We start from the raw sequence: 56,450 nt of genomic DNA, 5'->3' as shown, positions 1-56,450 counted from the left end.
TCCCGGTAGGACGGGATCACCTGTGCCGCGAACGCCTCGTTGATCTCGACCAGGTCGATGTCCTCGATGGCCATCCCGGCCCGGGACAGCGCCTGCCTGCTGGCCTCCACCGGACCGAGACCCATGATCTCGGGCGACAGCCCGGACACCCCGGTGGACACGATCCGGGCCAGCGGTGTGATCCCGAGCTCGGCGGCCTTGACGTCGCTCATCACGACCACGGCGGCCGCCCCGTCGTTGAGCGGGCAGCAGTTGCCGGCCGTGACGGTGCCGTCGGGCCGGAAGACCGGCTGCAGGGTGGAGACCTTCTCGTACGTCGTCCCCGCCCGCGGCCCGTCGTCCTTGCTGACCACGGTCCCGTCCGGCATGGTCGCGGGCGTGATGTCCTTGGCCCAGAACCCGTCGGCCATCGCCTTCTCGGCCAGGTTCTGCGACCGCACCCCGAACTCGTCCTGCTCCTCGCGGGTGATGCCCTTGAGCTGGGCGAGGTTCTCGGCGGTCTGCCCCATCGCGATGTAGATGTCGGGGGTGGCGCCGTCCTCGCGCGGGTCGTGCCAGGTCTGCCCGCCCTCGGTGAACTTCTTGGTACGCGACAGCGCGTCCAGGAAGAGCGGGTTGTGCGTGTCGGGCAGCGAGTCGGAGTTGCCCTTGGTGAAGCGCGAGACGGTCTCCACGCCGGCCGACACGAACACGTCGCCCTCGCCCGCCTTGATGGCGTGGAAGGCCATCCTGGTGGTCTGCAGCGACGAGGAGCAGTAGCGCGTGACCGTGGTGCCGGGCACGTCGTCGAGGCCGAGCAGCACGGCCACCACCCGCGCCATGTTGAATCCCTGCTCGCCGCCCGGCAGGCCACAACCCAGCATGAGGTCGTCGATCGTGTGGGGGTCGAGCTGGGGCACCTTGGCCAGCGCCGCCCGGATCATCTGCACGGTCAGGTCGTCGGGCCTGATGTCCTTGAGCGACCCCTTGAAGGCTCGTCCGATCGGGGAACGCGCGGTTGCGACGATGACTGCCTCGGGCATGGCCTCTCCTTTGTCGGCGCTAACAGTAGAACTATATTCCAGTTCCCTGCGCAACCCCCGCCGCCCCCGGCGGTTACCCGTACATGCCCGGTGCGGTCGCGGTCTGGTCGTTGACCGCGTGCAGTGCCCCCTTCTCGTCGCGCCACAGCCGCCACCCGTCCTGGCTGCCGGTGAACCAGGGCGGCGGCGCGGTGGCGGGGGAGGTGCGTTTGCCGGTGGCGAGGTCGTACTCGCAGATGGCCGCCGTCGAGTAGAAGCCGGGCGGCTGCCCGCGCAGCGACAGCGGTTTGGGGTCGGTGACGCAGAAGGACCAGCCGCGCTCGCCCTCCACGGGCACGGACTTGCCGGAGACGATGTCGAAGGCCGTGCCCTTGGAGTTGTGCTTGAGGAAGCCGAGCTTGTCCATCCGGCCGGGGAAGGCCAGCCACCAGCCTGAGCCCGGCACGTCGGCCGCCGTGACCTGCCCGAGCACCCGGCCTGACTCGGAGTCGAGCCGGGCGAAGCCGCCGTAGGCGCCCTGGCGGTCGACGGGGCGTACGACCGGGGCGTAGCCGGGGCTGCCGCTGGGATAGACGCGGACGACCGAGGGCCGGATCCAGTTGATCGTCCCGTCCGCGATCTTGACAGAGAACAGCCCGAAGGTGGAGGCCTTCTTGGTCCGGGGGTTCGTGTACGGGGCGACGTAGCCGACCAGATTTTCGCCCGTCGCGCCGAACGCCCACCCGCCCGACATGTCGACGCCGGGGCCGAGGGCCTGCTCGATCGGCTGCTGCCACTGGAGCTTGCCGGTCTTGAGCTCGTATGACTCGATGACGGGGCCGGCGGCCAGCCTGAGCAGCAGCACCCGGGCCGCGTCGGACCACTCGACCTCGGAGATCCCGGGCAGTTTCCACAGTTGCCTGCCCGTGGCCGGGTCGAGCACCACCATGCGGGCCTTGGCCAGGGCCGTGTGCTCGGACACGCAGACGTACGGCCCGCAGGGTTGGGGCCCGAACGTCGAATGCACCGGCCTGGCCCACTTCCGCGCCCCGGAGTGGGCGTCGCGGGCGACGAGGGTGGCGTTCCATCGGCCGTTCTTGGCCGGGTCGAGCGCGACCACCACCCCTTGGTCCTTGGCCGTCTCGACGTTCGCGGGGGCGGAGACGCCCATGCCGGGCAGGCGGCCCGCCATCGTGGCGGGGTAGGCCCACAGCCGTCTGCCGTCGCGCAGGCCCATCGCGACGGTCTCGAGCGTGCCGTCGGGCTTCATGGAGGTCGTGGCGACGACCCCGCCGGCCACCGCCATGCGGCTGACCGCGTTGACTTGGGTGTTGTGCCAGGTCGGGAAGCTAGAGGTGGCCGCGTCGCTGCCGGAGCACGCGGTGACGGCCATGGTTCCGGCTAGGGCGAGGGACGGTTTCCAGAGGGGCCGGAGCACGGGCAATACACACTCCAATGGGACAAGGAGTGACGGCTCGGGCTCGGAGGGTGACCGAGGTCGGGCGTGAACGAGGCCTGATGGGATCAGGCGTCGTTGAGCTGCTCGCCGAGCCGCCGGCGGAACAACGTCGCCCACTTCCCGTACAGGCCCGTCGCCCGCCCGTCGACCCGGGTCGCGGTGACCTCGGTGCCGGGCTCCTCCGCGGCCGTAGCCGCCGCAAGGTAGATCGGTTGCAGTGCCTCGCCGCGTGCGGGGTGCGGCTCAGGCCACAGCTCCAACGCAGCGCACACCGAAGGTAGCACCGCGTAAGCGGCCTGCGCGTAACCTCGGGCAGATGGATGGAAACAATCGGGTCCGAACATTTCTGTCGGGTTTGTCGCGAATTCCGGTCCCAGGACGTCGGCGAACGCCACCGTTCGCCCGCCCGCGTCGACCACCGCCACCGTCTGCGCCGCCGCGAGCTGCCGGCTCCACCGCCGGGTCACCCAGCGCAGCGGCTGCGCGATCGGCCGCACGGTGCCGAGGTCCGGGCACGTGCCCACGACCACCTCGACGCCCGCGTCCCGCAGCCGCCGCACGGCCTTGGTCAGGTGCCGCACGGCGATCGCGGGCGGCGTCTGCGTGATGATGTCGTTGGCCCCCACGAAGATCACCGCCACGTCGGGCTCCATGGCCAGCGCCTCGTCCACCTGGTCTCCCAGCTCGGCGGACGGGGCGCCCGACTTGCCGGCGACGAGCAGGTGTACCGGCCGCTCGGCGACGTGGGCCAGGCCGTTCGCGAGGAGGACGCCGGGGGTGTCGGCGGGGTCGGTCATGCCGAGGCCGACGGAGGTCGAGTCGCCGAGCATGGCCAGGTTGAGCGGCTCTCCGGGGAAGTCGCCGTACGCGCCGTCGGACGCCGGGCCGTCCAGGCCGTGCGGGCGCCCGATGGCCTTGCGCGCGAGCAGCCCTTCCGCGATCAGCAGGCCGTACGCCGTGGCTCCGAGAGCCGTCAGCCCGCCCCCTCCGAGCGCCGCCGCAGTAGCGATCTTGCGTGCCGCGCGCGCCATCCCAGCAGCCCAGACCACCTACGTGCCTCCCTGGTCGAACTCAGCGGTAGCGTTTGCTTGAAAACTAGCCGAGGGCCTGCCACCCCCACTGGATCTCGGCCACAGGCAAGCTGATCAAAGCTTCGGCAAAGAAGGTGAACACCTCGGTGCGCGTTTACGATTCCCTGGTCGACCTGATGGGCAACACCCCGCTCGTCCGGTTGCGCAAAGTCTCCGCGGGAGTGCCCGCCCAGGTGCTGGCCAAGGTCGAGTACTTCAACCCTGGTGGCTCGGTCAAGGACCGCATCGCGGTGCGCATGATCGAGACCGCCGAGAAGTCGGGCGAGCTGCGCCCGGGCGGCGTCATCGTCGAGCCGACGTCGGGCAACACCGGCGTGGGCCTGGCCATCGTGGCTCAGCAGAGAGGCTACCGGTGCCTGTTCGTGGTGCCGGACAAGGTGGCCCAGGACAAGATCTCGGTGCTCCGCGCGTACGGGGCCGAGGTCGTGGTCTGCCCGACCGCCGTCTCGCCCGACCATCCCGACTCCTACTACTCGGTGTCCGACCGGCTGGCCCGCGAGGTGCCCAACGCCTGGAAGCCCGACCAATACTCCAACGTCAACAACCCGGAGTCCCACTACCAGTCGACGGGGCCCGAGGTGTGGGCGGACACCGAGGGCCGGGTCACGCACTTCGTGGCGGGCATCGGCACCGGAGGCACGATCAGCGGCGCCGGCCGTTACCTCAAGGACGTCTCCGGCGGGCGAGTGAAGATCATCGGCGCGGATCCGGAGGGCTCGGTCTACTCGGGCGGGTCGGGGCGGCCCTACCTGGTGGAGGGGGTCGGCGAGGACATCTGGCCGGACACGTACGACACCACGATCTGCGACGAGATCATCGCCGTGTCCGACAAGGACTCCTTCACCATGACCCGCAGGCTCGCCCGCGAGGAGGGGTTGCTGGTCGGCGGCTCGTGCGGGATGGCGGTCGTCGCGGCGCTGCAGGTGGCGGCGAAGGCCGGGAAGGACGACGTGGTGGTCGTGCTGCTGCCGGACGGCGGCCGCGGCTACCTGTCGAAGATCTTCAACGACGACTGGATGGCCGACTACGGCTTCCTGACCACCTCCTCCGACGAGGGGCTGGTCTCCGACGTGCTGGCGCGCAAGGGGCCGGGGCTGCCGGAGTTCGTGCACGTGCACCCGCACGAGTCCGTCAGCACGGCCATCCAGATCATGCGCGAATACTCGGTGTCGCAGCTGCCGGTGATGAAGGAGGAGCCGCCGGTCATGGCGGCCGAGGTGATCGGCTCCATCGTCGAGCGCGACCTCCTCGAAGCCCTGTACCACGGCAGGCTCTCCTCCGACGATCCGATCGCCGATCACATGTCCGCGCCACTACCCACGATCGGCAGTGGTGAACCTGTGGCGCGTGCGGTGGAAGCGCTGGAGAAGGCCGACGCCGCCGTGGTTCTGGAGGAGGGCAAGCCCACCGGCCTGATCACCCGGCAGGACCTGCTCGCCTTCCTCGCCAACCACTAGGGCTTTCCGATCGACTCGATCACGGTGCCGAGGCCTTCGTGGCCGCGCCCTTCTGCGTCGGCCCGCTCGAAGAGCGCCTTCAGCGCCCTCGGCACCGTGGTCTCCACACCGGCCTCCGTCAGCGCCTCCACGACGTGGCCCATGCCGACGGCCTGCATGTGCAGGGAGTTGAGCTCGCCCGGATGCACCCCGGCCTCGAACTCCTCGGCCAGGATCTTCGCGTACCCCATGGGGCCGGCGCCGCCCAGCTGAGTGAACAGCGACCGCGCGAACGGCAGGAACTCCGCCGGCGACACCCCGGCCGTGCGCATGAATGCCATGGCGTGCATGTGGCTGGTCAGGCTGGACCAGAAGATCAGTAGCTGGGACTGGTAGTACATCATCGCCAGGCCCTGGTCGGTGCCCACGTACGTGATCTCGCTCAGGGCCTTCAGCGTCTCGGTGTGCCGATCCAGGACGTCCTTCGGGCCGCTGTAGAACGTGTACGCCCCCGGCTGCCCGATCCCGGGCGGCGGGACCATGATGCCCGCCGTGATCAGCGTGCCACCGCGCTCCGCCACCCACCTGGCCGCCTCGCGCAGCCGCTCCGGGGTGTCCGAGCTGAGGTTGACCACGACCTTCCCGTCCAGCCGGGCGTCGCCGAGACTGTCGTACATCGCCTGGTAGCTGATCTGGCTGACCACCAGCAGATCGCCGTCCGCCGCCGTCACCGCCCGCCGGGCGCCCCTGGACACCAGCGGCTCTGCCTTGCTCGCCGTACGGTTCCACACCGTCACCTCATGGCCCGCCGCCAGGAGCGTCTCGGCCATCTTCGACCCCATCGGGCCCAATCCCACAATCGTCACTTGGCTCATGCGCCCCACTCTTGAGCCCGCCGCTACGGAATTCCTTCGGTACGGCCACGGGTTGGCTATGGCGTGGTGTGTTTCGGGGTGCTCGGGCCGCTGGCCGTGTGGGCGGACGGCGGCGGGCCCGTCCACGTCGCCGAGGCCAAGGTCCGTGCGCTGCTGGCCGACCTGCTGGCGCACGAGGGCGGTCCGGTCTCTGCGGACCGGCTGGTCGACGACCTCTGGGGCGCGCAGGCCGGGCGCAACCCGGTCGGCACCCTCCAGGCCCGCGTCTCCCAGCTGCGCCGCGCGCTCGGCGATCCCGGGCTGATCGTCCACGGGCCCGCGGGGTACCGGCTGGCCGCCCACGACTGCGACGCCGCCCGCTTCCGCGCCCTCGTCAACCGCCGCTCCACGGACCTCCTCACGCGGGCGGCCGAGCTCGAGCGGGCGCTGGCGCTGTGGCGCGGGCCGGCGTACGCCGACTTCCCCGACGCGGACTTCGCCCGCGCCGAGGCCGCGAGCCTCGAGGAGATGCGCCTGGCGGCGCTGGAGGAGCAGGCGGAGGTACGGCTGGAGCTCGGCGAACGCGTGGACCTCGCCGAGCTGGTCGCCCGGCATCCGCTGCGCGAGCGGCTGCGTGCCTCGCACATGCTGGCGCTGTACCGGGGCGGGCGGCAGAGCGAGGCGCTGGCCGCGTACGAGTCGTTGCGGGAGCGGCTGCGGGAGGAGCTCGGGCTGGACCCGTCGCCCGAGGTGGCCGGGCTGCACCAGGCGATCCTGCGTCAGGATCCGGGGCTGGCAGGGACCCGGGCGCCGGACTCGAACCTGCCCGCGCCGCTCAGCGACCTGATCGGGCGGGAGGCCGAGCTGGCCGAGGTCCGGGAGCTGCTCGCGACGGCCCGGCTGGTGACGCTCACGGGGCCGGGCGGCGTCGGCAAGACCAGGCTCGCCCTCGAGGCCGCCCGCCCCCTGGCCTCCCACGAAGGGCCGGCGTTCCCGGACGGAGTGTGGCTGGTCGAGCTGGCCGGTGCGGTGAACGTGGCGGAGGTCGTCGCGGCCGTGCTCGGCATCCGCGACGACGCCGCCGTCGCACTGGCGCCCAGGCTGGCGGGGGCGCTGGCGGCCAAGCGCATGCTGCTGGTGCTCGACAACTGCGAGCACCTGGTGACGCAGGCGGCCGAGCTGGTCTCGGCGCTGCTGCGGGCCGCCCCGGGGCTGCGCGTCCTGGCCACCAGCCAGGAGCCGCTGGGAGTGACGGGCGAGAACGTACGGGCGGTGCCGCCGCTGCCGGAGCCCGAGGCCGTACGGCTCTTCACGGCGCGCGCGAACGTACCCCCGGGCGAGACCGTGGCCACCATCTGCCGGCGGCTCGACGGGATCCCGCTGGCCCTGGAGCTGGCCGCCACCCGGGTGCGGGCGCTCGGGGTGCAGGAGCTCGCCGACCGGCTGGACGACCGCTTCAGGCTGCTCAACGCGGGGATGCGGGACGCGCCCGCCAGGCAGCGCACGCTCCGGGCGATGATCGATTGGAGCTGGGAGCTGCTGGGGGAGGCCGAGCGGGTCGTGCTGCGGCGGCTGGCGGTGCACGCCGACGGGTGCACGCTGGAGGCCGCCGAGGAGGTGTGCGCGGAGGCGGGCGTGGACGTGGTCGACACGCTGGCCAGGCTGGTGGACCGGTCGCTGGTGGTGCGGGCGCCGGGACCGGTGCGCGCCTCGGAGCCAGGCCGCGGGCCGGGGTCTCGTTACCGGCTGCTGGAGTCGGTCGCGGCCTACTGCCAGGAGCGGCTGGCTGAGGCGGGGGAGCTCGGCCTGATCAGGGAGCGGCACGCCCGCTACTACACCGCGCTCGCCGAGCGGGCGGACCTCAGGGGGCCGGGGCAGCGAGAGTGGTTCGTACGGCTCGACGCCGAGCGCGCCAACCTGCGGCTCGCGTTGGCTGGGCCGGAGGCGTTGCGCCTGGTCAACGCCCTGGCGTGGTACTGGATTCTGCGGGGCAGGCTGCGCGAGGCCCGCAGGTCCCTGGCGATGGCTCTGGCGGCACACGACGCGGCCGCTCACGGTGCCGCCTCGGCCACCGCACTGACGCCACCCACCGCGGAGGCGGCTCCGGCGTCGGTCTGGCTGGCGGGGATCGAGTTGCTGCTCGGTGAGCCCGCCTCGCCGGTCCGGCGCGGCGGGCTCGATCGGGCGGGGACGGCGCTGGCCGACTGGTTGCTCAGCCACGTTCGCTGGGCGTACGGCGACAGGCCGGCGCACGAGGCGGCGGCGGACCGGGCGCTGGCCGCGTACGAGGAGCTGGGTGATCGGTGGGGTGTGGCGGCGGTGCTGTGCCTGCGTGCCAAGCTCGCCGTCGGCCGCGCCGACCTGGCGGCGATGGAGCGGGACGGGGAGCGGGGGCTGGCGCTGTTCAGGGAGCTGGGCGACGAGTGGGGCCAGGTCGAGGCCATGGACGTGCTCGACCGGGCGGCCGAGATCCGCGGCGACTACGTCAAGGCCGCCCGGTTGCGGGAGGAGGCCCTGAGGCTGGCCGAGGAGCTGGGGTTCGAGGTCTCGTTCAGGCTGGCCGCCCTGGGGCGGATCGCGCTGCTGGCGGGCGACTACGAGCGGGCCGACGACCTCCACGAGCGGGCCAGGCGGCTGGCGGTCGAGCAGTCGTACAAGGCCGCCGAGGAGAACGCCCTGCTCGGGCTGGCCATGAGCGCCCGGCGCCAGGGGCGGTACGAGGAGGCGGAGACGTACCTGCGGACCGTGCTCGACTTCCTGCGGCGGGTGCGGGGGACGCCCGGGATCGCGTTCGTCATGGCGGAGCTGGGCTTCGTCGCCGAGCAGCGCGGCGACGCGGAGGCGGCGCTGGCCAGGCAGCGTGAGGGCTACGAGGCGGCACAGGCCACGGGCGACCCCAGGGCGATCGCGCTGGCGCTCGAAGGGCTGGCCGGGGCGATGTCGCTGCCGCTGAGCGACCGGCGGGCGGAGAGCGCCGCCCGCATGGGCGGCGATTCGCTGGGGGCGGCTCGGCTGATCGGGGCGGCCGCGGCCATCAGGCGGGCCGTGGGGGCGCCCCTTCCCTCGGGGGAGCGGCGAGACGTGGACAGAATCGCCGGCAGGCTGCGTGTCGCCCTGGGAGAGGACGGGTTCGGGCGAGCGTTCGCGGCGGGGGAGCGGGACCCCGGCGATCACCTTTCCGGCCGGCGCCCCTCAGGGGAGCGGGAACTCGGCGACAACCTCCCAGGCACCTTCCGGGGACGGGCCCGCGTACAGCCGGCCGCCCAGCGCCTCCACCCGCTCGGCCATGCCGACCAGCCCGAACCCACCCCCCAGGCGGGCGACTCGCGGATCTGACGCCGACCCGAAGTTCCGCACCCGTAACACCACGACCCTCTCGTGCCGCCGCAGATCGGCCTCCACCCACGCGGCCCGCGAGGCGTGCTTGCGCACGTTGGTCAGCGACTCCTGCAGGATCCGGTGCAGGGTGGTCATGACCTCAGGTGGCAGGGTCCGATCGTCAAGACCCTGCCCGATCTCGAACGCCACCTTGGGCCCGTCGGACGAGAACCGGTCGGTCAGCATCCGCAGGTCGGCCAGCGTGGTGCCGGGCTTGCGGGCCGGGTCGTCCTCGGTACGCAGCACCGCCACCATGCGCCGCATCGACGTCAGCGCCTCCGACCCGGCCGTGGCGATCGCGTCGAGCGCGGGCAGCACCGCGTCCGGCTTGGTCTCGGCCACCGTACGGGCGGCCTGGGCCTGGACCACGATGCCGGTGATGTAATGGGCGACCAGGTCGTGCAGTTCCCTGGCCAGTTCGAGCCGCTCCGCCCGCCGTACCGAATGCACGGCCTCCACGCGGCGCTCTTGCTGGAAGCGGAGGTACCCGCCGATCCCGGCGGCCATCGACCACCCCGCGAACAGCACGAACGAGAACACCAGCCCCGAGCTCTGGTAGTCGCGCCCGACGGACTCGGACATCAGCACGATCAGCCCCACGCAGGCCAGCACCGCCGCCCGCCGCACCGGCTCAACGTGCCGCAGCACGCCGATGATCAGGATGAGCAGCGACCCGGTCTCCGCCATGCCGGGCGTGCCGTCGAACCCGGTGCTTCCGATCGCCGTGGACGTGCCGAACGACAGGGCGAGCATGACGCTGTAGCCGTTGAGGCGGTGCCTGCGCCGCAGCAGCACCGCCGCCATGCCGCACGCTCCGCAGAACGGCACGAGCCACTGGAAGCCCCCGATGGTGATGGCGAGCACGAGGTCGATCATCAGCATCATGCCCAGCCAGCCGAGCATCGCGATCTCGCTCAGCCGCCGGATCCAGTACACGAGGCGCTTGGAATCACCCACGGCCCGAGCCTAGGTCGGAAGTCGGACAAGTCGTATCAACCGTTCGGCCGAGTCAGCCTGCCGCAGACCATTCCTTCAGTGGAGGTGAAGGTCGGGGGGCGTGGCGGATGCTGGATATGTCGGAAAGGGGACATGAATGGTTGTCATCGGGTTCGTGCTACTGGGACTGGGGCTGGTCGTCGGAGTGCTTCTCGCGCTGGCCGACCCGGTGCTGCTCTCGCGCATCAACGGGGAGCACGCCGAGGGCGGGAGCGGCCGGCACATCGACGCTGACGTCGTACGGCTCGCGCCCCTGTCGGGGGGCGGGGAAGACCGCCACGCGCCCAAGGCGGCCTGACGACCCGGCTCGCGCGGGCAGGGTGCGCGAGCCGCGCGGGAGGCCGTTGGGGGACGGCGTCCGCACCGGCCCGTGGTCCGTTGGGAACGGACCGCGGGCCGTCTTCCGTTAACGTTGCCTCTATGAGCAACGGTTTTGAGACACTGGCCATCCACGCAGGTCAGGAGCCCGACCCGCTGACCGGCGCGGTCGTGCCGCCGATCTACGCCACGTCCACCTACAAGCAGGACGGCGTGGGCGGCCTGCGTTCCGGATACGAGTACAGTCGCTCGGCCAACCCCACCAGGACCGCGCTCGAACAGGCGCTGGCGGCCGTGGAGGGCGGCGCGCGCGGGCTCGCGTTCGCCTCGGGGCTGGCCGCCGAGGACACCTTCCTGCGTGCGGTGTGCAAGCCGCAGGACCACGTCGTCATCCCGAACGACGCTTACGGCGGGACGTACCGGTTGTTCGCCAAGGTCCACGAGCGCTGGGACCTGCACTACGACCCGGTCCCGCTGCACGACCTCGACGCCGTGGCCGCGGCCATGACGCAGAAGACCAAGGTGGTCTGGGTCGAGACGCCCACCAACCCGCTGCTCGGCATCGCCGACATCGCCGCGCTCGCGCAGCTGGCCCACGACAACGGGGCGCTGCTGGTGGTGGACAACACGTTCGCGTCGCCGTACCTGCAGCAGCCGCTGGCCCTCGGCGCGGATGTCGTCGTGCACTCGACGACCAAGTACGTGGGCGGGCACTCGGACGTCGTCGGCGGGGCGCTGATCGCGGCCGACGCAGGGCTCGGGGAGGAGCTGGCCTACCACCAGAACGCGATGGGGGCGGTGGCCGGGCCGTTCGACGCCTGGCTGACGCTGCGCGGGCTCAAGACCCTCGGCGTACGCATGGACCGCCACTGCGACAACGCCGAACGCGTCGTCGACCTGCTGCTCGCGCACCCGCGCGTGACCGAGGTGCTCTACCCGGGGCTGGCCGAGCACGCGGGGCACGAGGTGGCGGCCAAGCAGATGAGGCGGTTCGGCGGCATGGTGTCGTTCCGGGTCGACGGTGGCGAGGCGGAGGCCGTGGCGGTGTGCGACCGGGCCCAGCTGTTCACGCTGGGCGAGTCGCTCGGCGGCGTCGAGTCGCTCATCGAGCACCCGGGCCGGATGACCCACGCCTCGGCGGCGGGGTCGCCGCTGGAGGTGCCCGCCGACCTGGTGCGGCTGTCGGTCGGCATCGAGACGGTCGACGACCTGCTCGCCGACCTCACCCAGGCGCTCGGCTGACGGGACCGGTCAGGGTGATCACCCGGTGGGAACCACCATCAGGAACAAGATCACCAGCCAGATCACCGAGAGCAGCCCGCTGATCGCGGCGATCCGCCCGTTCTGCACCTTCGCATCGTCGTCCGCGTCCTCGCTCGCCAGCGCCCGGACGGCGGTGCGCAGGTCGCGGTCGATGATGACGAGCAGCACGGCGGCCACGATGAACAGCGTCATCGACGCGGTCATGTACCACCTGCCGAGCAGCCCGTTGCCGATGACCGCGCCGAGCGCCAGCCCGAACACGAACACCCCGATCGAGCCGAGGCTGTAGATCCTCGTCGTGCGCTGGATGAACTGCAGCGCGGACACGTTCTTGTTGCGGATGACGCGGGGCGCGGCCATCGTCGCGGCGGTCACCGGGCCGATGGTGAAGATCGCGAATCCGATGTGCAGCCAGAGAAGCAGGGACGACATGCGGGAGAGACTAGTCCCCGGCGATCTCGGTGGGGGACTCGACACTCTCTTTGCTCTCCGGGGAGCAGCGCATGATGAGCTCCATGGCCGCGATCGTGACGACCATCAGCACGATGAGGAGAATCGTGGGAATCATGGGCTCCTCTCCTTCCCCGTGCCGGACGTAAATATCGTCCGTAATAACTAGACGTACGTGCAACGGAATAAGTTCGGCCCCGGTATGGTTGTTCACCGTTCCGTTTGTCTTACCGTTAGGGCACAAAGGGGTGTCGTCCGTGACCATCAGGCACGTCGAGCCGTACACCGATGAGTGGCTGCAGCAGCCGATCAGCTATGTGCGCCAGGTCGTCGACCAGCTCGGAGCCGAGGTGGCGGACTGGTGGGAGGGCCCCTGTGACCCGCGCGACGCCACGCTCAAGCTGTCCGACGGCAGCGCGCTGGTGTGGGACGAGGAAAGTGGCTGGCGCCTGGGCGCCTTCGTCTCCGGTGGGCCAGGCCGGCACACCGAGCTGTCCGGGGTCCGCTATCTGGGCCACGGACTCGTGCCCAAGCCGGAGCGGGTGCCCTCGGCGTTGAGCGACGCCCGGGCCGGGGTGGGCGCCAGCACGGCCTGGCGTCCTTGCCATCGCTCCCACCGCAACTGCCGCGACGGCTTCGACGTGGCCCTCGACTTCTACACCCGCCTCGTCGACGCCTGACCCGGAGCCCCAGGCCAATCCCTCAGGCCAACTGCATGGACCTCCGCCGCCTCCGCATGAGCAGGTTCAACACCCTGGTCGCCGTCGGTCGAATCCGACGCGCGTGTTCGATACGGCGCCCTACCAGTGGTCCCAATGCAGGACTTCTTCGCGCGGGACCCGGCGGGCGGGCTTGAAGTCGGTGCCGATGGTGTAGGCCAGGGGGATGAACGCGGCGAGCATGACCTCGTCGCAGGGTACGCCGAGTGCCTGGGCCAGCTCTCCTTCGAGCGGCCCCTGCGCGGTCGTCCACACCGTCCCAAGGCCGCGCGCGCGGGCGGCGAGCATGAAGCTCCACACGGCAGGAAGGATCGATCCCCACGCGCCGGCCTGGACGGCCACTGGAGCGTGGTCGGTCCGGCCTTCCACCGCGGGGATGACGAAGGCGGGCACGCGGTGGATATTGTCGGCGAGGTGACGCAAGCCGTCGAAGATGCGCTCCATGGAGCCAGAGTGGTGGTTCATGCGCCGCAGGTCGTGTTCGGTCAACGGCTGCCCGACCGCCAGAGGCAGGGCACGGAGGAAGATGTCGGCCACGGCCCGCCGCCGGCCGGGGTCAGTGACGACGAGGAAGTGCCAGCGCTGCCGGTTGCGCCCGGTCGGCGCCTGCATGGCCACGTCCACGCACTGCTCGATCAGCTCACGCGGGACGGGCCGGGTGAGGTCGAGCCGCTTGCGCACTGCGCGGGTGGTGGTCAGAAGTTCGTCGGGGGTCAGATCCAAGGTCATGATGTGTTTCCTCAGGCATTGACGGTTTGTACGGCTTGGCGGCCACGCAGGCCGAAGTGTGCGATGAGGGCACCCAGCAGGGAGACGCCTCCTGCCACCAGGAACGCCAGCCTGTGACCGGCCAGCGCGGACTCACCGAGGGCCATGACGGCGGCCAGCACCGCCACGCCGATCCCGGCGCCGATCTGGATCGCGGAGGTGATCAGCCCTGAGGCCAGCCCTTGCTGCTCGTCCGGCAGGCCGCTGACGGCGGCGATGTTGAGGCTGGGGAACGACAGCCCGTTGCCCACCCCGTGAACAACCAGCGCGGGCAGCAGCACAGTGGCGTAGTCGCTGGTGGCCCCGGCTCGAAGGAACAGCAGGATGCCCGCCCCCTGGACCAGCATCCCCACCGTGGCCACTCGCCCGAGCCCCCACCGGTTGATCAGTTTTCCGGCCAGATTGGCGGCGATCACGATGGCCAGGCCCATCGGGACGATGCCCAGGCCGGTGGTCAGCGCGGTGTACCCGAGGACCTGCTGCAGGTAGAGGACGGCGACGAACTGCCAGCCGATGGTCGCGCACGCCCAGGCCAGTGCGGCGAGGTTGGCGGCGGTTACGCTGCCAGACCTGAACACTTCCAGCGGTACGAGCGGGGCCCGCTGCCTGAGTTCGATGACGACGAAGCCGCTCAGCACGAGCATGGCCACGACACCGACCAGCCAGTTCCGCTCACTCAACGAGAACACCAGGAGAAGGACGCCTCCGGTGACGGCGCCCGCACCGGCCGCGTCGAACCCACCGCGCGTCCTGGGCGGCTGGAGGCCCCGTGGCAGCGCCAGCGGCGCCGCCACCAGCACGAGCATGGCGACCGGAACCGGCAGAAAGAACACCAGCCGCCAGCTGATCTCGGTGAGGAGGCCGGAGGCGATCAGTCCGGCGGTGTAGCCGGTCGCCCCGGCCAGCGAGTAGACCCCCAGCGCACGGTTGCGCTGCGGCCCTTCGGTGAAGGTGGTGGTGATGAGTGAGAGCGCGGCCGGCGCGGTGAGCGCGGCTGCCACTCCCTTGATCACCCGGGTAGCGACCAGCGGCCACCCCGCGGAGAGCAGACCGCCGATCAGGCTCGCCGCCGCGAACACCGCCAGCGACAGCAGGAACATGCGGCGACGACCGAACAGGTCGGCCATCCGGCCGCCGAACAGCAGGAAACCACCGTAAGCGACCGCGTAGCCGGACATCAGCCACTGGAGGGTGCTCTCCGGCAGCGACAGATCACGCCCGATGGCAGGCAAGGCCACACCCATCAGGGACAGGTCCATCGAGTCCAGGAACACCGCCGCGCACAACAACACCAGGGCCACCTGTTTGCGGCCGTCGGAATGCGTCACACCATCCTCATTTCATCTGAGCGCAAACAATCTGTTCGCAGATGATCGAGACGGTATGGCGAACAACAATCTGTTGTCAAACAATCAGTGTCCAGACTGTTGGTGATACGCTGGCCCCATACGGAAGAGGAGATCGATGCCGACGAAGACAGCCGACCGCGCGCGGCCGACGTACTTTCCGCAGCTCGCGGCCGAGCGGTTGGACATCGCACTGTGTCGGGCCTCGGCCGCCGTGGCGCGCGCCGCCGACGCGCACGCCGCCGAGGAGGGCTTGGGGGTCGGGCAGCACTTGGTGCTGCAGATGCTCGACGCCGTCGGCCCGTGCTCGCAACAGACGCTCAGCGAGGAGCTGCGCATTGATCGCAGCGTCATGGTCAGCGTGTGTGACGACCTGGAGCAGGCGGGCCACGTGCGCAGGGAACGCAATCCCCATGACCGGCGCTCCTACGCCGTCACCATCACCGGCTCAGGCCGGCAGCGGCTCGCCGAGGCCCAGACGTCGATCCCGGCGTTCCTCGACGGCACCTTCCAAGCCCTCGCCCCCGAAGAACGTAGCCAGCTCACTGCGCTCCTCGGCAAGCTTCTCCGCCTCGGCGACTAGTGCGGTGCCTGGAGCTCAGGCGAACGTGCTCGGAACCCACCATGTGCTGGAGGCCGCGCGGCGTACGGGAATCACACGTGTGGTGCCGGCCGGCAGGAATCGCGTCACCGGCTTCTGTCCCACGGCTCATTGCACGTCTCCGCCGATCCGTCGGCACCTCAGACCGGCCCGTATGCCCTGCCTGAGTTCGCCCTGAAGCACATCTGGCCGTGATCGCGTGCAGAGACCGAGTGCCGCGTGCGAGAGGGCGGGCCGGACCGTTGGTGGGCGTGGGGCTGAGAATCAGGCCGTGACGGGTGACGGCGGGTCGTGGAGGACGAGCAGGAGGTGCTCGTCGTCGCCGTGCTGGATCGTCCCGGCCCGCTGGAAGCCGTGCCTCTCCAGGAGGTGGACGGAGGCGGTGTTGCCGTGGAACGGGTCGGCGTAGAGGGGGCGGGACTTCTCCTGGGCCAGGAAGAGCCCGAGCGCCCGGGTGCCGACGCCGCGGCCCCAGAACTCACGGCCCATCCAGTAGCCGATGAAGCGCCGCTCTCCCTCCCACCAGGCCACGAGATTTCCGGCCGGCTCGCCGTTCACCGTGATCGCCCGCACGAAGACGGTCGGGTCGTCGAGGATCTTGGTCCTCCAGTGGTTGAGGAACCTCTCCCGCGGCCGGGCGGGGAACCTCGACCTCCGGACGGCCTCAGGATCGTGCTCCTGCGCCAGGAACACCTCCAGGTCCGCCTCCACGACATCTCTCAACCGCACGTCGTCATCGCCGCTCATGCCGGGAGAGTCTGGCATCCCGTACCGACAATTCAGCGGGCGCGGCGGAGGCGGAGGAAGTCGCTGACGACGTATTCGCCCAGGCGCTCGGCGCTCGGCGAGAAGACACGGCCGCCGTTCCTGCGGGCCACCTCGTCCACGAACTCCTTGAGCCGCTCGTCCGCCGCCAGCATGAAGACGTTGAGCGTGGCCCGGCGCCTGCTCATCTTGTCCACCTCGGCCAGCGTGAGCTCCAGCGTCTCGTGCGACGGCGGCCACTCGAACGCCGACCTGCCGTTGCGCATGAGATGGGCGGTGGGCTCGCCGTCCGTGACCACCAGCACCACCGGCTCGAAGTCGGGGTGGCGGTCCAGGTGGCGGCCGGCGATCAGCAGGGCGTGGTGCAGGTTGGTGCCCTGGACCATGTCCCAGTCGAGGCCCGCCAGCTCGTCCGGCTGCAGCACCCTGGCGTAGTTGGAGAAGCCGATGATCTGCACCGCGTCCTGCGGGAACTTCGAGGCCACCAGCGCCTGCAGGGCCAGCGCCGTCTGCTTGGCGGCGGCCCAGGTGCCGCGCAGGGCCATCGAGTACGACAGGTCGACGAGCAGGCAGACGGCGGCGGCGCTGCGGCGCTCGGTCTCGGCCACCTCGAAGTCGTCCACGGACAGGCGTACGCCTCCTCCAGCCCTGACCCCACCGCTGCGGACGCCGTTGACCAGGGTGCGGACCACGTCGATCGGCTGCTCGTCGCCGAAGCGCCACGGCCGCGACGAGCCCGTGAGCTCCCCGGCCGAGCCCGCGTCGTGCTGGTCGTGGTCGCCGCGCCGGCCCGCGTCGAGGGAGGAGAACACCCGGCGCAGCGCCGTCTCGCCGAGCCGCCGCACCGCCTTGGGCGTCAGCTCCAGCTTGCCGCGGCGGCGCAGCAGGTAGCCCTGCTCCTCCAGCTCCCGCTCGATCCGCTTGAGCGCCTCCAGGTCGTCGACCGCCGAGCGGCCGAGCGCGCGGCGTACCGCTGCCTCGTCCACGTCGTCGAGTCGTGCGCCCGGGTAGTCCTGGCGCAGGGCGGTCTCCAGCTGGGTGAGGTCGGCCAGCTCCTCGAGGGCGGTGACGGCGTCGCCCATGCCCAAGGGCTCCTCGCCGGTGAGGCGTTCTGGGGCGTTCCAGGCCAGGTCGGGGCGGCGGGCGTGGAGCGCGTCGCCGAGCCGGCGCATCTGCTCGGAGAGCCCCGCCTGGTCGAGGGTCTGGTTGATCAGGTTGCCGAGCTCCTCGCGCTGGCGTGGGGTCATCGAGGCCAGCATGCGCTGCGTGGCGGCGGCGCGGCGGGCCAGGATGTCGACGAGCTCCTCGAGATTACGCGGCTTCTCCGGGAAGAGGTCGCCGTATTTCTCCATGAAGGCGTCGAAGTCGGTCTGGGTGTGCTGGCCGCGGGCGTCCTTGTCCAGCATGTCGTTCAGGTCCGACATCATCTGGCGGATGCGCTCCATGGCCTCAGGGTCCGGGTTGGCCAGCCCGTCCCGCAGACCTCTGAACTGGCTGTCCAGAACCTCCCGCCGCAGCAGGTCGCGCAGCTCCTCGAACGTCTGGCGGGCCGCGGCCGAGCGCCAGTCGTACGTGCTCAGCTCCTGGATGGCGCTGGCCGTGTCGTCGGGCAGCGCGTCGAGCCCGGTCTCCCGCAGCCGCGCGTCGTCGGACGGATCGGGGAACAGCTCCGCCCGCTCCTGTCCGATGGCCTTGTCGAGCAGCGCCCGTGCCTTCTCCAGCGTGCCGTCGAGCCGCCCGCGCTCACGCAGGTCGCGGCGGCGCCGGCGGACCTCCCTGAGCATGTCGTCCAGCCCGCGGCGGTCCTGGGCGCCGGGCAGGCCGCGCTTGAGCAGGTCGCGCAGGGCGTGGACCGGCGTCGAGCCCGACAGGATCGCATCGCCCATCTCGTCGAGCGCGGCCCGCACGTCGTAGGGCGGGGCCAGGGGATCGGGGCCGTCGTGGAATTCGCCATAGCGGAAGGCCATCACGAGACCACGCTAACCCGGAATGTCCGCCTACGCGTCCCCGTAGACCTCCCACGCCGCAGCTCCTTCGCCCCCGGGATCGCCTTGAGCCGGTCTCCCCCCGTCAAACGTGATCAGTACTCACTATGACGCGGAAGTCCGCCCAGATGTTCACGTGCGGTAGACGGTGACTCCGTCCAGGTCTTCCTTGGACAGGCGGCGCATGAGGTAGAGGCCCTCCAGGGCGAACTCCAGGGCCGCCGCGGCGTGCCCGGGGGACTCCTCGCCCGCGCCCATGCCCAGCCTGGACATGATCTTGGCCAGGCCGGTGACCGGCCCCATCCGGTGCAGCAGCTCGCCGGCCGCGACCAGCTCGCCGGACTCCACCTGGTTGCCCTCGGCGAACTTGTCGGTCACCGCGGACAGGTCCATGCCGCCCAGCCGGGTCCTGAACGTCTCCGCCGTGGCCCGGCGCAGCAGGTGGGCGAGGATCTCGGTCTCCCTGCCCTCCTCGCTGACCTCGAACTCCACCTTGCCGCGCAGGCTGTGCACCACGCTGGCCAGGTCGATCACGCGCGTGACGGCCTGCTCCTCGCCCGAGATCGCCGCCCGGCGGACGGCGGAGGCCGACGCGGTCTCGGCGGCCGCGATCGAGAACCGCGCGGACACCCCGGAGCGGGCGTCCACGGCGGTGGACTCGCGGACCAGCCGGGTGAACCTGGCGATCACCTCGACCAGGTGCTCGGGGACGTCGGCCCCGATGTCCGGCACGGACTCCTGCCGGATGAGCGTGAGCTCGTCCTCGACCGTCAGCGGGTAGTGGGTGCGGATCTCGGCGCCGAACCGGTCCTTCAGCGGCGTGATGATCCGCCCCCGGTTGGTGTAGTCCTCGGGGTTGGCGCTGGCGATGAGCAGGATGTCGAGCGGCAGCCGCAGGTTGTAGCCGCGCACCTGGATGTCGCGCTCCTCCAGCACGTTGAGCAGCGACACCTGGATGCGCTCGGCCAGGTCGGGCAGCTCGTTGACGGAGAACACACCCCGGTTGGTACGCGGGACGAGCCCGTAGTGGACCGTCTCGGGGTCGCCGAGCGTACGCCCTTCCGCGATCTTGATCGGGTCGACGTCGCCGATCAGGTCGCCCACGGAAGTGTCGGGCGTGGCGAGCTTCTCGCCGTAGCGCTCGTCGCGGTGCTTCCACGCGACCGGCAGCTCGTCGCCCAGCTCTCGCGCCAGCGCCTTGCAGCGCGTGCAGGCCGGAGCGTACGGGTGGTCGTTGATCTCACATCCCTCGACGACCGGCGTCCACTCGTCGAGCAGGCCGGTGACGGTGCGGATGAGCCGGGTCTTGCCCTGGCCGCGCTCGCCGAGGAGGACCAGGTCGTGCCCGGCGAGGAGCGCCCGCTCCAGATGCGGCAGGACCGTGTCGTCGAACCCGACGATGCCGGGGAATCTCGGCTCGCCCGCCCGCAGCTTGGCCAGCAGGTTTTCCCTGACCTCGGCTTTGACGGTGCGATGGACGTGGCCGGTCTCTCGCAGCTCGCGGAGAATACGTGGCTGATGCACGGGAACGAGACTACGTCCCCTGCGGGGAATGTGGCAGAGAGTTTCGCATCTGGCGAGATATCGGATCTTGACTATTGCGTGACGGTTCGTGGGCGTGCTTGTCCCTTTAGTGGGGAGAATCGGGCCTAGGGAACTTGGACATGTCGAGGGAGGCGAGACGCGTGGCCTTGATGACAAGCCGCTTCGCCGACGGCCTCGCCGTGGGTTCCGACCTGGTGGAGGCCGCGCAGAACGCCGTCGGCCAGGCACTGTCGAGGCTCAGCGGCCAAGCCGACCTGGTCTGCTTCTTCATCTGCGGCGACGATCCCGACGGCGTCGCGAGGGCCGGACAGGCCGCGATGAAGCTCGCACCCGGAGCGCACGTGATCGGATGCAGCGCCACGGGGGTGATCGGCGACGGGCAGGGCGTGGAGCTGACGCCTGCGGTGAGCGCCTGGGCGGCCACCTTGGACGGGGCGCGGCTGACCACGTTCGCGCTGGAGACGCTGGCGGCCGAGGACAAATTCGTCGTAGTAGGGCTGCCGGAGCGCAGCAAGGACGATCATGTGGCGATCCTCCTGGCGGACCCGTACACCTTCCCCACCGACGCCTTCGTCGAGCGCTCGATCGACGTGCTCGGCGAGCTGCCGCTGATCGGCGGGCTGGCCAATGGGCTGCAGGGGCGGGGCTCCGTACGGCTGTTCGCCGACGGCGAGATCTACACCGAGGGCGCGATCGGCGTGCTGCTCAGCGGCCCGGTGAAGGTCAGCACCGTGGTCAGCCAGGGCTGCCGGCCCATCGGGCCGAGCATGGTGGTCACGGCGTCGGAGGACAACCTGCTGCTGGAGCTGGCCGGCCAGCCGGCGCTGGCCAGGTTGGAGGACATCGTCAGCGACCTGGACGAGGACGACCGCGAGCTGGTCGCCGCCGGGCTGCAGATCGGCGTGGCCATGGACGAGTACGCCGAACGCCACGAACGCGGCGACTTCCTGATCAGGGGAGTCATCGGCATCGACCCCGAACGCGAGGCCGTGGCCATCGGCGACATCGTGGAGATCGGCAGGACCGTGCGCTTCCAGGTACGCGACGCGGCCACCGCGGACGAGGACCTGTACGACCTGCTCGACGCCCACCGGGAAGAGCTGGGCAAGGTGGACGGGGCGCTGCTGTTCTCGTGCAACGGGCGGGGTTCGGCCATGTTCGGCACCGCCGACCACGACCCGGTGGCGCTGCGCGACACGCTGGGGCCCATCGGCGTGGCGGGCTTCTTCGCGGCCGGCGAGGTCGGTCCGGTCGCCGGCCACAACCACGTACACGGCTTCACCGCCTCCGTCCTCGTCTTCTCCAGCGCCTCGGGCGCGTCATGAGCCACTCCGGTACGGTGGTCGGCCCGTGATCCTCGCGATCGACGTCGGCGGCACCAAGATGGCCGCCGGCCTGGTCGGCTCCGACGGCACGGTGGCGTTCTCCGCACGCGTCGCGACGCCGCAGGGCGCGGACGCCCCGACCCTGTGGAAAACGCTCGACGAGCTCATCGAGCCCCTGTCGGAGGGCGTCGAGGGGGTGGGGGTGGGCTGCGGCGGGCCCATGGCCTGGCCGGACGGCGAGGTCTCGCCGCTGAACATCCCCGGCTGGCGCGGTTTCCCCCTGCGCGCCCGGCTGGCCGAGCGCTTCCCCGGTCTGCCGGTACGCCTCCACAACGACGCCATCTGCCTGGCCGTGGCCGAGCACTGGAAGGGCGCGGGGCAGGGGAGCGCCGACATGCTCGGCATGGTGGTGTCGACCGGTGTGGGCGGCGGGCTGATCCTGGACGGGCGCCTGGTCAACGGCGGCACGGGCAACGCCGGGCACATCGGGCACGTGGTGGTCGAGCCGGAGGGCGGGCCGCGGTGCGGCTGCGGCGGCCACGGCTGCCTGGAGGCCGTCGCACGAGGCCCGGCCCTGACCGCCTGGGCCCTGGACCAGGGCTGGGTTCCGGGCCCCGCCGCGCAGATGGCGGACGCCGGGCCTCGGTTCGGCCCGGACGACGGGGCATACCGGGAGGATCGGGCGGTCACGGCGCGGGGGCTGGCGGCCGACGCGCGAGCCGGGGATCCGGTGGCGGTGCGGGCCATGCGCAGGGCCGGTCGCGCGCTCGGCATCGCGATCGCCTCCGCCACCCACCTGTGCGACCTGGACCTCGTCACGATCGGCGGCGGGCTGTCGCAGGCCGGTGAGCCGCTGTTCGGGCCGCTGGACGAGGCGCTGCGCGAGCACGCCATGATGGGGTTCGCCCGCCGGGTCAAGGTCATGCCCGCCACCCTGGGCCAGGAGGCCGGCCTGGTCGGCGCCGCCGCGCTGATCCTGGCCGGCGAGAGCTACTGGACGCCGGCGACAAGCAGGTAAAGGCCCGGCCCCGTGCTGGTCAAAGCCCCGAAGGCCCGGCGGCCCCGCTGCTCGGGAGGACCGCCGGGCCTGGTCGCCCGGTCGGCTGTCAGAGCAGAGAGGCCGCCGGGCCTGGTGCGGGCCGGCGATTCGCGAAGTGAGGAGATCGCCGGCCCTGGATGGGCTGCTACTTGGTCACCTGGTCCTGGCTGGGACCGCTGTCCTCGCCTTCGGTCTTGGAGTTGAGACCGGGCCCGTCGTCCTGCTTCTCCTCGGTGGTGCCGCCACCGCCGGACGGAGGCTGCGGCATCGCGGTCGCCTCGCAGGGCGCGACCGCCCCGTTGACGAGCTGGAGAGAGGTCGCGAACGGCGGCTTGTCGTCGCCGTCCTTGCTCTTGGTGACGGCCAGGACGAGCGTCTCGCCCGCCGGAACCTGACCCTTTTCGATCTTGAACGAGATCCCGTCGCCGTCCTTGCCGATGCTCGTCGTGAACTGCCCGCTCGCGCCGCCGTGCCGGCCGCGCGGTTCCTTGCAGGTCTGCCCGAACGGCAGGTAGTCGACCACCGCCTTGACGCCGGCGTCGGCCAGCTCGGATTCCAGCCCCTCGGGGTCGGTGAACGAGCTGATCTGCACGCTCACGCCCCCGTCGGCGGCCTTGGTCACCGCGTACGCCGGGCCGCCGGCGATCCCGGTCATGACCACCACGGCCGTGGCGGCCGCCGCGACCCCCGCCACCGCGGCGGACAGCCCTGCGAAACGCCGCCGTGAGCCGCGCTGAACCGGTGTAACCGTTGTCATCTTGTCCTCCGCCGTTCTCGTCGTGATCTCTTCCTTGAGTGCACTGAGAAGGCGCTCTTCGAAGTTGCTCATGCCTGTCCTTCCACGTACACAGGTGCTGGCGAAGCGACGTTTTCAAGGGCTCGTCTGGCCCGGTGCAAGCGGACTCGTGCGGTCACCTGCCTGATGCCCAGGGCCGCGGCGGCTTCGGAGACGGTGAGCTGGTCGATCGCCACGAGCTCCAGCACGGCACGCTCTCCCTCGGGAAGCTCGGCCAGGGCCTCCAGAGCGCTGCGCATCCGGCGCTCGGCGTCGATCCGCTCCTCCATCCTGACGAGATCGTCGTCGTCCATCAGCCGGCGACCCGCGACACGACCGGTGGCCCGCGCCTCCCTGGCCGCTTTGCGATGCTGGGCCGACACGACGTTGCGCGCTACGCCGTACAGCCATGCGGTCTCGCTGCCCCGGCCGGGGACATAAGTGTGAGCCGAGTCCAGGGCCGCCAGGAAGATGTCCGCCGTCAGGTCCGCGGCGAGGTGAGGGTCGCTCACCCGCCGGGCCACGAACTTCAGCACGGCATCAACGTGGCGGCGATAAAAGGCCTCAAAGGCCGCGGGGTCTTCGTCGAGGCGCATGGCCCCACTCCCTTTCGTCGTTCGCCTTACACCAGTACTTGGACCGAGCGACGAAAAGCGTTTCCCCTCTGGTCAGGCGGGGCGGCGGGGCTGGAAGAGCCAGGCGTCGAAGAGGGCGCCGAGGTCCTTGCCCGACATCCGTTCCGCGAGCTCGATGAACTGGTCCGTCGTGACGTGACCGTAGCGGTGCTCGGTGGCCCACGCCCTGAGCAGCGCGAAGAACGTCTGGTCGCCGACGGCCCGGCGCACGGCGTGCAGCGTCATGGCGCCGCGCGTGTAGATCGACAGGTTGAACAGGTCGCCGGGCTTGGCCCGCCCCGGCGGGTAGGACCAGATCGGGTCGGTGGCCGGGCGGGAGTGGAACTTCTTGAAGGTGGTCTCGGCCGTCCTCCTGCCCTTGCGCTCGGACCACAGCCACTCCGCGTACGTGGCGAAGCCCTCGTTGAGCCAGAGGTCCTTCCACCGCTTGATGCTCAGGCTGTTGCCGAACCACTGGTGCGCCAGCTCGTGGACGATGATGCTCTCGTCCGGGTTGAAGCCGCCGTAGAGCGGCTTGGTCTGGTTTTCCAGTGCGTATCCGGCGGCGTAGTCGTCGACCACGCCGCCGGTCGACCCGAACGGGTAGGGGCCGAAGACCGTGGCCCAATAGTCCGTGACCTCGGCGGAGGTCGTGTAGAGGCCGTCGAGCGTGCTGCTGAACCTGGGGTCGGCGGCCGCCAGGTTGGGGATGCCGCCGGGCGTGCGGCCCTCGCGCAGCTCGAACTTGCCCAGCGTGGCCGTCGCCAGATAGGTCACCATCGGGTGCCGCTCGCGCCACCGGAAGGTGGTCTTGCCGCCCGTGGTCGTCGGCTGCCCGGCCCGCTCGCCGTTGGCCAGGGCCGTCAGCCCGGCGGGCACGGTGATCGTGAAGTCGAAGGTGGCCTTGTCGGCGGGGTGGTCGTTGGCGGGGAACCAGGTCTTGGAGCCGTTGGGCTCGGAGGCCACGAACGCGCCGTCGGGCGTCGGCAGGAAGCCGTACGTGCCCAGGTCGGCGGAGGCATCGGCCGCGTTCGGCGTGCCCGCGTAGCTCACCTTCACGGTGAACCGGTCGCGCTCGTCGATCGGCCCGGCGGGCCGCACGGTGAGCTCGTCGCCCTGGCGGGTGAAGGTGGCGGGGGAGTCGTCGACGGTGACCTCGTGCACGTCGAGCCCGGCCAGATCGAGGTTGAAGGCCGACAGGCCGTGGGTGGCGGCGGCCTCGATGGTGGTCACGCCCTCGAGCCGCTTGCTCGCCGGGGTGTAGTCGATGACGACGTCGTAGTGGGCGACGTCGTAGCCGCCGTTGCCGTCCCTGGGGAAGTCGGGGTCGCCGATGCCGGGGGCGCCCGCCCGGTGGCCGGCCGGGGACGGCGACTCGTCGGTGGGCGCGCAGGCGAGCACGCTGATCAGCGCCGCCAGCACTGCCACCCCGCGCCGGTTGGAACGCATAGGCGAACGAGCCCCCTTCGGTCCGTAATCAGAATATTACGCTGCGTCAGGAGGTCATCACGACCGCCCTGGCGGCCTTGTCGTGGAGGGCCTCCTTGCGTCGGTCCGAAGAGGATCCGGCTCGGGTGGGGGCGATCCCATGATTTCGTGATCGCCCCCACCAAGTCGGGACAAATTACAGGTTGCCCCTGCGTTCCTGCTCGCGCTCGATCGCCTCGAACAGGGCCTTGAAGTTGCCCTTGCCGAACCCGAGCGAGCCGTGCCGCTCGATCAGCTCGAAGAAGACCGTGGGCCGGTCCTGCACCGGCTGGGTGAAGATCTGCAGCAGGTAGCCGTCCTCGTCCCGGTCGACGAGGATCCCGCGCTTCTTCAGCTCCTCGATCGGCGCCCGCACCTTTCCGATGCGCGCCCGCAGCTCGGGATCGTCGTAGTACGAGTCCGGCGTGTCCAGGAACCGAACGCCTGCCGCCCGCATGTGGTCGACCGTGGTCAGGATGTCGTTGGTGGCCAGCGCGATGTGCTGCACGCCCGGGCCGCAGTAGAACTCGAGGTACTCGTCGATCTGCGACTTCCTGCGGCTCACGGCCGGCTCGTTGAGCGGGAACTTGACCTTGCGCGTGCCGTCGGCCACGACCTTGGACATGAGCGCCGAGTATTCGGTGGCGATGTCGTCGCCGATGAACTCGGCCATGTTGGTGAAGCCCATGACATTGCGGTAGAACTCCACCCACTCGTCCATCTTGCCCAGCTCGACGTTGCCGACACAGTGGTCGATGGCCTGGAACAGCCGCCCGTGCCTGGTCGCGGGCGGCGCGACCAGCGGCTCGGCGGGCACGTAACCGGGCAGGTAGGCGCCGCCGTAGTTGGACCTGTCGACCAGCGTGTGCCGCGTCTCGCCGTAGGTGGCGATGGCCGCGAGCTGCACCTTGCCGTGCTCGTCCTCCATCGTGTACGGCTCCACCAGGCCCTTCGCCCCATGTGCGATGGCGTGGGCGTACGCGCCCTCGACGTCGGGCACCTGGATGGCCAGGTCGATCACCCCGTCGCCGTGCTCGGCCACGTGCCGCGCCAGGTCCGTGCCGGGCCGGAGCGACCCCCGGAGCTCGAACGTGGCGCTGCCGGACGTCAGCACGTACGCCGCCTCGTCGCGGCTGCCGTTCTCCGGCCCGCGGTAGGCCGTCAGCCTCATGCCGAACGCGGCCGAGTAGTAGTGGGCCGCCTGCTTGGCGTTGCCCACGGCGAACACCACGGCATCCATGCCGTTAACCGGAAAAACATCACTCATACCTCTAACTCTCGATTTCTCTAGACGACTTGCGCAAGAGTTACCTTGAGGAGTGCACAACCTGCCTAGTCATCTCGGGGAAAGTCGGGTAATCCTGTACAGCATGACGATCGACGATCTCGACGCCCGGCTGATCGCCCTCCTGGCCGCGGAGCCCCGCCTGGGCGTGCTGGAGTGCTCGCGCCGGCTCGGCGTGGCGCGCGGCACCGCACAGGCCAGGCTCGACCGGCTGACCGTCCGGGGAGTGATCACCGGGTTCGGGCCCGACGTGTCGCCCGCGGCACTCGGCTACGACGTCACCGCGTTCGTCACCATGGAGATCAGGCAGGTCGCCGGGCACGATCCGGTGGCGGACCGGCTCGCCCGCATCCCCGAGGTGCTGGAGGTGCACACCATCACCGGCGACAGCGACCTGCTCTGCCGCGTGGTGGCCCGGACGAACGCCGATCTGCAGCGGGTTATCGACCAGATCGTCGAGGTTCAGGGCGTACTCAGGACTAATTCGATCATCGCCCTGGACACCCCGGTTCCCTACCGAGTGCTGCCGTTGGTCGCCGATGTTCCGCGTCGCGAGGGACGGCCGTCGTAGTATCGCAAGGGGACGAGGCACCGTCATCGATCGTTTAGCCTTGGCATTCGCCCAGCTCGCGGAGGTTGGGCAGCGCTTGCCGAGGGGGGTCGAGGGTGCGGAGCGGTGGTGGGAAAGGGATGAAGAAGCGGCGGCGGATTCTCCGACTTCTGCTGATTTCTTGTGGCGCCGGAATCGCCGTGCTGGCAGGCCTTTTCGCGATCGCGTGGGCCATGACTCCCATTCCCGACAGCACCCAGAAAGAGGCCACCGCGCAGGGCTCGGTGATCTACTACCGGGACGGCAAGAGCGTGCTGGCCCGGCAGGGCATCGACCGCAAGCTCGTCAAACTGGCCACGGTGCCCGAGCACGTGCGCCAGGCCGTCATCGCGGCGGAGAACCGCTCGTTCTACGAGGACGCCGGCGTCTCGGCCAAGGGCACCGCGCGGGCCGTCTGGTCCACCGTCACCGGGGCGCAGCTCCAGGGCGGCTCGACCATCACCCAGCAGCTCGTCCGCAACTACTACAGCGGCCTCAGCCAGGAACGCACCGTCACCCGCAAGTTCAAAGAGATCCTCATCGCGATGAAGGTCGACCAGTCCAAGTCGAAGGACTGGGTGCTGGAGCAGTATCTCAACACGATCTACTTCGGCCGCGGCGCCAACGGTGTGCAGTCGGCCGCCCGCGCCTACTTCGGCAAGGACGTCGACAAGCTCACCGTGGCCGAGGGAGCCTACCTCGCGGCGGTGATCCAGCAGCCGAGCCGGTTCGCCGACCCCAAGGGCTCCGACCTCGCGGCGGCCAAGGCCCGCTGGCAGTCGGTGATCAACGCGATGGGGCAGACGGGCGCGCTGACGCCCGAGCAGGTGGCCGCCGAGCGGTTCCCCGAGCTGACGGCGCCGAAGAAGCCGTTCGAGCTCAAGGGCCAGGCTCAATACATGCTGGAGCAGGTGACCGCCGAGCTCAACCGGCGCGGCTACACCGACGAGGACATCAAGGGCGGCGGGCTGAAGATCGTCACCACCTTCGACAAGAAGCTCATGGCGGCGGCCGAGCGGGCGGTCAAGGACGTGCTGCCCGAGAACACGCCCAAGAAGGTCCGCACCGGGCTGGCCGCCGTCGATCCCGGCACCGGCGAGGTCGTCGCCTTCTACGGCGGGCGCCCCTCGCAGTCGGCCTACTACGACAGCGCGTTCTCGGCCACGGTGATGGCCGGGTCGACGTTCAAGCCGTACACGCTGGCCGCCGCCCTCGACAACGGCTTCGACCTGTCCACCAGGGTCGACGGCAACTCGCCGCTGCGCGTCGCGTCGGCCTCCAAGCCCATCCCGAACGACAGCGGGCGCTCGTACGGGCAGATCAACCTGGTGAGCGCCACCCAGAACTCCGTCAACACCGCGTTCGTGGACCTCGGCCAGAAGGTCGGCCTGGACAAGGTCGCCAAGACCGCCGAGTCGGCCGGAATCCCCGCCGCCCAGCTGGAGAAGCACCAGAGCGCCGTCTCCTTCCCGCTCGGCGTGGCCTCGGTCAGCGCCGTCCAGAACGCCTCCGGCTTCTCCACGTTCGCCAACAAGGGCGTCCACATGGAGGCCCACGTGGTCAAGTCGGTCACCGACAGCACCGGCCACAAGGACGTCGTCAAGGCGGTCTCGACGCAGGTGATCGGCGAGCAGGCCGCAGCGGACACGACGTACGCGATGCAGCAGGTCGTCAAGTACGGCACCGGCACCGCCGCCCGGCTCTACGACCGCCCGGTGGCCGGCAAGACGGGCACCACCGACAAGTCACGACAGGTCTGGTTCAACGGGTTCACGCCGCAGCTCGCGGTGGCGGTCAACATGTTCCGCGACGACAACGCCACGGTCACCATCCCCGGGTACGGCACGCAGTTCGGCGGCCAGCTGCCCGCGCAGATCTGGCGGGCGTTCATGACCGAGGCCATGGAGGGCGAGCCGGTCGAGGAGTTCCCGAAGCCGTCCGAGTACGGGTACACCCCCGACTACTCGACGCCGGACCGGGACACGGACGTGCCCGAGCAGGACTACACGCCGCCGGCGAACCCGGACGAGTGGAACACGTCCGAGCCCGAGCCCAGCGAGCCGCCGTTCTCCGACCCGCCCGTGACGGAGCAGCCGGACGACGGCGGACGTGGCGACCAGCAGCCCGAGCAGACCGCCCCGCCGCCCACGCAGGCCCCCGACCAGCCGTCCCCGGACGTCGACCCCAGGGTCACCGGCGACCGGGACGGCCCGTCAGCATGACGCGCCGTTACCGGCCCGTCAGCATGACGCGCCGTTATCGCTCCGGCAGGCTGACGCGCCCTTACCGGGACGCCAGCTCGGCCCGCAGCGCCTCGGCCGTCGTGACCGGCATCCGGCAGGTGAACCCCCTGCACACGTAGGCCGCGGGCGCGTCGCCGACCGGGCCGCGGCCTTCGAGCAGCGCAGGGAACACCTCGCCGCCGGGCATGAGCGGATCGCCCGAGGTGCCCATGGCGCCGGAGTCGCCGGTCCCGAGCGCGACCACCAGGCCGGGCGCGTCCGCCAGCAGGGCCTCCCGGTGCAGCGCCGCAGTGCGCGGGTCACCGGGCGGGCCGACGACGGCCACCTCGACGGGACCGTCCAGCGCGGCCCGCGCCACGGCCAGCCCCCACCCCGCGAACCTGGCATGCCCCGCGGCCAGCACGGACACGGTGCCGAGCGCGGCGTAGGCGGCCTCCCGGTGCCGGGCCGAGCCGGTCAGCGCGCCATAGGAGAGCAGGGCGCCCGCGGCCGCGTACTGGCCCGAGGGGGTGGCGTTGTCCGTGGGGTCCTGCGGCCGCTGGAACAGTCGCTCGGCGTCGTCCGCCGTGTCGTAGAAGCCGCCCGCCCTGTCGGCGAACCTGTCCAGCACGACGTCGAGCAGCGATCCCGCCAGCCGCAGCCACCTGGCCTCGCCGGTCACGCCGTACAGCGAGATCAGCCCTTCCGCCAGGTTCGCGTAGTCCTCCAGCACGCCGGCGTTCGTGCCCGCCCGGCCGTCCCGCGACGTGCGCAGCAGCCTGCCGTCGACCAGGTGCGTGCCGGCCAGCAGCTCCGCCGCCGCCGAGGCCGCCGCCACGAGATCGGGCCGCTCGAACGCCACGCCGGTGTCGGCCAGCGCCGCGATGGCCAGGCCGTTCCACGAGGCCACGATCTTGTCGTCGCGCCCGGGACGTACCCGCTGCTCCCTGGCGGCGAACAGCCGCTCTCGGACGCTCGCGTAGCGCTCGGCGTCCTCGGGGTCGCGCAGGAGCTGCAGCACGGACGTGCCGTGCTCGAACGTGCCGGTGACCTCGAAGAGCCCGGCCGCCCACCGGCCGTCGTCCTCGCCGAGCACCTCGCGGAGCTGCTCGGGCGCCCAGACGTAGAACTTGCCCTCCACGCCCTCGCTGTCCGCGTCCAGCGCCGAGGCGAACCCGCCCTCGGGGGTACGCATCTCGCGCAGCAGCCAGTCCGCCGTCTCCAGCGCCACCCGCCGCGCCAGCTCGCCGCCGCCCGCCTTCCACCAGTGCGTGTAGACCCGCAGCAGCAGCGCGTTGTCGTACAACATCTTCTCGAAGTGCGGCACGACCCACTCCGGGTCAACGCTGTAGCGGGCGAACCCGCCGCCGAGCTGGTCGTACATGCCGCCGCGGGCCATCGACCCGAGCGTCTTACCGCTCATCTCGCGCTCGCCGGACCGCAGCAGGAACTCCAGCACCATGGACGGCGGGAACTTGGGCGCGCCGCCGAACCCGCCGTTCACGGGGTCGTACGACTCCCGCAGATTCTCTACGGCCTGCGCCAGCGTCTCCTCGCCGGGCAGGGCGCCGCTGGGCAGCGTGGTGTGCGTGTTGAGCGCCTCGACCACCTTCGCGCCCTGCTTCAGCACGGACTCCCTGTCGCCCGTCCACACCCTGTGGACCTCGGTGAGCAGGCGCTGGAAGTTGGGGCGCGGGAAGTAGGTGCCGCAGTAGAACGGGTGGCCCTCGGGCGTCGCGAACACCGTCATGGGCCAGCCGCCCTGGTGCGTCATGGCCTGCGTGGCGCCCATGTAGACGGCGTCCACGTCGGGCCGCTCCTCGCGATCGACCTTGACGTTGACGAAGTGCTCGTTCATGAGGCGCGCGGTGTCGGTGTCCTCGAAGCTCTCATGGGCCATGACGTGACACCAGTGGCACGCTGAATAGCCCACGCTGATGAGCAGCGGCACGTCGCGGCGCCGGGCCTCCGCGAACGCATCCTCGCCCCACGGGTGCCAGTCCACCGGGTTGCTGGCGTGCTGCAGCAGGTAGGGGCTGGTGGCGTCTTTCAAGCGGTTCATCATGACCTCCTCGCTTCAGCCTAATCCGCCCTGGCTCCTGTGCTTCTGACCAGCTGCTTCCGCCCTGCTGCGGCTCCATGCCCCGCCCGCGGGTGCATCGCCCGAGGGGCTGTGTGCGGGTGCCGCCGCCCCCGTGGCCGAGTCGTGTGCGCGCCGCCACGTGGCCGGTAGGGCTGGGCGCTGGAGGGATCCACGGATTCTTCAGCTGACTCGGAAGGTCGGGACGGCGTAGGTTACGGAGCGTGGATATGGACTTCGTCTGCGCCCACGCCGGCCGCCCGGCGACCGCCCTCACACGGAGGGACGTGGCCAGGGCCCTGCTCGCCGTGCCCTCGGGCGTGGCGCTGGTGGCGCTGCCCGACCTGCGGCGCGCGATGATGTCGGCCGGCAACCCGCTGTCGCTCCCGTTCTGGGACTCCGCCAAGGCGACGCTCAGCTCCATCGAGTCGGGCGTCGCCACGGTCGGCGACGTGCAGCGCTGGGTCGAGTCCACGGGCACCGAGCCGATCCTCATGACGCCCAGCTACTTCGTCTGGCCGGAGGAGGACGAGCGCGGGCCGGTGGCCGCGGAGATGTTCGCCCGCCTGGTCGCCTACCTGGAGGAACGGGTCGCCTCCGGGGAGATCGACCCGGACGCGCTGACGGCCGGCGACCGGGAGGCGCGCAGGGCGTACGAGGATCTGCAGGAGCGCTGGCTCAGCACGCCGCTGCCCGACGGACGGGTGCCCGGCCACGTGGTGAGCGATGAGCAGGACGAGGAGCTGTTCGCGGCGTGGGACGAGGAGGAGGCGTTCGCGCTGGCCGAGCTGCGGCGCATCGTCAGCGGGCTGCCGAAGCAGCCCGAGCTGCCCGCCGCCGAGCTGGAGACGGCCGGGGCCCGCCTGCGCGCGCTGCTGGCGCTGCCCGGCTACCCCGCCAACGTGCTGCGGGCCTGCGCCGGGTTCGACGAGCGGCCGATGCCCGACGACGACCGGCAGCTGTGGCTGGCGGTGGCGGCCGGCATCGCGGGGCCGGTCTCCGACCTGTCGGAGAGCGGTGACGTGCTGCAGGAGTTCGCCGACCTGGACGGGGACCTGAGCGTGGAGGACGCGGCGCTGGCCAACCTCTGCGCGATCCAGCACGCCGACTGGCTGGCCGGCGTGGCGGCGCTGACCAGGATGGGCCCAGGGGTGCTGGCCTCGCCGGAGCGGATGGCGCGGCTCATCGCCGAGTCCGAGGACATCGACATCGACGAGCAGGACGAGGACGACCTGGACGCCACCGAGGGACTGTTCGAGTCCGTGGTGGCGCTGTGGGCCTATCTCGGCATCGTGGACGAGGACGAGGTGCTCACGCCGCTGGGCTGGTGGGGGCTGCCGAAGGCGCTGGAGCTGGCCTGGTCGTCGGCTCCTGAGTGATCAGGCGTCCACGAGCTCCTTGAACTCCGGGTGGCGATCGATGTATTTCGCCACGTAGGGGCAGAGCGGCACGACCCGCAGACCGGTGTCGGCGCTCGCGCGCAGCGCGTGCCCGACCAGCTTGCTCGCCAGCCCCTGCCCCTCGTACGCGGGCAGCACCTCGGTGTGCGTGAAGACGATCTTGGCAGGCAGCAGGCGATATTCGGCGAACCCGGCGACCTTGCCGTCTACGAGAACCTCGAAGCGGCTCTCCGTCGAGTTGTCGACTAAGTCGATCGTCATCTACTCGGCTTTCTTGTCGTCCACGTCGCGCTCGTGCGGCACCTGGATCTTCGACATCTGCTTGTTCATCGACTTGATCAGCATATACAGGGCCACCCCGATGAGGGCGACGACGACGAAGCCCAGCAAACCCGGACTTACATCACCAGCTGCTAGAAGGGTCACACTTCCAGTGTGCCACCGGGCCCCCGTGGTCCGGTCAGGGGCAGGCGGGGGAGACGTCCTCGGCGTGGATGCCCGCGAACAGGTCGTCCTCGGGCAGCTCGGTGTCCACCAGCGAGCGCGCCAGGTGGTAGTCCTCGGTCGGCCAGATCTCCTGCTGCAGCTCGCGCGGGCAGACGAACCACCAGCTGTCGGGGTCGACCTGGGTGGCGTGCGCCTTCAGCGCCTCGTCGCGGATGTGGAAGTAGTCGCCGCACGGCACCCGCGTGGTCACCGGCCACTTCGCCGGGCGGTCCTCCCAGCGGGAGATCCAGTCGGCGTACGGGGAGCCGAGGCCGCGCTCGGTCATCGCCTCGTGCAGCGCCTCGAAACGCTCCTTGGTGAAGCCCATCTGGTAGTAGAGCTTCAGCGGCTGCCACGGGTCACCGGTGCCCGGGTAGCGGTCGGGGTCGCCGGCCGCCTCGAACGCCTCGACGGACACCTTGTTGGTCATGATGTGGTCGGGGTGCGGGTAGCCGCCGTCGTCGTCGTACGTGATGATGACGTGCGGCCTGAACTCGCGCACGGCCGCCACCAGCGGCGCGGAGGCGTCCTCAAGCTTCTGCAGGGCGAAGCAGCCCTCCGGCAGCTCCTCGTCCTCGTTCTCCGGCAGGCCGGAGTCGATGAAGCCCATGAACCGCTGCTCGACGTCGAGGATCTCGCGCGCCCGGTCCATCTCGGCCTTGCGCACCTCCGCGATGTTGGCAACGATCTCCGGCCGGTCCATCTTCGGGTTGAGCACGGATCCGCGCTCACCGCCCGTGAGGGTACAGACCAGCACTTCCACGCCTTCACGCACATAACGCGCCATCGTCGCGGCGCCCTTGCTCGACTCGTCGTCGGGGTGGGCGTGGACGGCCATCAGCCTCAGCGGTGCACTCACGGGCTCGATGTCTCCTCAGTCGGGCGGGTCACTTAGCTTTGTCTGCGGGCGGTCGTGAGGGTCAGGTCTTGTACCGGGCCCCCCGCGGGCGACAATTGTCTCGGATAACGCCGAGGGAGTGCAGGGAGATTCCGCCATGGTCACCAGAGATGTCGAGAACGGACCCGTTCTCGGCACACCCGACGACTTGCCCGACCGTCCCAGACGCGGCGGCAGGCTCGTCGTCCACGTCGTGATCGGCGTGCTGGTGGCCATCATCGCCGGCGGCTGGGGTTACGTGATGTGGTCGATGACGGCCGGTGGCTCGGAGGCGCCGTCGCAGGTGGTGACGTTCAGCGTCGAGGGCCCGACACGGGCCGAGATCACCTTTGAGGTGTACAAGGCAGACGATAGGGTGGCTGTCTGCCGCATCAGGGCTCTGGACGTCAACCACGCGGAAGTGGGCAGCAAGGAAGTAAGAATCCCGGCTGGTGAGGGTAGTAAGCAGCTCAAGGAAAGCCTCGACACCAGTGGTCAGGCCACTTCCGTCCACATCCAGTACTGCAATCTCGTATAGTGAGACATTTGGGGAAGCGTTCGAGCGGTTAAGTTGTTAGCCTTTCGCAATTCAACCGTTGGAAACCTCAAGTGATCTCAGGGCCCCCTAGGCAAGCAAGGAGAACCCGTGGCCGACTCTCGCGATGAGAACGTCACATGGCTGACGCAGGAGGCGTACGACCGCCTGAAGGCGGAGTACGAATATCTCTCTGGCCCCGGGCGCGTCGACATCGCCAAGAAGATCGAGGCCGCCCGGGAAGAGGGTGACCTGAAGGAGAACGGCGGCTACCACGCCGCCAAGGACGAGCAGGGCAAGATGGAGGCCCGGATCTTCCACCTCCGGCAGATCCTCGACAACGCCCAGGTGGGAGAGGCCCCCAAGACCGAGGGGGTGGTGGGCCCCGGGATGACCGTGACGATCCGGTTCGTCGGCGACGACGACGAGGTCACCTTCCTGCTCGCCTCCCGTGAGGAGAGCGGAGCGCCCATCGACGTCTACTCGCCCAGGTCCCCGCTCGGGTCGGCGATCAACGGCAAGAAGATCGGGGAGAAGGCGACCTACTCCCTCCCCAACGGTCGCCAGAACACCGTCGAGATCCTCGAGGCTGTGCCGTACATCGGGAACTGACACCCCTGGAGACCAACCGCCGGGCCCACGTTGGCCCGGCGGAAGTTTCGCATTCTTCCGGGATCCGGCAGGATCTCAGCTATCTGGTCGGGACGCCTAGGCGGCGTGACACGACGTACAAGCTGGTGCCGTTCATCGTGGTGGCGCTGGTCGCGGTGCTGACCGCCGACGTGCTGCTGCTCGCCACGTCGGGCCGGCCGGGCGCCCCCAGCGCCGCCGCGCCCCCGCCAGAGCCCAGGCAGACGCTGATGGCGGAGCACCAGCAGCAGGAGCAAAAGCAGCAGCCGGCCAGGACCGCCGAGCCCGTGGCGCCGCTGAAGAAGCTGCACAAGCCCAACCTGTTCGTGCTCACCCGCAAGCCGTTCACCAACGAGCTGTTACAGAAGGTGGCCAAGCTGCGCGGGGTGCGGGCGCTGGAGCTGGCCGACGCGGCGTCCATCACGCTCGACGGCAAGCGGGTGCAGACGCTCGCGGTCGACCCGTCCTCGTTCCGGTCGTACACGCCCAAGGTGACCGCGTCCTCCGACGCGCTGTGGCAGAACGTGGCCGCCGGCGACGTCGCGGTCTCGTTCGTGCTGGGCAGTGACGGCGGGCTCCAGCTGCACCGCAAGGTGTCGGGGCCGGCCGGGCCGCTGCGGATCGGCGCGTACGCCACCACCGGCATCGGCGCCGTGGACGCCGTCGTCTCCAAGGACGTCGGGCGCACGCTCGGGCTGCCGCACGACAACGCGCTCATCGTCAGCGCCCCCAACGTGAACTCCGCCGCGCTCCGCACCAAGATCCTCAAGAAGCTGCCCAAGGGCACTCAGGTCGCCATGGTCAACCCGGTGCTGCCCCAGCCGCAGCAGAAGGTCGCGCAGAACTGGCCCGCCGGTTCGTTCATGACAGGTGAGCAGGTCACCGTGGCGCTCAAGGCCGCCGCCTCCAAGCTGGGCAGGCCGTACGTGTGGGGGGCCGAGGGGCCCGACACCTTCGACTGCTCCGGGCTGGTCCAGTGGGCCTACGCCCAGGCCGGGGTGCGGATGCCCCGGGTGACGCACCAGCAGTGGGTGGCCGGCCCGCAGGTGCCCCTGTCGCAGGCGCAGCCGGGCGACCTCATCTTCTGGCGCCTCGACCCGACGAATCCCGGCTACATCTCGCACGTGGCGATTATTTGGGGCGACGGGAAGATGATCCAGGCGCCGCGTACCGGAGACGTGGTCAAGCTCTCCCCGATACACACGCGCGGCCTGGCCGGCATCGTGCGGGTGAGCCCCATCGCCGCGGCCAAGGTCCGCTAGCCGCACGTTCCTTCGCGCGACATCCTCCTTCCCTCTGGATGCAATTGCGGCGCAACTATGTAATGTTGATTACATGGCAACAGATGATGTGGCGGCGCAGGTCCGCGGCTGGTTCACCGGGCGGCTTCCCGGCGACTGGTTCACCGAGGCTCCAAAGATCATCAGGGACCGTGAGGAGATCGCGGTGCTCGGCACGCTGCCCGACCCACCCGGCGACGTGCCAGAGGCCGAGCGGGGCACCCTGATCGAAGGGCTGGCCAGAAGGTTCAGAGAGGAGACGCGCGAGCGGCGCGTCGAGATCGCCAGAGAGGCCGAGCGCAAGTTCCGGCAGAAGGTCTCCTGGGGCGTGGTCTGCGGCGGCGAGACTGTGATGTTCACCACGTTGTCCGTCCCCGTGATGACCCGGCTGCGCCAGACGGAACGGCAGGTCCTGGACACTCTCGTGGCCGCCGGCGTGGCCAGGAGCCGCAGCGACGCGCTCGCCTGGTGCGTGCGCCTGGTCGGCAAGAACACCGACACGTGGCTCGCCGAGTTGCGCGACGCGCTCCAGCACGTCGACAGAGTTCGCTCCGAGGGGCCCGACGTCAATTCCTGAGACCATCCAGCGGAAACGGGCCGCGGAATGGACTAAACCACTGTGGAAATTGGTTTAGACCAGGTCAATTGGACTGGACCACTGCCGACAATTTTTCTTTTAAATCTCCTCCGCATGGGTAGGCTCCCTCAATCGTCAGGGCCGCTGCCTGCGGCGATGGCCGCGCCAAGAGGTCTATGCCAATTGGCTTTCCGGTCGCTTCGTCGTTAATGATGACTGGGCCCTGAGAGAGTGGAGGAGTCACAGCCGTGTCCGTTTCCGTGGCAGTAACCGCACCGACGAGCAATAGAGAATTGGCCGCGTGGGTGAGCGACATCGCAGCCCTGACCCAGCCGGACCGGATCGAGTGGTGCGACGGGTCGGAGGAGGAGTGGACGCGCCTGACCAACCTTCTCGTCGAGGAGGGCACGTTCACGCGGCTCGCCGCCCGGCCGAACAGCTTCTACGCCAAGTCCGACCCCAGCGACGTGGCGCGGGTGGAGGACCGTACCTTCATCTGCTCCGAGCGTGCGGAGGACGCCGGGCCCACGAACAACTGGATCCCGCCGTCCGAGATGCGTAAGACGTTCGGCGAGCTGTTCAAGGGCTGCATGCGCGGCCGGACCATGTACGTCGTGCCGTTCTGCATGGGCCCGCTCGGCGGCGAGATCTCGCAGCTCGGCGTGGAGATCACGGACTCCGCGTACGTCGCCGTGTCCATGCGGATCATGACGCGGATGGGTGACCGGGCGCTCCGCCTCATCGAGGAGCGCGACCATGAGCACAGCGACTTCGTCAAGGCGGTCCACTCCGTCGGGGCGCCGCTCGAGCCGGGTCAGGTGGACGTACCGTGGCCGTGCAACTCGACCAAGTACATCAGCCACTTCCCCGAGACCCGCGAGATCTGGTCCTACGGCTCCGGGTACGGCGGCAACGCGCTGCTCGGCAAGAAGTGCTACGCCCTGCGCATCGCCAGCGTGATGGCTCGCGACGAGGGCTGGCTGGCCGAGCACATGCTCATCCTCAAGCTCACTCCGCCCTCCGGCGAGACCCGCTACATCGCCGCCGCCTTCCCGAGCGCGTGCGGCAAGACCAACCTCGCCATGCTCCAGCCCACCATCCCCGGCTGGAAGGTCGAGACGGTCGGCGACGACATCGCCTGGATGCGCTTCGGCGACGACGGCCGCCTCCACGCGATCAACCCCGAGGCCGGCTTCTTCGGGGTCGCGCCCGGGACCGGAGAGGTGACCAACGCCAACGCGATCAAGACCCTCTGGGGCAACAGCATCTTCACCAACGTCGCGCTCACCGACGACGGCGACGTGTGGTGGGAGGGCCTCACCGACGAGCCGCCGGCGCACCTGACCGACTGGAAGGGCCGCTCCTGGACGCCGGACAGCGGCGAACCGGCCGCCCACCCGAACGCCCGCTTCACCACCCCGGCCTCCCAGTGCCCCACCATCGCACCCGAGTGGCAGGACCCCAAGGGCGTGCCCATTTCAGCGATCTTGTTCGGCGGTCGCCGCGCCACCGCGGTGCCTCTGGTCACGGAGTCGCTGAGCTGGGAGCACGGCGTCTTTCTCGGAGCCAACGTCGCCTCCGAGAAGACCGCCGCGGCCGAGGGCAAGGTCGGCGAGCTCCGCCACGACCCGTTCGCCATGCTGCCGTTCTGCGGCTACAACATGGGCGACTACTTCGGCCACTGGCTGAAGATCGGCCGCCGCGAGGGCGCCGTGCTCCCGCGCATCTACTACGTCAACTGGTTCCGCAAGAACGCCGACGGCCGGTTCATCTGGCCCGGCTACGGCGAGAACAGCCGCGTGCTCAAGTGGATCGTGGAGCGGCTCAACGGCGAGGCCAGGGCCGTGCCCACCCCGATCGGCCTGCTGCCCGCCGGCCTCGACACCGAGGGCCTGGAGCTGTCCGAGGAGGACCTGCGCGCGCTGCTGTCGGTCGACCGCGACGTGTGGCGTGAGGAGGCCGCGCTGATCCCGGCCCACTTCGACAAGTTCGGCGCGCACCTGCCGAAGGAGCTGTGGGACGAGTACAACGCCCTGCTCGACCGCCTGGGCTGAGCGAAGCCCTCTTGTGCGGTACGGCGGCGCCATCTAGCTTGGCGATCTGCCGTACCGCAAGAGAGGGGCCACCGTGGACTACGTCCTGCTCGTTGCCGCGCTTGGCATGGTGCTCCTGGTCAGCGCGGCCAACCAGCGCGTCGAACGCGAGCGCAGGCGCGTCAGCGAGGCGAAGCCGACTGGCAGGGGGCATGACCTGTCCCCGTACGAGCTGGCCTATCTGTCCGGCGGCCCGCGGCGGGCCATCAACACGGCGCTGGCCGTCCTCGCGACGGCCGGCGCCATCCGCGTGTCGAGGGGGTCCCACGTCACCCCGGTACGCGGGGCGCGGCCCTCGCCGGTGCCGATCGAGCAGGCCGTGCTCCATGCGCTGGCGGTCAGGCCGGGCGGCTACCGGGCCGGCGAGCTGCGGCGGGCGCTGCAGACGCATCCCGCGCTGACCGATCTCGTCAGCGGGCTCGAAGGCCGCGGCCTGATCGTGCGGGAGCACGCGTTCGGCCCGGCGTGGCGGCGCAGGCAGCACCTGCAGATCGCCGCAGGCGTGGCCGTGGGGTTCATGGTGCTGCTGTTCGTGCTGGCCGTCGTCGGGCTGGCGGCGAATGAGCCGGTGTTCCTCGGAGCGCTGTTCTTCGGTGGGATCGCCGTGCTCAACGGTCTCGTGGCGTCCTACAGGAAGGGGCGGAGGCTGCGGAACATCATCACGCGCGAGGGACGCGAGGTCCTCTTGTCGGCGCATCAGCATCACCCGAGGGGCGTGCGGGACCAGAGCTCGCTGGCCATGGCGGTGGGGCTGCCCGTAGCCCTGTACGGCCTGGCGGACGCCGGCGACCAGACGCTCTGCGCCGAGCTGTCGGCCGGCGACCCGAACGACTGCGCCGGATCCTGCGGGACCTACAGCGGCGGCGACGGCACGACGTTCGGCAGCGACTCCTACGGCGGTCTGGACTTCGGCGGCGGCTCGTCAAGCTGCGGCGGGAGCTCGTCGAGCTGCGGTGGGAGCTCGTCCAGCTGTGGTGGGGGCTCGTCCAGCTGTGGCGGTGGCGGCTCAAGCTGCGGCAGCAGCTGAAGGCCTGCGGGGGCCGGTCTATGGCCTGTGGCGGCCTGCGACTGGCGGCCGGCGGCCGGCGGCGCGAAACTGTATCCCAGCGGCCGGAACCTTTACCCCCGCTTTACGCGTCTTCCCGGTTACCCAGCCTGTCGGGCTGCACGGAGGGGAGGCCTGCATGGATCTGATCCTGCTGATCGTCTCGGTGGCGCTGGCGGCGCTCACCTTCACCACCGCCTCTGCGATCAAACGAGAGCACGCCGCCATCCGGGCGGCCGCCACGGGCTCCCGCCGCCGTGACCTCGGCCACTACGAGCTCGCCTACCTGGCGGCAGGCCCCGGCCGGGTGGCGGACACCGCCATCGCACTGCTGGCCGACTCGGGCGACCTGCGCGTGTCCCGCGGGGGTCGTGTCCACCAGGTCCACTCCGGCGTCGTCTCGCGCGAGCCCATCGAGGAGGCGGTGCTGGGCATCGTCGCCTCTCGCTCGGGGCTGCCCGTGGTCGCGCTCAGGATCGAGACCACGCGGACCCTGGCCATGGCCGCGCTCAAGCGCCGGCTCACGGGGCTGGGGCTGCTCCATCCCGACGACGCCTTCGCCCAGGCCGGCAGGCTCAGCGCCCGGTTGCGGGCGCTGGCAGTGGCGGCGTACGCGGGTGTCGTGGTCGCGGTGGTGTCGGCCGTGGTTCTGATGATCCTGCTGCCCCTGCTCGCGATGCTCGTCCTGGCGGCCACGGGGGTGGCCGCGGCGATCGTCATCGCCGGCCACAAGCGGGCCACGCGGGTCACGCTGACGCCGTCGGGCAAGGAGACGCTCGACGCGGCCCGGCGGGACAACGCCCAAGGCACCGCCGAGGCGCCCGTCGCCATCGCGCTGTACGGTCTCGGCGAGCTGCGCAACCACGACCTCCAAGTCGAGCTCACCGGGAGCGAAAGCCGGGGCCGCCGCGGGAGCCGGAGGCGCGCCGGGAGCGATGGCGTCTACGTGGTAGGCGCGGGCGGCTGCGGCGGGGGCGGCTCGTCACCGGACGGGCCGAGCGGCGACAGCTCGTCATCCAGCGGGCCGAGCTGCGGCGGCGGTGGCTGCGGTGGAGGAGGGGGCTGATGGCACGGCCGGAAGCCGAACGGCCCGGAAGTGCTGGTGGTCCAGAGGGCCGATATAGCGGGGGCGAGAGCCAAGCTGAAGGGAACGGGGCCTTTATGGCGGAGGGGGCTGATATGGCGGAACTGGGTGTAGGGATCGGCTGGCGGGCGGAGCTGGACCTGACGATCGAGCGCATGGCGGACGTCGACTTCGTCGAGGTGATCGCCGAGAACCTCAAGCCCGCCCACCTGCCCGAGTCGCTACGCGTGCTGCGGGCCAAGGGCGTGCCGGTGATCCCGCACGGGGTGTCGCTCGGCGTCGGCGGGGCCGAGCCTCCTTCGCCGGCCCGGCTCGCCCACCTGGCCGCCTGCGCCGGGGCGCTGGACGCGCCGCTGGTCAGCGAGCACCTGGCCTTCGTACGCGGCGGCGGCCTGGAGGCGGGCCACCTGCTGCCCGTCCCGCGTACGCGTGAGTCCCTGCGGGTCATCACGGAGAACGTGCGCAGGGCGCAGGACGCGCTGCCCGTTCCGCTGGCCCTGGAGAACGTCGCGGCCATCTTCGGCTGGCCCGACGACGAGCTGACCGAGGGCCAGTTCCTCGCCGAGCTGGTGGAGCAGACCGGGGTCAAGCTGCTGATCGACGTGGCCAACCTGTACACCAACCAGTTCAACCTGGGCCTGTCGGCGGTGGCCGCGCTGGACGCGCTCCCGCTGGAGCACCTCGCCTACGTCCATGTGGCCGGCGGGTACGAGCACCACGGCATCTGGCACGACACGCACACCACCGCCGCGCCCCAGCCGGTGCTGGACCTTCTCACCGAGCTGTGCGCCCGCGCCACCCCGCCCGGAGTGCTGCTGGAATGGGACGACGACTTCCCGAGCGACGCGGCCCTGGCGGACGAGCTGTCCAAGATCAGGACCGCGATGTCCCTGGCAGGGGAGCCCCGGTGACGCCCGGCCCGTTCGGGGGTGGGGTGGAAGTGACCGGCGCGGGCTCGGCGGCGGGCGAGCAGGGGCCGGCTGAGACGCAGGAGCGGCGGGAGGTGCCGGCGGACATGGTGGCGGCGCAGGCGAGGCTGGCCGAGGCGCAGGCGCGGCTGGTCGAGGCCTTGGTGGCCGGGGGTGACGTTCCTGAGGGCTTCGATCAGGAGCGGGTGCGGGCGCAGGCCGCGAGCCTGGTCGCCAAGCGGCGCAGCATCGTGGCCAGGATCCGCCCCGACACGGCCATCGCCGCAGGATCCCGCCTGGCCTCCGAGTTCGCCGCCTACGCACGGTCTCGCGGCGCGCCGCCGCCCAGCTACCGCACCGACGCCGACGACTTCGCCGCCTGGCTGCGCGAGCGCGGCCGCATGCCGGACCGGCCCGCCGCCAAGTCCCCCTGGTGGTCCCGCCTGCTGCCGTCGCGAGCCGTCCGGCGGTGAACGATCGCGTCCCCGAGGGCTGGACCGGGTGGTACCAGCCGCCGGGCCTGCGGGATCACGGCCGGAAAGCATTCAGACATAGTCGGGTTTAGCCCACTTTCGGCGGGAAATGCTGGAGAAATGGGGGGACTACGCTGCGTCGACGGATCTTATCTGACCGTCACGCCCGTCGCGTGCCGGGACAGCCTGGGCACGCCGTACGAGGTCACCCTGGAGCTGTATCGCGACGGCACCCCGTACGGCAGCGTGGGCGAGCGATGCGGCTGGCTGCTCGCACGCCTGGCGCGCGGCGTCGACGAGGCCCGCCAGGGCCGGGGAGAGGCCCGGCGGTGGAAAGATCCCGACGACAGGTTCCCCGGCGACGAGCCGGACGGTGAGCTGTTCTCCTTCCGCTATCGCAGCAGGTCCGGCCTGGTGGGCGGCGGGGAGCTGCGCTGCCAGCTCAGGACGATCCCGCTCTGGGTGCCCGGGCGGCGGGGCCGGCGCGGCGAGTGGCGGCTGACCAGGCGGGCCTACGTGGAGGCGTGGGGGACGACGGGCGTGGGCATGCGGGCGGTGCTGACGTCGGCCGAGCTGGCGGCGTTCGTACGCGGCCTCGTCGAGGAGGCCGAGTGGTGTCTGGGAGGAAGAGATCTGGTAAGGAATCCGATAGAGGGAGCAGGCACGGGCGAAACGCGGTGATAATTGCCTGTTGGGTCATTGGACCGAAGGCACAGCACCGCTGGGGAGGCACTCCGTGGGCCTGCGCGACCTGGTCTACCGGCTGTACGAACGCCGGTTGGAGGCCAAGCTGTCGAAGGACATCATTCCCCGGCACGTCGGGGTCATCATCGACGGCAACCGGCGCTGGGCACGCGCCATGGGCATGCGCGACGTGGCCACCGGTCACCGCAAGGGCGCGGACAAGATCTCCGAGCTGCTCACCTGGTGCCGCGAGACCGGCGTCGAGGTCGTCACCGTGTGGATGCTCTCCAACGACAACCTCAACCGGCCGCGGGAGGAGCTGGAGCCGCTTCTGGGCATCATCGAGGACGTCACGCGGGAGCTCGTGGCCGAAGGCTGGCGGATCAGCCCGGTCGGCGCACTCGATCTGCTCCCCGACCGGACGGCTAATGTCCTAAAAAATGCAAAAGAAGTGTCATCACACCGTCCGGGCCTGATTGTGAACGTTGCAGTTGGGTATGGAGGAAGACGTGAGATTGCCGATGCGGTGCGCTCACTCCTCCAGGAGCACGCGAGCAAGGGGGCGAGCATCGAGGACCTTGTCGAGGTACTCGATGTGGAGCACATCGCGGAGCATCTCTACACACGCGGCCAGCCCGACCCGGACCTCCTCATCCGGACCTCGGGCGAGCAGCGCTTGTCCGGCTTCATGTTGTGGCAGAGCGCTCATTCCGAGTTCTACTTCCACGAGGCCTACTGGCCGGACTTCCGCAGGGTGGACTTCCTGCGGGCGCTGCGCGATTACGCTGCGAGACACCGACGTTACGGTTCTTGACACGACATTCGGGTATCGAGGACGTAACGTTGGAAGTGTCCGGCCACAGGTCGAACACTCCGGAGAGGGCCCGCCTTTGCACCAACATCTGCCGAGGGGGGCCGGAACCCGGCGCCGCCGGCAGTTCGCGGTCGGGGACGCGGGTCCGGTCCGATTCCCGCCTCGTCTGCAGGGTGCCCGCACGTTGGGCGCCCGGGGGAGAACGTGTGGCAGTGTCCTCGAGCAACCCTACGAACCAGCCGACCAAGCGCACGTACGTGCTGGACACCTCGGTCTTGCTAGCCGACCCGGCGGCGATGACCCGGTTCGCCGAGCACGACGTCGTCCTTCCGATCGTGGTCATCACGGAGCTGGAAGGAAAGCGGCACCATCCCGAACTCGGCTACTTCGCGAGGAAGGCTCTCCGCTACCTCGACGATCTGCGGATCCAGTACGGCAGGCTCGACGAGCCCATGCCGACGGGGGATGGCACGATCAGGGTTGAGCTCAATCACAGCGATCCGTCCATCTTGCCCGTGGGGTTCCGCCTGGGCGACAACGACACGCGCATCCTGACCGTGGCGCGCCATCTGGCCGCCGAGGGCTGTGACGTCGTGCTGGTGTCCAAAGACCTGCCCATGCGGGTCAAGGCGGCCTCGATCGGCCTGTCGGCCGAGGAATACCGGGCCGAGCTGGTGCACGAGTCGGGCTGGACCGGGATGGCCGAGATCCAGGTGACCACCGAAGACGTGGAGGCGCTCTTCGAGCACGGCACTGCGGACCTGGAGGACACCAGGGACCTGCCCACGCACACCGGCCTGCGGATGTTGTCGGCCAAGGGCTCGGCGCTCGGCCGGGTGCTGCCCGACAAGTCGGTACGCCTCGTCCGCGGCGACCGCGAGGTGTTCGGCCTGCACGGCCGCTCCGCCGAGCAGCGCATCGCGCTCGACCTGCTGATGGACCCCGAGATCGGCATCGTCTCGCTCGGCGGCCGGGCCGGCACCGGCAAGTCGGCGCTGGCGCTCTGCGCGGGCCTGGAGGCGGTCCTGGAGCGCCGCCAGCACCGCAAGGTGGTCGTCTTCCGCCCGCTCTACGCCGTGGGCGGCCAGGAGCTCGGCTACCTGCCGGGCGGCGAGGGCGAGAAGATGGGCCCGTGGGCGCAGGCGGTCTACGACACGCTGGGCGCGGTCACCTCTCCCGAGGTGATCGAGGAGGTGCTCGACAGGGGCATGCTGGAGGTGCTCCCGCTGACGCACATCCGCGGCCGCTCGCTGCACGACGCGTTCGTGATCGTGGACGAGGCCCAGTCGCTCGAACGCGGGGTGCTGCTGACCGTGCTGAGCAGGATCGGCGCCAACTCGCGGGTCGTGCTCACCCATGACGTCGCCCAGCGCGACAACCTGCGGGTCGGCAGGCACGACGGTGTGGTGGCGGTGGTGGAGAAGCTGAAGGGCCACCCGCTGTTCGCGCACGTCACGCTGACCAGGTCCGAGCGCTCTCCGATCGCCGCGCTGGTGACGGAGATGCTGGAGGACATCACGATGTGAGCGCGGGCTTCGCCCGCTGACTTCGGTGGGCCGCTGGACGCGGCCCACCGAAGGTCACTTCAGGTCGCCGCATCTGAACCGTCCCTCGACCTTCGCGGGGCGGTTCTCGTTGTCTCGGACGATCTTGACCTGCTCGTACGCCGCGTCCTGCTGGGCCGTGCAGACGATCTGGGCCATGCCGAGCCTGGTCAGCGTGCCCTGGCCTCTGATGTGGACCGTCAGCGTCGACGTACGGGGAAGCTGCATCTCGTCCCGCTGCACCGGGTTCAGCGAGTCCTTGATCCCCAGGTACGTGAACCCGCGCAGATCCGTGTCCCGGTCGCCGAGCGGCTGTGAGGAGGCCGCGAAGAGCGCGCCGAGCAGGCTCTCGACGGTGTCGTCCTCGACGTCGGCCGGCTCCAGGGTGAGCTCGCCGTCCCTGACCAGATAGATCGTCTTGGACGGCGGCGGGATCCTGATGGTGGGCGCGGTGCCCCGGTCCTGGACGTCGGTGGGCGAGATGCCGCAGGCCGCCACGGCCAGCAGGGCGGCGATCACGAGGACGCGGACGGTCTTCATGCGTGCGGCATCCAGACCGTGAACAGGGTGCCGGGGTTCTGGACGCGTACCGAGATCGTGCCGCCGTGCAGGTGCACGTTGGCCCTGGCGATGGCCAGGCCCAGGCCGCTGCCCTGGCTCCGGGCCCGGCCCGCGCCCGCCTTGAAGAAGCGGTCGAAGACGTGGGCCAGCGCCTCCCGCGGGATGCCCTTGCCGTGGTCTCGTACCTTCACCTCCAGGCCGTTCTCCGTGCCCCTGGCGGTGACCACCACCGGGGGCAGGCCGTGCTTGAGTGCGTTGCCGACGAGGTTGGCCACGATGACGTCGAACCTCCTCGGGTCGAGGTTGGCGGTCAGGCCTTGGGAGGCGTTCACCTTCACCTGGTCGCTCCAGCCGCGTACCTCCAGGCAGTCCGCGATGGCGTCGGCCACGTTGACGGGCTCGAGGTTGAGTATGGCCGTGCCCGCGTCGAAGCGGCTGATCTCGATGAGGTGCTCGACCAGCTCGCGCAGCCGCTCGATCTCCCTGAGCACCAGCCGGACGGCCTCCGCCGGCGCCTCGGGCAGGCGGTTGGCCTCCTCCGAGAGCATGTCCGCCACGGCCGTCATCGCGGTGAGCGGGGTGCGCAGCTCATGCGAGACGTCCGCCACGAACCTGCGCGACATGGCCTCCAGCGAGCGCAGCTCGGACACGCTCAGCTCCAGAGCCGCCGCCGCGTCGTTGAACCTGGCGGTCAGCTCGGCCAGCTCGTCCTGCCCGTGGACGGGCAGCCGCGTGTCCAGCCTGCCCCCGCCGAGCGCCTGCGCGGCCGCGCTCAGCCGCCGGACGGGCAGCAGCACCTGCCTGGCCGACAGCAGCGCCACGACCAGGGCGATCAGCACGATGGCGGCGCCGCCCTGGAAGAGCGTGGTCCGGAGCGTGGCCAGCTGGCTCTCGTCGGCGCGCATCGGGAAGAAGACGAACGCCCGCAGCCCGGTGGCCTGGGGCACGCCCTCGGCGTCCCGGTACACCTCGGCGCCGACGATGAGCCAGAGCTCGTTGCGGATGACCTTGCGCTGGGTGACGACGCTCCGGTTGGCCCGGCCGTACAGCTCGTTGGGCACGTCGCTCATGGTCATGGGGCCGTTGCGGGAGACGAGGTCGCCGTACTCGATGAGGGCGCCGCGGCCGGGGCCGCTCAGGGCCTGGGCCAGCCGGTCCAGCTCCTTGGTCGTCGGCGCCGCCTCGCCGGGCATGAGCTTGCCGACGGGGAAGTCGATGCTGCTGAGCTCCCTGGTCACCACGTTGAGCGAGGTGGTCTCGGCCCGGGTCACCAGCGCCGTCTTGGCCAGCTCGAAGCCGATCGTGGCGACCAGCGTCGAGGCGGTGACGGCGACGAGCGTGAACGTGATGACCAGGCGCGCCCGCAACCCGGTGGGGAGCGGGATCACGGAGGGTTGAACCGGTAGCCGAACCCGCGCACCGTGTGGATGAAAACGGGCTCGGCGGGTTTCGGCTCGATCTTCGCGCGGACGCGCTGCACACAGGCGTCCACCAGCCGCGAGTCGGCGATGTGCGTGTGGTCCCAGACGGCGCGCAGCAGGTAGCGGCGGTTGAGCACCTGGCCGGGGTGGCGTACGAGCTCCAGCAGCAGCCGCAGCTCGGTGGGCGTCAGGTGGATCTCCTTGCCGTCCAGCATGACCTTGAGCGCGCCGCGGTCGATCACGAGGTCGCCGAACGTGATCCGATCGGAGGTGGCGGACTCCGCCCTGCGCAGGATGGCACGGATCCGCGCGTCCAGCACCCGAGGCTCGACCGGCTTGATCACGTAGTCGTCGGCGCCGGCCTCCAGGCCGACCACCACGTCGAGGTCGTCGCCCCTGGCCGTGAGCAGGATGACGGGGAGCTGGTCGAGCTTGCGCACGCGGCGGCACACCTCGATCCCGTCGATTCCGGGGAGCATGACGTCCAGGATCGCGATCTCGGGGCGGCGGGACCTGATGTGGTCCAGGGCCTCCTCACCCGTCGCGTAGGACGTGACCGAGTGCCCCTGCCGGGTCAGCGCCAGCTCGAGGGCCGTGCGGACCGAGGGGTCGTCTTCAACAAGGAGGATGCCTGCCACGCGCACATTATTATTCCATGTCCCGAATACCCGGGTTGTGTCATCAAACTGTGACGTTCCAGGCATGCGATCCCGAAGTGGGCACGCAACGCTGGTAGCGGCTTCCCTTCGGTTGACGGGCGCTCGAAGGGGGGCCACCTTGCTGTGATGAAAGTCACAGTTTTCCGGAAATGCCATGCTAAAGAGCTGGTTGCCCAAGAGGGCGCCAAACGATTCCCGCGTTTCGGTTGCGGAGTACCCCCTAGGACAGGGCAAGCTCATGGATCGTGAGCCCCGGTCCGCGTGTGAGTGAGCGCCCCCCAACGGAAGATGTCCCATCGGCGCGCCCCCGGCCTTCGCGCCTGACCCCGAAGCGCATCGCCATCATCGTCCTGTCGCTGGTGATCGTCGGTGGTGGCGGGGGTTTCATCGCCTACCGTGCCATTGAGAATGCCGCCACGCCGCCCACCGCGAAGTTCACCATCGACGACATGGGCAAGCTGGCCAGCGGCGACCTGTCCGCGCCAGACCCCGAGACCGACGCGCTCAAGGCCGCGGCCGAGCAGGCGTACCGGGCCGAGAAGCTGAAGAAGGGCCGCTCGGGCGCGGGGGACAGCCCCGACTTCGACTGGGTCGTGCCGAAGCAGGCGCCCGCCGGCGACGGGTTCCCTCCGGTGAACTTCCCGCCGGGCAGCGACCCCTCGCCGGGCTCCAACAAGGCGACCGCCAAGGCCATGCTCGGTCAGTTCGGCTTCGGCGCGGACCAGTGGGGCTGCCTGGAGTCGCTCTGGACGAAGGAGAGCGGCTGGAACGAGCGGGCGATGAACCGCTACTCCGGCGCGTACGGCATCCCGCAGTCCCTGCCCGGCACCAAGATGGCCAGCGCGGGCGCCGACTGGCAGACCAACGCGGCCACCCAGATCAAGTGGGGCCTGGGCTACATCAAGGGCCGGTACGGCACGCCGTGCGCGGCCTGGGGACACTCGCAGCGGGTGGGCTGGTACTAGAAGGCCCCGTCACCTAAAGGGGCACAGGTACAGGTCAACTTTCCCTCTGCAATCGGCAAGCCGCCGCGCCCGAATCGTGTATTCGGGCGCACGCTGGCCGCATGGTTGTGAAGGTCAGCGTGATCGTCAACGTCCACAATCCGGGTGACACCGCCGACGCGTGCATTCGCTCCGCGCTGGAGCAGACGATGCCCGCGGCCGACTACGAAGTGATCCTCGTGGACGACGGGTCCACGGACGGGATCGCCGAGCGCCTCGACACCATCGCGGCGAACCGCGACAACGCGCGGACGTTGCACCTGCCGCACACGGGCTCGCCCATGCACGGCCGCAACGTCGGGCTGACGGCCGCGACCGGCGACTACGTCTTCTTCCTCGACCAGGGCGACCGGCTCGAACGGGACGCGCTCGCGCGCATGCACGAGCGCGCCGTGGAGACCGACGCGGACGTGCTGATCGGCCGCCTGGCGCGCGACCACGGCCCGCCGCTGATCGCCTTCGCGCGCAGCACCGCCCGCGCCGACATCCTGCGCGACCGCCTGCTCAGCCTGCTCCGCCCGCAGCAGCTCTACCGCCGCGCCTTCCTGGTGGAGCACGAGCTGGGGTTCGCCGTGCCCGGCGGCCGGCTGGCCGAGCAGGCGTTCGTGATGCGGGCGTACCTGCAGGCCAAGGTCATCGCCGTGCTGGCCGACCACGTGTGCTGCCACCTCGGCGAGCGGCCGAGGGCCGAGGAGGAGCCGCGGGCGATGGCGAAGGAGCTGCGCGGGCTGCTCGACGACGTCGACACCTACGTCGGCGAGGGCCGCCAGCGCGACCGCATGTACGCCTACTGGTACCGCTACGCCGTCCTCCGGCCGCTGCTCACCAGCAGGTTCGCCGAATCCTCCGTGGACAGGGGCCTGCACTTCCGCCTCGTGCAGGAGCTCATGGCCGAGCGCTTCCCCGAGCGGCTCGACCGCTACCTGCCCGTTCAGCTGCGTGCGGTGGCCGCGTTCGTCCGGATGGGGCGCCTGGACCAGATCGTGCTGCTGGCCAAGTCCTCCAGGCGGTGCGGGCTCCGCGCCGACCTCACGGAGGTGCGCTGGGACGCCCACGTCCTGGTGCTCGGGGTGACGGTGGAGGTCCTCGGCAGCGACGACCGGCCGGAAAGGTACCGTTCGGACGGCCCGCGCCTGAACTGGATCCCGCCACGCGCCGTCGACGCCAGGCTGCTGGGCACCAGCGTCACCGACGTGAGCGAGGCCGTCGAACGGGCCCGCATCGAGGTCTACGTGCGGCACGCCGAGACGGGCGTCGTGCACTTCCTGCCGCTGGCCCAGCACGTGGAGGTGATCCAGGACGGCGGCCGCCGCGTCCGCCTGCAGATCAAGGGCGAGACCAGGATCGACGTGACCACCGCCGCGCTCGGCCAGCCGCTGAGGCCCGGTCAGTGGGAGGTGCACGTGCGCATGTTCGGCGGCGCCAACCAGGCCAGGAGCCGGGTCAGCCGGACCGCCGGGCCGCTCAACTGCCTGGGCGTGCTGGCCCAGCGGCCCAGGACGCGGCTGGTGGTGCCGTGCTGGACCGACCAGGGTGAGCTGGGCCTGGCCGTGGAGCCGCGCTCGTTCTCGGAGTCGATCGCGCTGGTGTCGCCGGGGGTGGAGGTCAAGCAGCTCGACGGGAACGCGTACATCGTGCTGCCGGTGCCGTACGTGCCGCCCAGCGGCGGCCCGCCCCTGGAGCTGGTGCTGCGCAGCACCGGGCGGCGCGAGCGCGAGGTGTGCGCCCCCGCGCTGGCCGAGGCCGGGGTGCCCGGCAGGCTCGCCGGGCAGCTCGTGGCCAAGGTGCCGGTCAAGCGGCTGATGCCGGGCGTGGAGCACCTCGGCCCCGGCGACTGGCGGGCGTCGCTGCGCTCGGCGGACGAGGAGCTCGGGCTGCGGTTCGCGCTGGAGGTGCGCCGGGGCAGGGTCGAGGTGCGCCCCGCCGCCGCGGTCCACCCCGAGCGCTCGCCCATGGGCCGGGACACCGCGCTGCACCGGATCGGCCGGCGGCTGCCCGGCGCGCGGCACATGGTGCGCCTGGCGCGCGCGGGCAGTCAGCGCTACCTCAGGGACTGACCCAGCCCTCCAGCTCCTGGAAGGCACTCCTGAAGACCGGCAGCAGCGGCTTCAGCCGATCTGGATGGACGTCCACCAGGCCGTCCAGGTGGTTGCCGCCCTCGACCCGGTAATAGCGGAACGGCCGGTGCGGTCCCACCATCCGCGCGTAGACGTCGGAGCTGCGGGAGATCGGCAGCAGCGCGTCGAGCGTCCCGTGAATCGTGATCAGCGGCTTGGTGATCCGGCCGGTCAGCGCGATCTTCGCCACCGCCGCGTAGGGCCGGCGCTCGTCGTAGTCGTAGTCGGCGGCCGCGCCCTGGTAGGACGGGTCCAGCTCCTTCTGGTAGAGCTGCTGGGTCAGCTCCCAGTAGTACTGCCGGTGGAACGGCCACAGGAACTCCGAGCCCGCCGCGAACCCGGCCGCCCGCACGCCGGCCTCGTCCGGATACGCCCGCAGCGCCGGCGGCAGGAAGCTCAGCAGGTTGTCGCCCTTGACCCGCCAGAGCGTGCCCTCCCAGTCCACGCCGCCGTCGTAGAGCCACCCGCGATTCTCCAGCTGCCACCTGACCAGGTAGCCGCCGTTGGAGATGCCCGCCACGAACGTACGCGCCGGCTTCCTGCCGTACCGCTGCCCGGCCACGGCCTTGGCGGCCACGGCGAGCTGGGTGACGCGGTGGTTCCACTCGGCGACGGCGTCGCCGGGGTGCCGGCCGTCCTCGTGGAAGGCCAGGCCGACGTTGCCCTTGTCGGTGGCGGCGAACGCGTAGCCCTTGGACAGGACCCAGTCGGAGATCGTGTAGTCGTTGGCGTACTGCTCCCGGTTGCCGGGGGTGCCGCTGACGACCAGGCCGCCGTTCCAGTCGTCGGGCAGTCTGATCACGAACTGGGAGTCGTGGTTCCAGCCGTGCGTGGCGTTGCCGGTCGAGGTGTCGGGGAAGTAGCCGTCGATCTGGACGCCGGGCACGCCGGTCGGGTTGACGGTGGCGGCCGAGTGCAGCCCGGCCCAGTCGGCCGGGTCGGTGTGCCCGGTTTGCGCGGTGCCCGCGGTGGTCAGGTCGCCGAGCGCGGCGACGACCTGCCGCTCCGCGCCCGGCACCGCGAGCTGCTGGACCGGCGTGAGCAGGCTCGCCACCAGGGTGAGCGCTACCAGCATCACGTCTCCCTGAGGTGCTCGGCCAGCAGGCGCCGGAACTCGGCGGGGTGCTCCAGGTGCGGGCTGTGGCCGCAGTCCTCGATCACGGCCTCGCGGTACGGGCCGTAGCGCTCCAGGACCGTCCTGGTCTGGGCCACCATCGGCTGGGCCGGCGTGCCGGGGGAGCCGGGCACGACGCCGAGCGCGCCCAGGTGGGCCAGGTCGAACAGGGACGTGTCGGAGACGATAAGGTCGTCGGCGCCCCTGATCCACAGGATGGGCGGCTTGGGGTCGATCTCGTGCAGGTCGTCCAGCCGGAAGTGGACGGGGGCGGCGGCGTTGAGCACGCCATGCTTGCCGGGGGCCACGTGCGGCCACGTGCCGGAGGCCGCCCCGTCACCCGGATAGTGGGCCTCGCCCACCCGCGTGGTGAGCATCGACCGCAGGTAGAAGTCCTCGTCGGTGACCGCGTTCTTGACGTAGGCCGAGCGGAAGACGCTGCGTGGGGATGTGGGGGATTCATCCGACATGTCGCCCGCCTTCAGTCGTGCCACGAAGTCCGGATTCGCGGCCCCCGCTCCCGAGCCCGTGCCGTCGGTGTGTGTCAGCCGGCCTTCGGTGCCTTCCGTGCCGCCGAAGCCGTACGGGGAGATGGGGTTGACCAGGGTGACGCTCTTGACGGCGGCCGGGCGGTCGCGCAGGGCCTGCAGGACGACGCCACCGCCCAGGCTCCAGCCGACCAGGTGGACCCCGTCCAGGCCCAGCTCCCCGATCAGCTCCAGCACGTCGTCGGAGTAGTCGCGAAGACCCCGGGTGGCGTCCACCGGCTCGGGGTCGGTCTCGCCGAAGCCGCGCAGATCGACCGCGAGCGGGCGGTAGCCCTCGGGCAGCGCCGCCATGCTGTCGCGCCAGAACGCGGCCGAGGAGACATTCCCGTGCACGAACAGCACGGGCTCGCCGGTGTCCCTGCCCTCGGCGGTCAGGACGTGCTGGGTGAGCCGCGGCGTGGTGATCTTCATGAGGCGTGGACCCTTTCGGCGAGGTCGCGGCCCTGGGTCTCGCGTGCGGCGTAGACCGCGACCAGGGTGAGCAGCGCCGCCAGACCAAGGTAGATGGAGATGGGCACGCTGCTCGAGTAGGTCTTCAGCAGTGCGACGGCGATGAGCGGGGCCAGCGCGCCTGCCACGATCGCCGACAGCTGCGCGCCGATCGAGACGCCGGTGTAGCGCATCCTGGTGCCGAACAGCTCGGAGAAGAAGGCCGCCTGCGGGCCGTACATCATGCCGTGGAAGAGCAGGCCGACGGTGACGGCGAGGGTGATCGCCAGGAAGTTGCCGGTGTCGATGAGCGGGAAGAACGCGAAGATCCACACCCCGATGCCGGCGGCGCCCGCCAGGTAGACCGGGCGGCGGCCGACGCGGTCGGACAGTGCGCCCCACATCGGGATCGTGACGAAGTGGATGGCCGAGGCGATCAGCACCGCGGTCAGCACGGTCGAGTTCGAGATTCCGGTGGTCTTGGCGTACGTGATGACGAAGACGGTCAGCAGGTAGAAGGAGATGTTCTCGGCCAGGCGCGCGCCGATCGCGGTGACCACGTCCTTCCAGTGGTAGCGGAGCACGCCGACGATCGGCGCCCGCTCCTCGGGCGGGGCCTGCTGGAACACCGGCGACTCGCTGATCGACAGCCTGATCCACAGGCCGATCAGCACCAGCACGCCCGACAGCAGGAACGGCACCCGCCAGCCCCACGACAGGAACGCCTCGTCCGGCTGCCAGGCGGCCAGCGCCGCCAGCACGCCGGTGGCCAGCAGGTTCCCGCCCGGCGCGCCGGCCTGCGGCCAGGACGCCCAGAAGCCGCGCCGGCGACTGTCGCCGTGCTCGGAGACGATCAGCACCGCGCCGCCCCACTCGCCGCCGAGCGCGAAGCCCTGCACGAGCCTGAGCGCCGTCAGCAGCAGCGCCGCGGCCGGGCCGAGAGTCTCGTACGTCGGCAGGCAGCCGATCAGGAACGTCGCGGCGCCCATCATCAGCAGGCTGACGACCAGCAGCGTCTTGCGGCCCAGCCGGTCGCCGAAATGGCCGAAGACCAGGCCGCCGAGCGGGCGGGCGATGAAACCGACGGCGTAGGTGAGGAACGACAGCAGCGTGCCGGTCAGCGGGTCGGAGTCGGGGAAGAAGAGCTTGTTGAACACGAGCGCGGCTGCCGAGCCGTACAGGAAGAAGTCGTACCACTCGATGGTGGTGCCGATCAGGCTCGCGGCGACGATCTTCTTGATGGAAGTGGCCATGCCGGTCACGGTAAAGAGTGACCGGCATCACTCATATGGAGTCCGGGCCCACAGTCTGCGAGGTGGATGTGTGGCCGAGCCGGTGCAGGCGGAGCGCCAGCTGGATCTCCAGAGCGCGCTCGGGCTCCAGCCAGCCGTCGCCGAGCAGCTTGCCGATCCTGTCGAGCCGCTGCGTGACGGTGTTGACGTGGATGTGCATGGCCTCGGCCGTACGCGAGGGCGAGCCGCCGGTGCCGAAGTACGCGGCCAGCGTGCCGGCCAGCGCGGTCCCCCTGCGGGCGTCGTAGTCGATCACTTCGCCCAGCACCCGGTCCACGAAGCCGCGCACGTCGCGGCCGTCGCCGACGAGCAGCCCGACGAAGCCCAGCTCGGCCGCGCTCGCACCGTCCCCGGCGCGCCCGAGCGCGATCAGCGCCTCGGCACACCGCCGCGCCTCCTGATAGGCCTTGGCGGTCTCAGAAGCCGGCATGAGATCGCCATGACACAGCGCAACGCTCCTCGCCTTCGCCGCGCCCGCCGTGGCCGGGCTGTGCAGGGACGCGCTCAGCTCGGCCGCCACCCGCTGCGCGATGCCTCCGGCGTTCTCACCCGGCAGCAACAGCACCACCTCGTCGCCCCGCCCGGCGGCCAGCCCGTGGCGCATCGTGGCCTGCGAGGAAGCCCAGAACGCCGCCCGCTCCCGCTGCCCGCCGTGCTTGACCACCACCACGACGTGCGGCGCGTCCAGGTCGACCCCGAGCCGGCGCGCCCGGTCGGCCAGGCCGGGGGAGTCCGGCCGCGAGATCAGGTCGTCGAGCAGCTCGCCCCTGACCCGCCCCTCGGCCTCGGCCACGCTCCTGCGGAACAGCAGCAGCAACGCGCACACCAGCGCCGCCCGCTCCAGGATCCGCTCGTCGGCGTCGTCGCTGCGCAGGATGAGCGTGCACAGCGGCTCCCCGCCGACGTCCACGGAGGCGATCAGCAGATCGCCCCTGCGCACGGTACGCCCCAGCGCCCTGGACGCCTGCGCCGCCTCGAAAACCCCGGCGTCGAGCTCCGCCAGCTCGCCCACGGCACCGGTGATCGGCCGGCCCAGGTCGTCGAGCACGGCCAGCGACCCGCCCAGCACATCGGTCACCACGGCCGCCACGTCCTCGATCCCGCCGCCGCGCAGCACCAGCGAGGTCATCCGGTCGTGGGCCAGTGCCGCCCGTTCGACGGCCTCGCCGTGCTCCCTGGCCGTCCGGTGCGCATGGGACAGCTCCTCCAGCGCGTTCCTGGTCTCCTGCAGCAGCCTGGCGTTGTCGATCGCGACGGCGGCGTGCGCGGCCAGGCTGGCCAGCAGCGACACCTCCTCCTGGTGGAACGGCCTGGCGCTGCGGTTGGCCGCCATCAGCACGCCGATCACCCGCTTGCCCAGCCGCAGCGGCACGCCCAGGATCGCGACCAGGCCCTCCTCCTTGACGGCCTCGTCGATGTCGTCCTTGTGCCGGAACCGGGCGTCGGCGAAGTAGTCGGCCGTCGAATACGGCGTCGCCGTCTGCGCGACCAGCCCGCCCAGCCC

51 protein-coding genes and 1 pseudogene (1 of these 52 running past the window's edge) are annotated in these 56,450 nt (G+C 70.6%); 25 read left to right on the top strand and 27 right to left on the bottom strand.

The genetic code is table 11. The features are described 5' to 3' along the window. From EJK15_RS17175 to EJK15_RS17165, 3 genes are all read right to left on the bottom strand, one after another. Positions 1-1,022, bottom strand: partial view of an acetyl-CoA C-acetyltransferase gene (locus tag EJK15_RS17175; protein WP_138711434.1) — the 5' portion only. Its footprint begins 196 nt before the window's first position; the window shows 1,022 of its 1,218 coding nt (coding positions 1-1,022); the start codon lies at positions 1,020-1,022; its stop codon lies beyond the left edge, outside the window. A gap of 73 nt (positions 1,023-1,095) precedes the next feature. Further along, a complete protein-coding gene (locus EJK15_RS17170) occupies positions 1,096-2,394 on the bottom strand; it encodes an outer membrane protein assembly factor BamB family protein (RefSeq protein WP_171074355.1) in 1,299 nt (432 codons plus the stop codon). A 131-nt stretch (positions 2,395-2,525) separates the two neighbouring features. Beyond that, positions 2,526-3,509 carry an SGNH/GDSL hydrolase family protein gene (locus EJK15_RS17165; protein WP_240777027.1) on the bottom strand — a complete coding sequence of 328 codons (984 nt, stop codon included), beginning with the start codon at positions 3,507-3,509 and terminating at the stop codon, positions 2,526-2,528. 128 nt (positions 3,510-3,637) lie between these two features. On the opposite strand from EJK15_RS17165, the gene EJK15_RS17160 reads away from it, so the two are divergent. Continuing rightward, a complete protein-coding gene (locus EJK15_RS17160; protein ID WP_138711432.1) occupies positions 3,638-5,008 on the top strand; it encodes a cystathionine beta-synthase in 1,371 nt (456 codons plus the stop codon). On the opposite strand, the gene EJK15_RS17155 is transcribed toward EJK15_RS17160, so the two are convergent. Continuing rightward, positions 5,005-5,862: an NAD(P)-dependent oxidoreductase gene (locus EJK15_RS17155; RefSeq protein ID WP_138711431.1), complete on the bottom strand. Its 858-nt coding sequence runs from the start codon at positions 5,860-5,862 to the stop codon at positions 5,005-5,007. The two genes, EJK15_RS17160 and EJK15_RS17155, sit on opposite strands and share 4 nt — an antisense overlap. Positions 5,863-5,928: 66 nt before the next feature. Here EJK15_RS17155 and EJK15_RS17150 point away from each other — a divergent pair, with 66 nt between their 5' ends. Beyond that, positions 5,929-9,177, top strand: a complete 3,249-nt coding sequence (locus EJK15_RS17150) for an AfsR/SARP family transcriptional regulator (RefSeq protein WP_171074353.1) — start codon at positions 5,929-5,931, stop codon at positions 9,175-9,177. Here the strand turns inward: EJK15_RS17150 and EJK15_RS77170 are convergent. After that, positions 9,100-9,726 (bottom strand): annotated as a pseudogene (locus EJK15_RS77170) (sensor histidine kinase); the annotation flags it as partial. The gene EJK15_RS17150 and the pseudogene EJK15_RS77170 overlap by 78 nt on opposite strands. Before the next feature lie 586 nt (positions 9,727-10,312). Between EJK15_RS77170 and EJK15_RS17140 the strand changes: the two are divergent. Next, positions 10,313-10,513 carry a hypothetical protein gene (locus EJK15_RS17140; protein WP_138711429.1) on the top strand — a complete coding sequence of 67 codons (201 nt, stop codon included), beginning with the start codon at positions 10,313-10,315 and terminating at the stop codon, positions 10,511-10,513. A 122-nt stretch (positions 10,514-10,635) separates the two neighbouring features. After that, entirely contained in the window at positions 10,636-11,775 is a 1,140-nt protein-coding gene (locus EJK15_RS17135) for a cystathionine gamma-synthase (protein WP_138711428.1), read from the top strand. A gap of 18 nt (positions 11,776-11,793) precedes the next feature. Here EJK15_RS17135 and EJK15_RS17130 read toward each other — a convergent pair whose 3' ends face one another. Both EJK15_RS17130 and EJK15_RS76310 read right to left on the bottom strand, forming a co-directional pair. Further along, entirely contained in the window at positions 11,794-12,228 is a 435-nt protein-coding gene (locus tag EJK15_RS17130) for a hypothetical protein (RefSeq protein ID WP_138711427.1), read from the bottom strand. 10 nt (positions 12,229-12,238) lie between these two features. After that, positions 12,239-12,364 (bottom strand): hypothetical protein, encoded by a 126-nt coding sequence (locus tag EJK15_RS76310; protein ID WP_276615399.1) that lies wholly within the window; start codon positions 12,362-12,364, stop codon positions 12,239-12,241. 139 nt (positions 12,365-12,503) lie between these two features. Here EJK15_RS76310 and EJK15_RS17125 point away from each other — a divergent pair, with 139 nt between their 5' ends. Then, a complete protein-coding gene (locus EJK15_RS17125) occupies positions 12,504-12,926 on the top strand; it encodes a DUF6292 family protein (protein ID WP_240777026.1) in 423 nt (140 codons plus the stop codon). Positions 12,927-13,046: 120 nt separating this feature from the next. Here the strand turns inward: EJK15_RS17125 and EJK15_RS17120 are convergent, their stop codons facing one another. Continuing rightward, a complete protein-coding gene (locus EJK15_RS17120) occupies positions 13,047-13,694 on the bottom strand; it encodes a nitroreductase family protein (protein ID WP_138711425.1) in 648 nt (215 codons plus the stop codon). Between the two features lie 11 nt (positions 13,695-13,705). Then, positions 13,706-15,061: an MFS transporter gene (locus EJK15_RS17115; protein WP_138711424.1), complete on the bottom strand. Its 1,356-nt coding sequence runs from the start codon at positions 15,059-15,061 to the stop codon at positions 13,706-13,708. Positions 15,062-15,197: 136 nt separating this feature from the next. Here EJK15_RS17115 and EJK15_RS17110 point away from each other — a divergent pair, with 136 nt between their 5' ends. Continuing rightward, the gene (locus tag EJK15_RS17110) at positions 15,198-15,662 is read left to right on the top strand and encodes a MarR family winged helix-turn-helix transcriptional regulator (RefSeq protein ID WP_138711423.1); all 465 of its coding nucleotides are present in this window, start codon (positions 15,198-15,200) and stop codon (positions 15,660-15,662) included. 282 nt (positions 15,663-15,944) lie between these two features. On the opposite strand, the gene EJK15_RS17100 is transcribed toward EJK15_RS17110, so the two are convergent. From EJK15_RS17100 to EJK15_RS17090, 3 genes are all read right to left on the bottom strand, one after another. After that, positions 15,945-16,427 (bottom strand): GNAT family N-acetyltransferase, encoded by a 483-nt coding sequence (locus tag EJK15_RS17100; RefSeq protein WP_240777025.1) that lies wholly within the window; start codon positions 16,425-16,427, stop codon positions 15,945-15,947. Positions 16,428-16,459: 32 nt separating this feature from the next. After that, positions 16,460-18,412, bottom strand: a complete 1,953-nt coding sequence (locus tag EJK15_RS17095; protein ID WP_138711421.1) for a vWA domain-containing protein — start codon at positions 18,410-18,412, stop codon at positions 16,460-16,462. Positions 18,413-18,562: 150 nt separating this feature from the next. Further along, a complete protein-coding gene (locus EJK15_RS17090; RefSeq protein ID WP_138711420.1) occupies positions 18,563-19,954 on the bottom strand; it encodes a sigma 54-interacting transcriptional regulator in 1,392 nt (463 codons plus the stop codon). Positions 19,955-20,124: 170 nt separating this feature from the next. Here EJK15_RS17090 and EJK15_RS17085 point away from each other — a divergent pair, with 170 nt between their 5' ends. Then, positions 20,125-21,300, top strand: a complete 1,176-nt coding sequence (locus EJK15_RS17085; RefSeq protein WP_138711467.1) for an FIST signal transduction protein — start codon at positions 20,125-20,127, stop codon at positions 21,298-21,300. Between the two features lie 25 nt (positions 21,301-21,325). Further along, positions 21,326-22,318 (top strand): ROK family protein, encoded by a 993-nt coding sequence (locus EJK15_RS17080; protein WP_138711419.1) that lies wholly within the window; start codon positions 21,326-21,328, stop codon positions 22,316-22,318. A 166-nt stretch (positions 22,319-22,484) separates the two neighbouring features. Here EJK15_RS17080 and EJK15_RS17075 read toward each other — a convergent pair whose 3' ends face one another. The 4 genes from EJK15_RS17075 to hppD form a co-directional block, all read right to left on the bottom strand. Then, complete coding sequence (locus EJK15_RS17075; RefSeq protein ID WP_138711418.1) at positions 22,485-23,168, bottom strand: hypothetical protein; 684 nt, start codon at positions 23,166-23,168, stop codon at positions 22,485-22,487. Beyond that, positions 23,165-23,710, bottom strand: coding sequence for an RNA polymerase sigma factor (locus EJK15_RS17070; RefSeq protein ID WP_138711417.1), 546 nt, complete (start codon positions 23,708-23,710; stop codon positions 23,165-23,167). Before EJK15_RS17070 ends, EJK15_RS17075 begins: the two co-directional genes overlap by 4 nt. Positions 23,711-23,782: 72 nt before the next feature. Next, a complete protein-coding gene (locus EJK15_RS17065; RefSeq protein WP_171074352.1) occupies positions 23,783-25,177 on the bottom strand; it encodes a M1 family metallopeptidase in 1,395 nt (464 codons plus the stop codon). 175 nt (positions 25,178-25,352) lie between these two features. After that, positions 25,353-26,462 carry a 4-hydroxyphenylpyruvate dioxygenase gene (hppD, locus tag EJK15_RS17060; protein ID WP_138711416.1) on the bottom strand — a complete coding sequence of 370 codons (1,110 nt, stop codon included), beginning with the start codon at positions 26,460-26,462 and terminating at the stop codon, positions 25,353-25,355. Between the two features lie 103 nt (positions 26,463-26,565). Here hppD and EJK15_RS17055 point away from each other — a divergent pair, with 103 nt between their 5' ends. Both EJK15_RS17055 and EJK15_RS17050 read left to right on the top strand, forming a co-directional pair. Further along, on the top strand, positions 26,566-27,051 hold the full coding sequence (locus EJK15_RS17055; RefSeq protein ID WP_138711415.1) for an Lrp/AsnC family transcriptional regulator: 486 nt from the start codon (positions 26,566-26,568) through the stop codon (positions 27,049-27,051). Positions 27,052-27,263: 212 nt separating this feature from the next. Then, the gene (locus tag EJK15_RS17050) at positions 27,264-29,291 is read left to right on the top strand and encodes a transglycosylase domain-containing protein (RefSeq protein WP_240777024.1); all 2,028 of its coding nucleotides are present in this window, start codon (positions 27,264-27,266) and stop codon (positions 29,289-29,291) included. Positions 29,292-29,352: 61 nt separating this feature from the next. On the opposite strand, the gene EJK15_RS17045 is transcribed toward EJK15_RS17050, so the two are convergent. Beyond that, positions 29,353-31,356, bottom strand: coding sequence for a thioredoxin domain-containing protein (locus tag EJK15_RS17045; protein ID WP_138711414.1), 2,004 nt, complete (start codon positions 31,354-31,356; stop codon positions 29,353-29,355). A gap of 245 nt (positions 31,357-31,601) precedes the next feature. Here EJK15_RS17045 and EJK15_RS17040 point away from each other — a divergent pair, with 245 nt between their 5' ends. After that, complete coding sequence (locus EJK15_RS17040) at positions 31,602-32,750, top strand: hypothetical protein (protein WP_138711464.1); 1,149 nt, start codon at positions 31,602-31,604, stop codon at positions 32,748-32,750. Here the strand turns inward: EJK15_RS17040 and EJK15_RS17035 are convergent, their stop codons facing one another. From EJK15_RS17035 to mca, 3 genes are read right to left on the bottom strand one after another with little or no spacing between them, the layout of a single operon-like run. Next, the gene (locus EJK15_RS17035) at positions 32,751-33,032 is read right to left on the bottom strand and encodes a GNAT family N-acetyltransferase (protein ID WP_138711413.1); all 282 of its coding nucleotides are present in this window, start codon (positions 33,030-33,032) and stop codon (positions 32,751-32,753) included. It lies immediately after the preceding gene. After that, a complete protein-coding gene (locus EJK15_RS70615) occupies positions 33,033-33,197 on the bottom strand; it encodes a hypothetical protein (RefSeq protein ID WP_171074351.1) in 165 nt (54 codons plus the stop codon). It lies immediately after the preceding gene. A gap of 34 nt (positions 33,198-33,231) precedes the next feature. Continuing rightward, on the bottom strand, positions 33,232-34,116 hold the full coding sequence (gene mca, locus EJK15_RS17030) for a mycothiol conjugate amidase Mca (protein WP_138711412.1): 885 nt from the start codon (positions 34,114-34,116) through the stop codon (positions 33,232-33,234). Between the two features lie 136 nt (positions 34,117-34,252). On the opposite strand from mca, the gene EJK15_RS17025 reads away from it, so the two are divergent. The 12 genes from EJK15_RS17025 to EJK15_RS16970 all read left to right on the top strand — a co-directional run bounded on the left by EJK15_RS17025 (position 34,253) and on the right by EJK15_RS16970 (position 45,783). Continuing rightward, complete coding sequence (locus EJK15_RS17025) at positions 34,253-34,672, top strand: DUF4307 domain-containing protein (protein WP_138711411.1); 420 nt, start codon at positions 34,253-34,255, stop codon at positions 34,670-34,672. 108 nt (positions 34,673-34,780) lie between these two features. Then, entirely contained in the window at positions 34,781-35,281 is a 501-nt protein-coding gene (gene greA / locus EJK15_RS17020) for a transcription elongation factor GreA (RefSeq protein ID WP_138711410.1), read from the top strand. 125 nt (positions 35,282-35,406) lie between these two features. Then, positions 35,407-36,561, top strand: coding sequence for a C40 family peptidase (locus tag EJK15_RS17015; protein WP_138711409.1), 1,155 nt, complete (start codon positions 35,407-35,409; stop codon positions 36,559-36,561). 73 nt (positions 36,562-36,634) lie between these two features. Beyond that, the gene (locus EJK15_RS17010) at positions 36,635-37,156 is read left to right on the top strand and encodes a hypothetical protein (RefSeq protein ID WP_138711408.1); all 522 of its coding nucleotides are present in this window, start codon (positions 36,635-36,637) and stop codon (positions 37,154-37,156) included. A 248-nt stretch (positions 37,157-37,404) separates the two neighbouring features. Further along, positions 37,405-39,210 (top strand): phosphoenolpyruvate carboxykinase (GTP), encoded by a 1,806-nt coding sequence (locus tag EJK15_RS17005; RefSeq protein ID WP_138711407.1) that lies wholly within the window; start codon positions 37,405-37,407, stop codon positions 39,208-39,210. 73 nt (positions 39,211-39,283) lie between these two features. Beyond that, positions 39,284-40,276: a TIGR04222 domain-containing membrane protein gene (locus EJK15_RS17000; RefSeq protein WP_138711406.1), complete on the top strand. Its 993-nt coding sequence runs from the start codon at positions 39,284-39,286 to the stop codon at positions 40,274-40,276. A 157-nt stretch (positions 40,277-40,433) separates the two neighbouring features. Further along, entirely contained in the window at positions 40,434-41,360 is a 927-nt protein-coding gene (locus EJK15_RS16995; RefSeq protein WP_138711405.1) for a TIGR04222 domain-containing membrane protein, read from the top strand. 113 nt (positions 41,361-41,473) lie between these two features. Then, positions 41,474-42,289, top strand: coding sequence for an MbnB/TglH/ChrH family RiPP precursor modification enzyme (locus EJK15_RS16990; protein WP_138711404.1), 816 nt, complete (start codon positions 41,474-41,476; stop codon positions 42,287-42,289). Then, positions 42,286-42,759 (top strand): SCO6045 C-terminal-like domain-containing protein, encoded by a 474-nt coding sequence (locus tag EJK15_RS16985; protein ID WP_138711403.1) that lies wholly within the window; start codon positions 42,286-42,288, stop codon positions 42,757-42,759. The genes EJK15_RS16990 and EJK15_RS16985 overlap by 4 nt, the downstream gene beginning before the upstream one ends. 246 nt (positions 42,760-43,005) lie before the next feature. Continuing rightward, positions 43,006-43,440: a hypothetical protein gene (locus tag EJK15_RS16980; protein ID WP_240777023.1), complete on the top strand. Its 435-nt coding sequence runs from the start codon at positions 43,006-43,008 to the stop codon at positions 43,438-43,440. Between the two features lie 55 nt (positions 43,441-43,495). Continuing rightward, positions 43,496-44,257 carry an isoprenyl transferase gene (locus EJK15_RS16975; protein WP_138711401.1) on the top strand — a complete coding sequence of 254 codons (762 nt, stop codon included), beginning with the start codon at positions 43,496-43,498 and terminating at the stop codon, positions 44,255-44,257. A gap of 206 nt (positions 44,258-44,463) precedes the next feature. Beyond that, positions 44,464-45,783 (top strand): PhoH family protein, encoded by a 1,320-nt coding sequence (locus EJK15_RS16970; RefSeq protein ID WP_276615398.1) that lies wholly within the window; start codon positions 44,464-44,466, stop codon positions 45,781-45,783. 54 nt (positions 45,784-45,837) lie between these two features. Here the strand turns inward: EJK15_RS16970 and EJK15_RS16965 are convergent, their stop codons facing one another. The 3 genes from EJK15_RS16965 to EJK15_RS16955 are packed head-to-tail and all read right to left on the bottom strand — an operon-like array spanning position 45,838 to position 48,421. Continuing rightward, positions 45,838-46,341: a hypothetical protein gene (locus EJK15_RS16965; RefSeq protein ID WP_138711400.1), complete on the bottom strand. Its 504-nt coding sequence runs from the start codon at positions 46,339-46,341 to the stop codon at positions 45,838-45,840. After that, on the bottom strand, positions 46,338-47,750 hold the full coding sequence (locus EJK15_RS16960; protein ID WP_138711399.1) for a sensor histidine kinase: 1,413 nt from the start codon (positions 47,748-47,750) through the stop codon (positions 46,338-46,340). Before EJK15_RS16960 ends, EJK15_RS16965 begins: the two co-directional genes overlap by 4 nt. After that, positions 47,747-48,421: a response regulator transcription factor gene (locus EJK15_RS16955; protein WP_138711398.1), complete on the bottom strand. Its 675-nt coding sequence runs from the start codon at positions 48,419-48,421 to the stop codon at positions 47,747-47,749. The genes EJK15_RS16960 and EJK15_RS16955 overlap by 4 nt, the downstream gene beginning before the upstream one ends. A 284-nt stretch (positions 48,422-48,705) precedes the next feature. On the opposite strand from EJK15_RS16955, the gene EJK15_RS16950 reads away from it, so the two are divergent. Beyond that, positions 48,706-49,407 carry an aggregation-promoting factor C-terminal-like domain-containing protein gene (locus EJK15_RS16950; protein ID WP_240777022.1) on the top strand — a complete coding sequence of 234 codons (702 nt, stop codon included), beginning with the start codon at positions 48,706-48,708 and terminating at the stop codon, positions 49,405-49,407. A 101-nt stretch (positions 49,408-49,508) separates the two neighbouring features. Then, positions 49,509-51,503 (top strand): glycosyltransferase family 2 protein, encoded by a 1,995-nt coding sequence (locus EJK15_RS16945; protein ID WP_138711397.1) that lies wholly within the window; start codon positions 49,509-49,511, stop codon positions 51,501-51,503. On the opposite strand, the gene EJK15_RS16940 is transcribed toward EJK15_RS16945, so the two are convergent. From EJK15_RS16940 to EJK15_RS16925, 4 genes are all read right to left on the bottom strand, one after another. Next, positions 51,493-52,638, bottom strand: coding sequence for an alpha/beta hydrolase family protein (locus EJK15_RS16940; RefSeq protein ID WP_138711396.1), 1,146 nt, complete (start codon positions 52,636-52,638; stop codon positions 51,493-51,495). The two genes, EJK15_RS16945 and EJK15_RS16940, sit on opposite strands and share 11 nt — an antisense overlap. Beyond that, positions 52,638-53,636: an alpha/beta fold hydrolase gene (locus EJK15_RS16935; RefSeq protein ID WP_138711395.1), complete on the bottom strand. Its 999-nt coding sequence runs from the start codon at positions 53,634-53,636 to the stop codon at positions 52,638-52,640. The genes EJK15_RS16940 and EJK15_RS16935 overlap by 1 nt, the downstream gene beginning before the upstream one ends. After that, positions 53,633-54,907: an MFS transporter gene (locus tag EJK15_RS16930; RefSeq protein WP_138711394.1), complete on the bottom strand. Its 1,275-nt coding sequence runs from the start codon at positions 54,905-54,907 to the stop codon at positions 53,633-53,635. Before EJK15_RS16930 ends, EJK15_RS16935 begins: the two co-directional genes overlap by 4 nt. A gap of 31 nt (positions 54,908-54,938) precedes the next feature. Then, on the bottom strand, positions 54,939-56,450 hold a 1,512-nt coding region (locus EJK15_RS16925; RefSeq protein WP_138711393.1), incomplete at its 5' end, for a helix-turn-helix domain-containing protein.

This window comes from Nonomuraea basaltis (assembly GCF_005893125.1).
GTDB classification, from domain to species: Bacteria; Actinomycetota; Actinomycetes; order Streptosporangiales; family Streptosporangiaceae; genus Nonomuraea; species Nonomuraea basaltis.
The sequence above is the reverse complement of the archived record's forward strand: the minus strand, read 5'-3'. Positions and strand labels throughout refer to the sequence as shown.

What these genes read in the sequence shown, in the direction of transcription:
- EJK15_RS17170 (WP_171074355.1), bottom strand. Translation starts at nt 2,394, where the DNA reads ATGGCCGTCACCGCGTGCTCCGGCAGCGACGCGGCCACCTCTAGCTTC.
- EJK15_RS17155 (WP_138711431.1), bottom strand. Translation starts at nt 5,862, where the DNA reads ATGAGCCAAGTGACGATTGTGGGATTGGGCCCGATGGGGTCGAAGATG.
- EJK15_RS17140 (WP_138711429.1), top strand. Translation starts at nt 10,313, where the DNA reads ATGGTTGTCATCGGGTTCGTGCTACTGGGACTGGGGCTGGTCGTCGGA.
- EJK15_RS17135 (WP_138711428.1), top strand. Translation starts at nt 10,636, where the DNA reads ATGAGCAACGGTTTTGAGACACTGGCCATCCACGCAGGTCAGGAGCCC.
- EJK15_RS17130 (WP_138711427.1), bottom strand. Translation starts at nt 12,228, where the DNA reads ATGTCGTCCCTGCTTCTCTGGCTGCACATCGGATTCGCGATCTTCACC.
- EJK15_RS76310 (WP_276615399.1), bottom strand. Translation starts at nt 12,364, where the DNA reads ATGATTCCCACGATTCTCCTCATCGTGCTGATGGTCGTCACGATCGCG.
- EJK15_RS17120 (WP_138711425.1), bottom strand. Translation starts at nt 13,694, where the DNA reads ATGACCTTGGATCTGACCCCCGACGAACTTCTGACCACCACCCGCGCA.
- EJK15_RS17110 (WP_138711423.1), top strand. Translation starts at nt 15,198, where the DNA reads ATGCCGACGAAGACAGCCGACCGCGCGCGGCCGACGTACTTTCCGCAG.
- EJK15_RS17100 (WP_240777025.1), bottom strand. Translation starts at nt 16,427, where the DNA reads ATGAGCGGCGATGACGACGTGCGGTTGAGAGATGTCGTGGAGGCGGAC.
- EJK15_RS17095 (WP_138711421.1), bottom strand. Translation starts at nt 18,412, where the DNA reads ATGGCCTTCCGCTATGGCGAATTCCACGACGGCCCCGATCCCCTGGCC.
- EJK15_RS17085 (WP_138711467.1), top strand. Translation starts at nt 20,125, where the DNA reads ATGACAAGCCGCTTCGCCGACGGCCTCGCCGTGGGTTCCGACCTGGTG.
- EJK15_RS17075 (WP_138711418.1), bottom strand. Translation starts at nt 23,168, where the DNA reads ATGAGCAACTTCGAAGAGCGCCTTCTCAGTGCACTCAAGGAAGAGATC.
- EJK15_RS17070 (WP_138711417.1), bottom strand. Translation starts at nt 23,710, where the DNA reads ATGCGCCTCGACGAAGACCCCGCGGCCTTTGAGGCCTTTTATCGCCGC.
- EJK15_RS17065 (WP_171074352.1), bottom strand. Translation starts at nt 25,177, where the DNA reads ATGCGTTCCAACCGGCGCGGGGTGGCAGTGCTGGCGGCGCTGATCAGC.
- hppD (WP_138711416.1), bottom strand. Translation starts at nt 26,462, where the DNA reads ATGAGTGATGTTTTTCCGGTTAACGGCATGGATGCCGTGGTGTTCGCC.
- EJK15_RS17055 (WP_138711415.1), top strand. Translation starts at nt 26,566, where the DNA reads ATGACGATCGACGATCTCGACGCCCGGCTGATCGCCCTCCTGGCCGCG.
- EJK15_RS17050 (WP_240777024.1), top strand. Translation starts at nt 27,264, where the DNA reads ATGACTCCCATTCCCGACAGCACCCAGAAAGAGGCCACCGCGCAGGGC.
- EJK15_RS17045 (WP_138711414.1), bottom strand. Translation starts at nt 31,356, where the DNA reads ATGATGAACCGCTTGAAAGACGCCACCAGCCCCTACCTGCTGCAGCAC.
- EJK15_RS17040 (WP_138711464.1), top strand. Translation starts at nt 31,602, where the DNA reads ATGGACTTCGTCTGCGCCCACGCCGGCCGCCCGGCGACCGCCCTCACA.
- EJK15_RS17035 (WP_138711413.1), bottom strand. Translation starts at nt 33,032, where the DNA reads ATGACGATCGACTTAGTCGACAACTCGACGGAGAGCCGCTTCGAGGTT.
- EJK15_RS17025 (WP_138711411.1), top strand. Translation starts at nt 34,253, where the DNA reads ATGGTCACCAGAGATGTCGAGAACGGACCCGTTCTCGGCACACCCGAC.
- EJK15_RS17010 (WP_138711408.1), top strand. Translation starts at nt 36,635, where the DNA reads ATGGCAACAGATGATGTGGCGGCGCAGGTCCGCGGCTGGTTCACCGGG.
- EJK15_RS16995 (WP_138711405.1), top strand. Translation starts at nt 40,434, where the DNA reads ATGGATCTGATCCTGCTGATCGTCTCGGTGGCGCTGGCGGCGCTCACC.
- EJK15_RS16990 (WP_138711404.1), top strand. Translation starts at nt 41,474, where the DNA reads ATGGCGGAACTGGGTGTAGGGATCGGCTGGCGGGCGGAGCTGGACCTG.
- EJK15_RS16965 (WP_138711400.1), bottom strand. Translation starts at nt 46,341, where the DNA reads ATGAAGACCGTCCGCGTCCTCGTGATCGCCGCCCTGCTGGCCGTGGCG.
- EJK15_RS16945 (WP_138711397.1), top strand. Translation starts at nt 49,509, where the DNA reads ATGGTTGTGAAGGTCAGCGTGATCGTCAACGTCCACAATCCGGGTGAC.
- EJK15_RS16940 (WP_138711396.1), bottom strand. Translation starts at nt 52,638, where the DNA reads ATGCTGGTAGCGCTCACCCTGGTGGCGAGCCTGCTCACGCCGGTCCAG.
- EJK15_RS16935 (WP_138711395.1), bottom strand. Translation starts at nt 53,636, where the DNA reads ATGAAGATCACCACGCCGCGGCTCACCCAGCACGTCCTGACCGCCGAG.
- EJK15_RS16930 (WP_138711394.1), bottom strand. Translation starts at nt 54,907, where the DNA reads ATGGCCACTTCCATCAAGAAGATCGTCGCCGCGAGCCTGATCGGCACC.